The sequence below is a fragment of the Dietzia aurantiaca genome, assembly GCF_021033825.1.
Classification (GTDB): domain Bacteria; phylum Actinomycetota; class Actinomycetes; order Mycobacteriales; family Mycobacteriaceae; genus Dietzia; species Dietzia aurantiaca.
On the sequence record NZ_JAIFXZ010000011.1, the window covers coordinates 56,210 to 111,968 of the forward strand.

General features: G+C 70.5%; 54 protein-coding genes (1 of these 54 only partly in view). 22 read left to right on the plus strand and 32 right to left on the minus strand.

Translation table 11 applies throughout. The annotated features are described in order from the left end of the window. The first annotated feature begins 94 nt into the window (after positions 1-94). Entirely contained in the window at positions 95-1,567 is a 1,473-nt protein-coding gene (locus K3888_RS12210; protein ID WP_230930536.1) for an aldehyde dehydrogenase, read from the plus strand. A gap of 120 nt (positions 1,568-1,687) precedes the next feature. On the opposite strand, the gene K3888_RS12215 is transcribed toward K3888_RS12210, so the two are convergent. Continuing rightward, a complete protein-coding gene (locus K3888_RS12215; protein ID WP_230930537.1) occupies positions 1,688-2,272 on the minus strand; it encodes a TetR/AcrR family transcriptional regulator in 585 nt (194 codons plus the stop codon). A gap of 154 nt (positions 2,273-2,426) precedes the next feature. Between K3888_RS12215 and K3888_RS12220 the strand changes: the two genes are divergently transcribed. After that, complete coding sequence (locus tag K3888_RS12220; protein WP_230930538.1) at positions 2,427-3,890, plus strand: MDR family MFS transporter; 1,464 nt, start codon at positions 2,427-2,429, stop codon at positions 3,888-3,890. Between the two features lie 14 nt (positions 3,891-3,904). Here the strand turns inward: K3888_RS12220 and K3888_RS12225 are convergent, their stop codons facing one another. From K3888_RS12225 to K3888_RS12265, 9 genes are all read right to left on the minus strand, one after another. Then, positions 3,905-5,722 (minus strand): glycoside hydrolase family 15 protein, encoded by a 1,818-nt coding sequence (locus tag K3888_RS12225; protein ID WP_230930539.1) that lies wholly within the window; start codon positions 5,720-5,722, stop codon positions 3,905-3,907. Further along, positions 5,719-6,780, minus strand: coding sequence for a glucose 1-dehydrogenase (locus tag K3888_RS12230; RefSeq protein ID WP_230930540.1), 1,062 nt, complete (start codon positions 6,778-6,780; stop codon positions 5,719-5,721). Before K3888_RS12230 ends, K3888_RS12225 begins: the two co-directional genes overlap by 4 nt. Positions 6,781-6,834: 54 nt before the next feature. Next, positions 6,835-7,497 (minus strand): winged helix-turn-helix domain-containing protein, encoded by a 663-nt coding sequence (locus K3888_RS12235; protein ID WP_230930541.1) that lies wholly within the window; start codon positions 7,495-7,497, stop codon positions 6,835-6,837. Positions 7,498-7,605: 108 nt separating this feature from the next. Continuing rightward, positions 7,606-9,171 carry a sensor histidine kinase gene (locus tag K3888_RS12240; protein ID WP_230930542.1) on the minus strand — a complete coding sequence of 522 codons (1,566 nt, stop codon included), beginning with the start codon at positions 9,169-9,171 and terminating at the stop codon, positions 7,606-7,608. After that, positions 9,168-9,941, minus strand: coding sequence for a hypothetical protein (locus K3888_RS12245; RefSeq protein ID WP_230930543.1), 774 nt, complete (start codon positions 9,939-9,941; stop codon positions 9,168-9,170). Before K3888_RS12245 ends, K3888_RS12240 begins: the two co-directional genes overlap by 4 nt. A gap of 268 nt (positions 9,942-10,209) precedes the next feature. Next, the gene (locus tag K3888_RS12250; RefSeq protein ID WP_230930544.1) at positions 10,210-12,036 is read right to left on the minus strand and encodes a phosphoenolpyruvate carboxykinase (GTP); all 1,827 of its coding nucleotides are present in this window, start codon (positions 12,034-12,036) and stop codon (positions 10,210-10,212) included. A 112-nt stretch (positions 12,037-12,148) separates the two neighbouring features. Next, a complete protein-coding gene (locus K3888_RS12255; RefSeq protein WP_230930545.1) occupies positions 12,149-12,562 on the minus strand; it encodes a DUF6802 family protein in 414 nt (137 codons plus the stop codon). After that, the gene (locus K3888_RS12260; RefSeq protein WP_230930546.1) at positions 12,559-13,929 is read right to left on the minus strand and encodes a hypothetical protein; all 1,371 of its coding nucleotides are present in this window, start codon (positions 13,927-13,929) and stop codon (positions 12,559-12,561) included. The genes K3888_RS12255 and K3888_RS12260 overlap by 4 nt, the downstream gene beginning before the upstream one ends. Next, positions 13,911-14,618 (minus strand): hypothetical protein, encoded by a 708-nt coding sequence (locus K3888_RS12265; RefSeq protein ID WP_230930547.1) that lies wholly within the window; start codon positions 14,616-14,618, stop codon positions 13,911-13,913. The genes K3888_RS12260 and K3888_RS12265 overlap by 19 nt, the downstream gene beginning before the upstream one ends. A 147-nt stretch (positions 14,619-14,765) precedes the next feature. Here K3888_RS12265 and trmB point away from each other — a divergent pair, with 147 nt between their 5' ends. The 5 genes from trmB (at position 14,766) to K3888_RS12290 (ending at position 20,590) form a co-directional block, all read left to right on the plus strand. Further along, positions 14,766-15,524, plus strand: a complete 759-nt coding sequence (gene trmB, locus K3888_RS12270; protein ID WP_230930548.1) for a tRNA (guanosine(46)-N7)-methyltransferase TrmB — start codon at positions 14,766-14,768, stop codon at positions 15,522-15,524. A 59-nt stretch (positions 15,525-15,583) separates the two neighbouring features. After that, positions 15,584-16,258 (plus strand): NYN domain-containing protein, encoded by a 675-nt coding sequence (locus K3888_RS12275; RefSeq protein ID WP_230930549.1) that lies wholly within the window; start codon positions 15,584-15,586, stop codon positions 16,256-16,258. A 12-nt stretch (positions 16,259-16,270) separates the two neighbouring features. After that, entirely contained in the window at positions 16,271-18,802 is a 2,532-nt protein-coding gene (locus K3888_RS12280; RefSeq protein ID WP_230930550.1) for an MMPL family transporter, read from the plus strand. Positions 18,803-18,866: 64 nt separating this feature from the next. After that, positions 18,867-20,204 carry a lysylphosphatidylglycerol synthase transmembrane domain-containing protein gene (locus K3888_RS12285; protein WP_230930551.1) on the plus strand — a complete coding sequence of 446 codons (1,338 nt, stop codon included), beginning with the start codon at positions 18,867-18,869 and terminating at the stop codon, positions 20,202-20,204. Next, positions 20,201-20,590: a DUF3054 domain-containing protein gene (locus K3888_RS12290; RefSeq protein ID WP_230930552.1), complete on the plus strand. Its 390-nt coding sequence runs from the start codon at positions 20,201-20,203 to the stop codon at positions 20,588-20,590. Before K3888_RS12285 ends, K3888_RS12290 begins: the two co-directional genes overlap by 4 nt. A gap of 106 nt (positions 20,591-20,696) precedes the next feature. Here K3888_RS12290 and K3888_RS12295 read toward each other — a convergent pair whose 3' ends face one another. Then, positions 20,697-21,695, minus strand: a complete 999-nt coding sequence (locus K3888_RS12295; RefSeq protein ID WP_230930553.1) for a glycoside hydrolase family 25 protein — start codon at positions 21,693-21,695, stop codon at positions 20,697-20,699. A 220-nt stretch (positions 21,696-21,915) separates the two neighbouring features. Between K3888_RS12295 and K3888_RS12300 the strand changes: the two genes are divergently transcribed. Beyond that, the gene (locus K3888_RS12300) at positions 21,916-22,188 is read left to right on the plus strand and encodes a hypothetical protein (protein ID WP_230930554.1); all 273 of its coding nucleotides are present in this window, start codon (positions 21,916-21,918) and stop codon (positions 22,186-22,188) included. Between the two features lie 35 nt (positions 22,189-22,223). On the opposite strand, the gene K3888_RS12305 is transcribed toward K3888_RS12300, so the two are convergent. Further along, positions 22,224-22,913: a pentapeptide repeat-containing protein gene (locus K3888_RS12305; RefSeq protein WP_230930555.1), complete on the minus strand. Its 690-nt coding sequence runs from the start codon at positions 22,911-22,913 to the stop codon at positions 22,224-22,226. A 169-nt stretch (positions 22,914-23,082) separates the two neighbouring features. Between K3888_RS12305 and K3888_RS12310 the strand changes: the two genes are divergently transcribed. The 3 genes from K3888_RS12310 to K3888_RS12320 all read left to right on the plus strand — a co-directional run bounded on the left by K3888_RS12310 (position 23,083) and on the right by K3888_RS12320 (position 26,354). Next, complete coding sequence (locus K3888_RS12310) at positions 23,083-23,595, plus strand: DUF4395 domain-containing protein (RefSeq protein ID WP_230930556.1); 513 nt, start codon at positions 23,083-23,085, stop codon at positions 23,593-23,595. A gap of 160 nt (positions 23,596-23,755) precedes the next feature. Then, positions 23,756-24,289, plus strand: a complete 534-nt coding sequence (locus K3888_RS12315; protein WP_230930557.1) for a hypothetical protein — start codon at positions 23,756-23,758, stop codon at positions 24,287-24,289. Between the two features lie 58 nt (positions 24,290-24,347). After that, the gene (locus tag K3888_RS12320; protein ID WP_230930558.1) at positions 24,348-26,354 is read left to right on the plus strand and encodes a M13 family metallopeptidase; all 2,007 of its coding nucleotides are present in this window, start codon (positions 24,348-24,350) and stop codon (positions 26,352-26,354) included. 29 nt (positions 26,355-26,383) lie between these two features. On the opposite strand, the gene K3888_RS12325 is transcribed toward K3888_RS12320, so the two are convergent. Continuing rightward, positions 26,384-27,061 carry a Crp/Fnr family transcriptional regulator gene (locus K3888_RS12325; protein ID WP_230930559.1) on the minus strand — a complete coding sequence of 226 codons (678 nt, stop codon included), beginning with the start codon at positions 27,059-27,061 and terminating at the stop codon, positions 26,384-26,386. 207 nt (positions 27,062-27,268) lie between these two features. Here K3888_RS12325 and ctaD point away from each other — a divergent pair, with 207 nt between their 5' ends. Genes ctaD through K3888_RS12345 form a run of 4 tightly spaced genes read left to right on the plus strand, consistent with a single transcriptional unit; the run spans position 27,269 to position 31,987 of the window. After that, on the plus strand, positions 27,269-28,933 hold the full coding sequence (gene ctaD, locus K3888_RS12330) for an aa3-type cytochrome oxidase subunit I (protein WP_443652046.1): 1,665 nt from the start codon (positions 27,269-27,271) through the stop codon (positions 28,931-28,933). Between the two features lie 41 nt (positions 28,934-28,974). Next, positions 28,975-30,048, plus strand: coding sequence for an NAD(P)H-dependent amine dehydrogenase family protein (locus K3888_RS12335; protein WP_230930560.1), 1,074 nt, complete (start codon positions 28,975-28,977; stop codon positions 30,046-30,048). Continuing rightward, on the plus strand, positions 30,048-31,019 hold the full coding sequence (locus K3888_RS12340; RefSeq protein WP_230930561.1) for an esterase/lipase family protein: 972 nt from the start codon (positions 30,048-30,050) through the stop codon (positions 31,017-31,019). The genes K3888_RS12335 and K3888_RS12340 overlap by 1 nt, the downstream gene beginning before the upstream one ends. Then, the gene (locus tag K3888_RS12345) at positions 31,016-31,987 is read left to right on the plus strand and encodes an esterase/lipase family protein (protein WP_230930562.1); all 972 of its coding nucleotides are present in this window, start codon (positions 31,016-31,018) and stop codon (positions 31,985-31,987) included. Before K3888_RS12340 ends, K3888_RS12345 begins: the two co-directional genes overlap by 4 nt. A gap of 18 nt (positions 31,988-32,005) precedes the next feature. Here the strand turns inward: K3888_RS12345 and K3888_RS12350 are convergent, their stop codons facing one another. The 3 genes from K3888_RS12350 to K3888_RS12360 form a co-directional block, all read right to left on the minus strand. Further along, positions 32,006-32,926, minus strand: a complete 921-nt coding sequence (locus K3888_RS12350) for a L,D-transpeptidase (protein WP_230930563.1) — start codon at positions 32,924-32,926, stop codon at positions 32,006-32,008. A 591-nt stretch (positions 32,927-33,517) separates the two neighbouring features. Next, the gene (locus tag K3888_RS12355; RefSeq protein ID WP_230930564.1) at positions 33,518-34,285 is read right to left on the minus strand and encodes a sulfite exporter TauE/SafE family protein; all 768 of its coding nucleotides are present in this window, start codon (positions 34,283-34,285) and stop codon (positions 33,518-33,520) included. A gap of 51 nt (positions 34,286-34,336) precedes the next feature. Beyond that, positions 34,337-35,239, minus strand: a complete 903-nt coding sequence (locus tag K3888_RS12360; protein ID WP_230930565.1) for a hypothetical protein — start codon at positions 35,237-35,239, stop codon at positions 34,337-34,339. A 153-nt stretch (positions 35,240-35,392) separates the two neighbouring features. Between K3888_RS12360 and K3888_RS12365 the strand changes: the two genes are divergently transcribed. Then, positions 35,393-35,971 (plus strand): DUF1990 family protein, encoded by a 579-nt coding sequence (locus tag K3888_RS12365; RefSeq protein WP_230930566.1) that lies wholly within the window; start codon positions 35,393-35,395, stop codon positions 35,969-35,971. Here the strand turns inward: K3888_RS12365 and K3888_RS12370 are convergent. Next, a complete protein-coding gene (locus K3888_RS12370; protein WP_230930567.1) occupies positions 35,951-36,565 on the minus strand; it encodes a TetR family transcriptional regulator in 615 nt (204 codons plus the stop codon). The genes K3888_RS12365 and K3888_RS12370 overlap by 21 nt on opposite strands. Positions 36,566-36,643: 78 nt before the next feature. Between K3888_RS12370 and K3888_RS12375 the strand changes: the two genes are divergently transcribed. Further along, positions 36,644-37,189 (plus strand): DUF2020 domain-containing protein, encoded by a 546-nt coding sequence (locus K3888_RS12375; RefSeq protein WP_230930568.1) that lies wholly within the window; start codon positions 36,644-36,646, stop codon positions 37,187-37,189. Positions 37,190-37,199: 10 nt separating this feature from the next. Here K3888_RS12375 and K3888_RS12380 read toward each other — a convergent pair whose 3' ends face one another. The 5 genes from K3888_RS12380 to K3888_RS12400 form a co-directional block, all read right to left on the minus strand. After that, positions 37,200-37,802, minus strand: a complete 603-nt coding sequence (locus K3888_RS12380; protein WP_230930569.1) for a TetR/AcrR family transcriptional regulator — start codon at positions 37,800-37,802, stop codon at positions 37,200-37,202. 114 nt (positions 37,803-37,916) lie between these two features. Continuing rightward, positions 37,917-38,183: an antitoxin gene (locus K3888_RS12385; RefSeq protein ID WP_230930570.1), complete on the minus strand. Its 267-nt coding sequence runs from the start codon at positions 38,181-38,183 to the stop codon at positions 37,917-37,919. Between the two features lie 99 nt (positions 38,184-38,282). Beyond that, positions 38,283-38,561 carry a GlsB/YeaQ/YmgE family stress response membrane protein gene (locus tag K3888_RS12390; RefSeq protein WP_230930571.1) on the minus strand — a complete coding sequence of 93 codons (279 nt, stop codon included), beginning with the start codon at positions 38,559-38,561 and terminating at the stop codon, positions 38,283-38,285. Between the two features lie 156 nt (positions 38,562-38,717). After that, positions 38,718-39,035, minus strand: coding sequence for a GNAT family N-acetyltransferase (locus K3888_RS12395; protein ID WP_230930572.1), 318 nt, complete (start codon positions 39,033-39,035; stop codon positions 38,718-38,720). Continuing rightward, on the minus strand, positions 39,032-39,928 hold the full coding sequence (locus K3888_RS12400) for a universal stress protein (protein ID WP_230930573.1): 897 nt from the start codon (positions 39,926-39,928) through the stop codon (positions 39,032-39,034). The genes K3888_RS12395 and K3888_RS12400 overlap by 4 nt, the downstream gene beginning before the upstream one ends. Positions 39,929-40,180: 252 nt before the next feature. On the opposite strand from K3888_RS12400, the gene K3888_RS12405 reads away from it, so the two are divergent. From K3888_RS12405 to K3888_RS12415, 3 genes are read left to right on the plus strand one after another with little or no spacing between them, the layout of a single operon-like run. Further along, positions 40,181-41,158, plus strand: a complete 978-nt coding sequence (locus K3888_RS12405) for a pseudouridine synthase (RefSeq protein ID WP_230930574.1) — start codon at positions 40,181-40,183, stop codon at positions 41,156-41,158. A gap of 59 nt (positions 41,159-41,217) precedes the next feature. Then, positions 41,218-41,988, plus strand: a complete 771-nt coding sequence (locus K3888_RS12410) for an ABC transporter ATP-binding protein (protein ID WP_230930575.1) — start codon at positions 41,218-41,220, stop codon at positions 41,986-41,988. Continuing rightward, positions 41,988-44,579 carry an ABC transporter permease gene (locus tag K3888_RS12415; RefSeq protein ID WP_230930576.1) on the plus strand — a complete coding sequence of 864 codons (2,592 nt, stop codon included), beginning with the start codon at positions 41,988-41,990 and terminating at the stop codon, positions 44,577-44,579. Before K3888_RS12410 ends, K3888_RS12415 begins: the two co-directional genes overlap by 1 nt. Here K3888_RS12415 and K3888_RS12420 read toward each other — a convergent pair. From K3888_RS12420 to K3888_RS12440, 5 genes are all read right to left on the minus strand, one after another. Further along, a complete protein-coding gene (locus K3888_RS12420) occupies positions 44,569-45,069 on the minus strand; it encodes a nucleoside deaminase (RefSeq protein WP_230930577.1) in 501 nt (166 codons plus the stop codon). The two genes, K3888_RS12415 and K3888_RS12420, sit on opposite strands and share 11 nt — an antisense overlap. Before the next feature lie 11 nt (positions 45,070-45,080). After that, positions 45,081-46,400 carry an ankyrin repeat domain-containing protein gene (locus K3888_RS12425; protein WP_230930578.1) on the minus strand — a complete coding sequence of 440 codons (1,320 nt, stop codon included), beginning with the start codon at positions 46,398-46,400 and terminating at the stop codon, positions 45,081-45,083. Continuing rightward, positions 46,397-47,032: a GntR family transcriptional regulator gene (locus K3888_RS12430; RefSeq protein ID WP_230930579.1), complete on the minus strand. Its 636-nt coding sequence runs from the start codon at positions 47,030-47,032 to the stop codon at positions 46,397-46,399. Before K3888_RS12430 ends, K3888_RS12425 begins: the two co-directional genes overlap by 4 nt. A 135-nt stretch (positions 47,033-47,167) precedes the next feature. After that, complete coding sequence (locus K3888_RS12435) at positions 47,168-47,767, minus strand: TetR/AcrR family transcriptional regulator (RefSeq protein WP_230930580.1); 600 nt, start codon at positions 47,765-47,767, stop codon at positions 47,168-47,170. A 152-nt stretch (positions 47,768-47,919) separates the two neighbouring features. Next, the gene (locus tag K3888_RS12440; RefSeq protein WP_230930581.1) at positions 47,920-49,164 is read right to left on the minus strand and encodes a fatty acid desaturase family protein; all 1,245 of its coding nucleotides are present in this window, start codon (positions 49,162-49,164) and stop codon (positions 47,920-47,922) included. A gap of 234 nt (positions 49,165-49,398) precedes the next feature. Here K3888_RS12440 and K3888_RS17705 point away from each other — a divergent pair, with 234 nt between their 5' ends. Continuing rightward, positions 49,399-49,524, plus strand: coding sequence for a hypothetical protein (locus K3888_RS17705; protein WP_269075136.1), 126 nt, complete (start codon positions 49,399-49,401; stop codon positions 49,522-49,524). A gap of 108 nt (positions 49,525-49,632) precedes the next feature. Here the strand turns inward: K3888_RS17705 and K3888_RS12445 are convergent, their stop codons facing one another. Next, positions 49,633-50,493, minus strand: coding sequence for a mycofactocin-coupled SDR family oxidoreductase (locus K3888_RS12445; RefSeq protein WP_230930582.1), 861 nt, complete (start codon positions 50,491-50,493; stop codon positions 49,633-49,635). Positions 50,494-50,595: 102 nt separating this feature from the next. Here K3888_RS12445 and K3888_RS12450 point away from each other — a divergent pair, with 102 nt between their 5' ends. Beyond that, the gene (locus K3888_RS12450; RefSeq protein WP_230930583.1) at positions 50,596-51,855 is read left to right on the plus strand and encodes an NYN domain-containing protein; all 1,260 of its coding nucleotides are present in this window, start codon (positions 50,596-50,598) and stop codon (positions 51,853-51,855) included. A 14-nt stretch (positions 51,856-51,869) separates the two neighbouring features. Here the strand turns inward: K3888_RS12450 and K3888_RS12455 are convergent, their stop codons facing one another. The 4 genes from K3888_RS12455 to K3888_RS12470 all read right to left on the minus strand — a co-directional run. Beyond that, entirely contained in the window at positions 51,870-53,450 is a 1,581-nt protein-coding gene (locus K3888_RS12455; RefSeq protein ID WP_230930584.1) for an HNH endonuclease signature motif containing protein, read from the minus strand. An 81-nt stretch (positions 53,451-53,531) separates the two neighbouring features. After that, positions 53,532-54,032 (minus strand): SRPBCC domain-containing protein, encoded by a 501-nt coding sequence (locus K3888_RS12460; protein WP_230930585.1) that lies wholly within the window; start codon positions 54,030-54,032, stop codon positions 53,532-53,534. A 44-nt stretch (positions 54,033-54,076) separates the two neighbouring features. Further along, the gene (locus tag K3888_RS12465) at positions 54,077-55,321 is read right to left on the minus strand and encodes an alpha/beta hydrolase (RefSeq protein WP_230930586.1); all 1,245 of its coding nucleotides are present in this window, start codon (positions 55,319-55,321) and stop codon (positions 54,077-54,079) included. Positions 55,322-55,478: 157 nt separating this feature from the next. Continuing rightward, on the minus strand, positions 55,479-55,759 hold the 3' end of the coding sequence (locus K3888_RS12470; protein WP_230930587.1) for a PspA/IM30 family protein. 616 nt of this gene lie beyond the right edge of the window; only the last 281 of its 897 coding nucleotides appear in the window; the start codon falls outside the window, past its right edge — the gene reads right to left on this strand; its stop codon occupies positions 55,479-55,481.

Consider the following 55,759-nt stretch of genomic DNA (forward strand, 5'->3'; position numbering starts at 1 on the left):
GGGCCGAGGCCCGTAATGGAGACACCCTCCCACTGCCGGACACTCGTCTACAGTGTGTGGAACACGTTCCTGTTTTCCATCTACGGAGGTCCTCGTGGTCGTCGTCCATGACAAGCTTTTCTCCGGCACACGCTGGGCAGATCCCATCACCACCGGAGTCCTGGAGGTCCACTCCCCGGCCACGGGATCCGTGGTCGGTCGGGTCGCCGAGACCACGGTCGAAGACCTCGACGAGATGATCAACCAGGCGCGCGACTCGTTCGAGTCCGGCATCTGGCGCAAGACCCCGCCCGCCGAGCGCGGTGCCCTCATCGGCCGCGTGGCCGACATGATCGAGGAGCGCCAGGCCGAGGTATGCCGGATCCTGTCCGACGAGATGGGCACGCCCGCCTCGACCGCCGCGATGATCCAGGTGACGCCGACGCTCGGCGTGCTGCGCTACTACTCGAAGCTGGCCGCCGACTTCCCGTGGAGCGAGGTCCGCAACGGCGACTTCGGCGCGTCCGTGGTCACCCGGCAGCCGGTCGGTGTCGTCGCCGCCATCACCGCCTGGAACGTCCCGCTGTACCTCAACGCCGCCAAGCTCGGCCCGGCGCTGCTGTCCGGCAGCTCGGTGGTGCTCAAGCCGTCGTCCGCCACCCCGCTGTCCGCGCTGTGGCTGGCCGACCTGTTCCGCGAGGCCGGCCTGCCTGAGGGCGTGCTGTCCGTCGTGACCGGCCCCAGCTCCGTGGGCGACCACCTCGTGTCCAGCCCGGAGATCGACAAGATCTCCTTCACCGGCTCGACCGGCGTCGGCAAGCACATCGCGAAGATCGCCGCCGAGAACCTCACCCGCTGCTCGCTGGAGCTGGGCGGCAAGAGCGCCGCGATCGTGCTCGAAGACGCCGACCTGGCCTCCGCCGGCGGCACCATGGTGTTCTCGGCCCTGATGAACTCGGGCCAGGCCTGCGTGTCCCAGAACCGCATCCTCGCGCCGCGCTCGCGCTACGACGAGGTGGTGAACGCGCTGGTCGAGAACGTCTCGCTCATGCCCGTCGGCGACCCGGCCGACGAGGGCACCATGTTCGGCCCGCTCGCCAACCACAAGCAGCAGGCCAGCGTCGAGGGCTACATCCGCCAGGGCGTCGAGGAGGGCGCGACCGTCGCGTACGGCGGCGGCAAGGTCGAGGGGCTGCCCGCCGAGGTGGCCGACGGCGCGTTCGTGCAGCCCACCGTCTTCCGCGACGTCGACAACTCCATGACCATCGCCCAGGAGGAGATCTTCGGGCCGGTCATCCAGGTGATCCCCTACGACTCGGTCGACGAGGCCGTGCAGATCGCCAACGACTCCGAGTTCGGCCTCGCCGGCGCCGTCTACTCGCAGGACCCGGACGCCGCGCTCGCGGTGGCCCAGCGGGTGCGCACCGGAACCATGGGCATCAACTGGTACGCCTTCGATCCCACCGCCCCGTTCGGCGGGTTCAAGAACTCCGGTATCGGTCGCGAGAACGGGCCCGAGGGCCTGGACGCGTACTGCGAACTGCAGAGTGTGCTCATGCCGTTCGGCTGGGAGCCCTCCGAGGGCTGAGCCGAGCCCCGGCTCGGTTGTTCCCCGGTTGGGCGGCGGCGCCGGACCCGTGCGCGGGCCGGCGCCCGGGCTGGTGCCCGGGCTGACGTCCGCGGATATGCGCGGGCCGGTGCCCGCGGATCATGCACCGGGCAGCAAGCCGCCCAGCTCGCGGACCGTCTGGTCGAACAGCGCCAGCGGGTTGGGGTCCAGCCCCGCGACATCGTCGCGGGCGAAAGAATGCCAGGCGACGCGCCACACGGCGGTCACCACCTCGGCGACCAGGAGCGCGCTCAGATGAGGCAGCGCTCCACGCTCGTGGAGCTCGCCGCTGATCGTCTTCACCAGATCCTGCTCCTGGCCCGTCACGATCCGCAGCAGCTCCGGCTCGCGGATCAGCAGCCGGGAGATCCGGCGAAAGTCGCGCTGCTCGACCTCGCAGGCGAAGACCTCGCGCGACGTCGCCAGCAGGTCCGCGGTGATCCCGGCAGCGCTCGTCTGCGCGCTCTCGCGCTCCACCAACGCCTCGACCAGCCCGCGCTGACCGGGCATGAGAGCGTCCACCTTCGTGGCGTAGTAGCGGAAGAACGTGCGCTCGGCGATGCCCACGCGGGCCGCGATATCTCCGACCGTCGTGGCGTCCAGGCCGTTCTCCTCCACCAGATCCAGTGCAGCCTCCTGGATCGCCCGGAGCATCCGGGCGCGGTTCTCCTCGCGGATCCCCATGGTCGCAAGCTCCTCATGTCCGTGGCCGTTCGGTCGGGCGGATCGGGGTCGTCAGACATAATTCATGTCACACTCTGCCGCTGCCGGCATTACATATTCTGTCAGACAGTGACATGATTCTCGGGTTCAGTCTCCACAGAAGAGGTACCACCCGATGACCCAGACCGCCGAGGGCGCGAGTTCCCCACCGGCCGACCCGGCCCCGCACGCCCCCGCCACGCTGCCCAGGAAGCAGCTCATCGGGATCATCGGCGCGCTCGCGCTCGGTGCCTTCCTGATGATCCTCAACGAGACCGTGTTGACGGTGGCACTGCCGTCGATCATGGCCGACTACGGCGTGTCCGCAGCAGCTGGGCAGTGGCTGACCACCGGGTTCCTGCTCACCATGGCCGTGGTCATCCCCACCACCGGCTTCCTCCTGCAGCGCTTCCCACTGCGCGGCCTGTTCGTCTTCGCCCTGGCCAGCTTCATCGTCGGCCTCCTGCTGGCCGTCATCGCGCCGACGTTCGCCGTGCTCCTGGTCGCGCGCATACTCCAGGCCGTCGGCACCGCGATCGTGCTGCCGCTGCTCATGACCACCACGCTGACCCTCGTCCCGCTCCAGCACCGCGGAATGGTCATGGGCCTGAACTCGATCGTCATCTCGGTCGGGCCGGCCATCGGGCCCACCGTCTCCGGCGTGATCGTCAACGCGTTGTCCTGGCACTGGATCTTCGCGGCCATGTTGCCGCTGGCGATCGTCATCCTCGTTCTGGGTGTCCTCTTCATCAAGGTCCCCTCGGCGACCCGCAAGGTGCCTGTCGACGCGGCCTCCGTGATCCTGTCGGCCCTCGCGTTCGGCGGGCTGGTCTACGCCATCTCGATCTTCGGCGACGTGCTCGACAGTCCCGCGCTCCCGCTCGTCAGCGCCGCGATCGGCCTGACCGCCCTGGCCCTGTTCGTCGACCGGCAGATCCGACTGGCGCGGACCGGAAAAGAGCTGCTGAACCTGCGGCCGTTCACCAACCGCACCTTCTCGCTCAGCGTCGCGATGATCATGATCGCCATGGGCACCCTGATCGGCACCGTGGTGATCCTGCCGATCTTCCTGCAGAACGGCAGCGGCCTGAGCACCCTGACCATCGGGATGATGCTGCTGCCCGGCGGTCTGATCCAGGTCGTGATCGGCCCGATCTTCGGCCGCGTCTTCGACCGCCACGGCCCGCGCCCGGTGCTCATCCCCGGCGCGCTCCTGCTGGCGGCAGGGCAGTGGCTGTTCACCACCATCGACCCGGACACCGCGCTCGGCCTGATCATCGCCTTCCACACGATTTTCTCCGTCGGACTGGCCATGCTGATGACGGGGCTGCTCTCCGCGGCCCTCAGCGAGGTCCCGCTCAAGCTCTACAGCCACGGCTCGGCCATCTTCAACACCGGCCAGCAGCTCGGCGGCGCGATCGGCACGACGATCTTCGTCACGGTCATGAGCGCGATCGCGGCCGGAGAGACCGAGGCCGGGTCGGCGCTCGTCGACGGGCTGTTCGACGGCGCACACGTCGCGTTCCTCATCGGCGGGATCCTCGCGTCCCTCGGCGTCGTCTTTGCGCTGTTCATCAAGGCCGCCCCGAAGCTCCCCTGATCAGCCGCCACCCGTCAGCCGTGTAGCCGCTGTTGCCGGCGGCTGGCCGAGGTGGCGGTGTGACTGCCGGTCAGCTGCCGGGCCGTGTTGATCAGCCCCACCATGCTGAAGGCCTGTGGCGTGTTGCCGAGCTGGCAGCCGAGTCGGGTGTCGTACTCCTCGGACAGCAGCCCGACGTCGTTGCGCAGGGCGAGCAGCCGCTCGAACATCGCCTGCGCGCGCTCGCTCTGCCCCGTCCCCGCGAGCGCGTCGGCGTACCAGAAGCTGCACGCCAGGAACGCCCCCTCCGCGCCGGGGAGGCCGTCGACCCCGCCGTCGGCCTCCGGGTCGTAACGCATGACGAAGCCGCCGTCGAGCAGTGCCCGCTCGACGGCGGCGACCGTCCCGCGGATGCGCTCGTCGGACCACGGGAGGAACCCCACGCGCGGGAGCAGCAACAGGGACGCGTCCAGTCCCTGCGACCCGTAGAACTGGGTGAACGTGCCGCGCTCCGCGTCGAACCCGTTGCGGCAGATCTCCGTGTGCATGCGCTCGCGCAGTCGCCGCCACTGATCGACCGGTCCGTCGAGACCGTGTTCCTCGACGGTGTGCACGGCCCGGTCCACACCGGCCCAGGCCATCACCTTGGAGTGCACGAAGTGCCTGCGCGGCCCACGCATCTCCCACAGCCCGTTGTCCGGTTCGGCCCAGTTCCCCTCGAGGAAGTCCAGCAGGGCCCGCTGCACGTCCCACGCCGTGTCGCTGGACTCCATGCCCGCTTCCCGGGCCAGGTGGAGACCGTCGAGCACCTCGCCCCACACGTCGAGCTGTAGTTGGTCGGCGGCGGCGTTGCCGACCCGGACGGGGCTGCTGTCCCGATACCCGGGCAGCCACGGTAGCTCGGTCTCGGGGATGCGCCGCCGACCGTCGAGCCCGTACATGATCTGCAGCTTGTCGGGGTCGCCGGCGATCGCGCGGACCAGCCACTCGCGCCAGGCGCGCGCCTCCTGCACATACCCCGTCCCCAGCAGCGCCTGCAGGGTGAACGTCGCGTCGCGCAGCCAACAGAAGCGGTAGTCCCAGTTGCGTGATCCGCCGAGTTCCTCCGGGAGTGAGGTGGTGGCGGCGGCGAGGATCCCGCCCGTGGGGGCGTACGTCAGCGCCTTGAGGGTGATGAGCGATCGCCGGACCGCCTCCGACCACCGGCCGTCGTAGCGACAGTCACCGATCCACCCCGTCCAGAAGTCCTCGGTCCGGCGCAGGGCCTCCGCCGCGTCGATCCGGTCGGGCCGGGGCAGGTGCGAGAGCTGGTAGGTGAGCACGAACGGCACCCGCTCGCCGGCCGCGACATCGAACTCGGCGACGGTCGACATATCGCGGCCGTGCAGCTCCACAGGGGTGTCCAGCCATGCGGCGTCGGGCCCGGCGACTGCCTCTATCCCGCCGTCCGTGCGACGCACCCAGGGGACGATGTGCCCGTAGTCCATGCGCAACCGCAACGTCGAGCGCATCCGCACCCGCCCGCTGAGCCCCTCGACCACGCGGACCACGTCCGCCGCATCCCCGCGTGGCGGCATGCAGTCCGATATGCAGACAGTTCCCTCGGGCGTCCGCCACTCCGACTCCAGGACGAGCGTGTCCCCGCGATACCGCCGACTGGCCGCCGCGCCACCACTGACCGGGGCGACGGTCCAGTGGCCGGCCGACTCGTCCGAGAGCAACGCCGCGAAGCAGGCAGGGGAGTCGAAGCGGGGTAGGCACAGCCAGTCGATGCTGCCGGCCCGGTGGACGAGGGCAGCGGAGTGCAGGTCGCCCAGGAGTGCGTAGTCCTCGTTCATGGTGGGCCCCGTCATCCCTGGCTGTCGTCGAGCGCGATGACCACCTTCACGTCGTGGTCCTCCGCGGTGAACGCCCGCCCGAGGTCCGCCAGCGGGACACGCCGGGTGATGAGTCCGTCCAGCCACTCGGTGTCGGCGGCGGACAGCGCGTCGGCGGCGGCGCGGTAGTGGCGCTGGTTGGCGTTCACCGAGCCCACCACCACGTCGTTCTCCAGGACGATCTCCCGGTTGAGCGCGCCGACGTCGACCTCCAGACTGCGACCGGGCGACGACACCCCGGTGAGGCAGACAATGCCGTACCCGCTGGTCCCGGACATGACGTCGAGGACCACCCGGCCGGCGCCTGTGGCCTCGATGACGACGTCGGGCTCGAGCCGGCGCATGACCTCGGCGGCGTCGGCGTGGTGATAGGTGGCGCCCAGCCGGGCCACGAGTTCGGGTTTGGGCCCACGGTCGACACGGTCGAGAACGTGGACGTCGAGCCCTTTATGCGTACCGATCATCGCGGCCAGCAGCCCGATCGGACCAGCCCCGGTGACCAGGACGGTCTGCGGCTCGAACCAGCTGCGCCGGCCGATCACCTCCACCTGCTCCCAGGCCTTGGCCACGACGCTCGTCGGTTCCACCAGGACGCCGACGCGCTCGAGGGCGGGGTCGAGACGGATCGCGTACTCCGGCTCGACGGTCCAGCGCTCGCTCCCGAAGCCGTCGCGCTGTTTGATCCCGCGTTCGGTGTACTCGCCGTTGCGACACATGTCGAATTCGCCACGGGCGCAGGCGCCGCACGGTACCGGATCCGGTCGTCGGACCACGCCTGCGACCAGGTCGCCCTCCGTGAAGCCGGACCCCTCGGGCGCATGCTCGACACGCCCCAGCGACTCGTGGCCGAGGACCAGTCGCTCACGTCCCTCTGGCGGCCACCCGTAGCGCCCGGCGACGATCTCCTTGTCGGTCCCGCAGACGCCGAGTGCCAGGCCGTGGACGAGAAGCTCGCCGTCACCGGGCTCCGGGTCCGGCTCGTCGGTCAGTGTTACCGAGTCAGCCTGTCCGGGGATGAGGGTCAACGCACGCATACCTCCGTGGTACTCCTGCGTGCACTCCGACGCACCCGGTCACTCCACGGTCATTCACTCGACCCTGTAGCCGACTCCTCGGACCGTCTGCACCTTGTTCTCGCCGATCTTGCGGCGCAGTGACCGGATGTAGACGTTGACGATGTTCGAGCCGGGGTCGAAGTCCATGCCCCAGACGCTCTCGAGGAGCTGCTCGCGGCTGATGGTCTCGCCCTTGTTGCGCAGCAGCATCTCCAGCAGGGAGTACTCGCGGTTGGTGAGCTCCTGGATGCGGCCGTCGACATCGACGCGACGGGTACGGATGTCCAGCCGCATGCCACCGTGCTCGAGGATCCCCGGGTCATCGGACGCCTCGTGCTCGCGCAGACGGAGGCGGATGCGGGCCAGCAGTTCGGGGACGCGGAACGGCTTGACCATGTAGTCGTTCGCGCCGGAGTCCAGGCCCTCGACGGTGTTGGACACGCTGTCGCGAGCCGTCAGGATGATCACCGGTGCGCTGAAGCCGCGCGACCGGGCTTCACGGAGCAGGGTCAGACCGTCGGTGTCCGGGAGGCCGATGTCCAGCAGCATGAGGTCGATATCGGAAATAGTCGACAAAATGGCGCGAGCGCTCTCCCCATCGACAGCCTCGAGCGCCGTGTACTCCGCACCGCCGAGCGCCTTGACCAAGACCGAACGGATGAGGTCATCATCCTCGACGACGAGAATATTCGTCATGCAACCCTCCTTCTCCGACTACGGAGTATCGCACGTGCGCGGCCCGGTAGGTCATTCCCCTGCAATCGTGTCCCCGGGTCAGTGGGAAAGGTGGGGAATCAGGGAAACCTAGTCGTCGTCCGGGTCGTCGAAGTCGACCGCTCCTCGGGCACTTCCCCTCTCGATCTCAGCGCGGACGAAGGGGATGACGAAGCAGAACGCGGCACCGCCCCCGCTGGCGTTGAAGGCGAAGGCACGACCCCCGTGGGCGCGGGCGATCGTCGACACGATCGCCAGGCCCAGCCCGGTGCCGCCGCGGCCGTCGCGGAGTTGGCCGCGCGCGGTGTGGAACCGCTCGAAGATGCTCTCTTCCTCGCCGGGCGGGATGCCGGCTCCGCGGTCGCGCACCCACCACAGCAGCCGACGACGGTCGCGTTCGCCCGCGCTCTCCGCCGGCGGCGTCCCCTCCACGATCGACTCGCGGAGGGTGGGCTCCCCGGGCTCGATGATGCGGCAGCCGATCTCGATGCGATCGCCGTCGCGGGTGAACCGGACCGCGTTGGAGCAGAACTGCATCAGTGCCTGCGTGATCCGGTGCGGGTCCAGCCGGGCGACCCCCTCGGCGTACGGGTGCACGCTCCAATCGCGGTCCGCGAGGACGTCGACCTTCGCCTCGATGTCCAGGATGAGGTCGGAGACCTCCGTCGGGGCGGTGAGCAGGAAGTCGGGGCGGTCCGCGCGGGCGAGCGTCAGCAGGTCCTCCACGATCCGGGTCATCCGGGAGAGTTCGTCCTGCATCACGCGGGCCGCCTCGGCCCGGCCTTCCGGGTCCTCGGGCATGAGGTCGAGATTGCCCTGCACCACGGTCAGTGGCGTGCGCAGCTCGTGGCCCGCGTCGTCGAGGAACTCCCGCTGGGTGCGGTAGGCGTCCTCGACCCGCTCCAGCATCTCGTTGACCGTGTCGGCGAGGGAGACGATCTCATCCGGCCCCTCGACCGGAACCCGCCGGGACAGGTCGGCGGCGGAGATGGTCTCGGCGGCCTCGCGGATCCGGCGGACCGGGACGATCATCCGGCCGGCGATCCACCAGGCGAGGAATGCACTGAGGATCATGCCGCCCGCGCTCGCCCACAGCAGGGACTCGGTGACCCGCCAGGTCTCCGACGAGGATCCGCGGTCGTTGACCGCCACCACCAGGCTGGCCGGCCCGGCCGGGCTCTCCACTGTGGTCTTGCGCCAGCTGACCGAGCCGTCGATCTCTCCGGAGTCGTCCCCGGCGACCAGTCCGACCCGCTGGATACGCGACCGCACCGCGGGGGGGAAGAGCTGGTCTTCGCTCGGGCCGTACCGGGAGAGCGTGAACTGGGTGCCCGACTGGTCGGCGGTGCCGACGAGCAGTAGCTCGGCCGAGGGGTACTGCTGGGCCAGGTAGGCGCGCAGCAGCTCCTCGACCGTGGGCTCCTCGGACTCGAACGACGGGAGGATCCCCGCCATCATGAACGTGGTGAAGTCCGCCGTCTCGCGATTCAGCCGGGTATCGGTGACCCGCTCAGCACTGAGGATGAGCAGCTGGCCCGTGAAGACGACCATGGCCGCGAACACCGCGGCGGTGATGAAGGTGATGCCCGCCGTGATCCGCAGGCGCGCCGAGTTCCACCATCGGATCGGGGTCGGCGACGTGGAGCGTGCGTTCACCTCGGACCTGAGCGCCCGTTATCGGACTCCGGGCCGCCGCCCGCAGCGTGATCCGGGCGTCCGTTGGCGGCGGCGTGGGCGGGCCGATTGTTGTCGGAGGCGTGGGGCGGCGGGCCGGAGGTGTCCGCATGCGCCGGGCGCCCGGGCTTCCCGGCGTGCGGGGGAATGGCGTTGTTCAGCCTCTCGTCGGCCCGGCTGGCCAGCGTGTCGAGGTCGAAGCGCGGTCCGCCGATCTGGCCGGGGTCGTCGTTCCCGGGAGTCCGGGGCGGCGCCGGGGGCCGGGCGCTCGGCGCGGCCGGCGGCGCATAGGCTGCGGGCGGCTGCATGGCCGCGGGAGAGGCGGGGCCGGCACCGTCGTTCGGGTCGGGCGCGGCGCCCGACCCGGACTGTGCGCCGGCGCCCGGCGGGTTCTGCGAGCCCGCATCTGCCTCGCCGGGCCCGGCCGGCGCGTCGTCAGCGCCGGACCCGGGCAGCGGCGCCAGGTCGACGGCGGGGATCGGCAGCAGGGAGAGGATGGCGGGCATGGGCGCGGGGAGGAAGAGATTCACGCGGCCGTCGATCACACTGAGGTGGGGGCGCCGCCCGTCGATCACCGTCCCGGTCGCCTGGGACGCGGCCGTCGCTCTGGATTCTGTGTCCTGGCTGATCTGGGTCTCCTCGGAGGCCGGGGTCGGCGCGATGAAGGGGTCGAAAGCGCCGACGACGGCGGCGAGGCCGAGACCTCCGAAGACCACCGGGATCGCGGCGAGAGCTACGGTGACGGCTCGCATGTCCCCCCTCCCGGTGAGCGATTGGTGATTCGTCAATCCCCAACTGTGGCACCTTATGCTGCCCAGATGGCGGAGGGTGAACACATTCTCACCGCAGGCTCCCGGGTCCGGTTGTCACCTGTCCCCGCGTCCGCTATGCGCGGCGCAGGAGAGGACCGACAGGGAAGGCAGGTGGAGTAGGGCCCGGCATATGCGAAGGCGGGCCACACCGGATCGGTGTGGCCCGCCCTCGTCAGCGCCGGCCGCGTCATCGACGCAGCCGATGCTCTCAGCCCAGGCGCTCCTTCAGCGCGGCGAACTCCTCGTGGACTTCGGCCGGGACCTTGGGTCCACAGAACTCGAGCCATTCGGTGATGAGCGGCAGCTCGCGACGCCACTCCTCCGGGTTGACGGCCAGCGCGGCCTCGACGTCCTCGATCGGCGTGTCCAGGCCGGTCATGTCGATGTCGGCGGCACGTGCGGTGATGCCGGCGGCGGTCTCCTCGCCCTCGACGCGACCCTCGATGCGGTCGACGATCCACTTGAGCACGCGGCTGTTCTCGCCGAAGCCGGGCCACACGAAGCGGCCGTCGTCGCCCTTACGGAACCAGTTGACCAGGAAGATCTTGGGCATCTTGTCGCCGCCACGGGCGCCCATGTCGACCCAGTGCTGGAAGTAGTCACCGACGTTGTAGCCGAGGAACGGCAGCATGGCCATCGGGTCGCGGCGCACGGCGCCGACCTGGCCCTCGGCGGCGGCGGTCTGCCCGGAGGACAGGGTCGCACCGATGTAGACGCCGTGGTTCCACGAGTAGGCCTCACTCACCAGCGGGACGGTGTCGGCGCGGCGGCCGCCGAAGAGGATCGCCGAGATCGGCACGCCCTCGGGCGAGTTGAACTCGGGCGCGGCGACGGGGCACTGGTCGATCGGCACGCAGTAGCGGGAGTTGGGGTGCGCGGCGTTGCCGGCCTTTCCGTCGCCCTCCGGGGTCCACTCGTTGCCGAGCCAGTCGATGAGGTGGTCCGGGGTGCCCTCGAGGCCCTCCCACCACACGTCACCCTCGTCCGTCAGGGCGACGTTAGTGTAGATCGCGTTGCCCGGCTCCAGCGTCTTCATGGCGTTGGGGTTGGACGAGTAGTTGGTGCCGGGAGCCACGCCGAAGAAGCCGAACTCGGGGTTGACCGCGTACAGGCGGCCGTCGGCGCCGAAGCGCATCCACGCGATGTCGTCACCCACGACCTCGGCGCGCCAGCCCTCGATGGTGGGCTGGATCATCGCCAGGTTGGTCTTGCCGCACGCCGAGGGGAACGCTCCGGCGATGTAGTACGCCTTGTCCTCGGGCGAGGTGAGTTTGAGGATGAGCATGTGCTCGGCCATCCAGCCCTCGTCGTGGGCCATGGCGGAGGCGATACGCAGGGCGAAGCACTTCTTGCCGAGCAGGGCGTTGCCGCCGTAGCCGGAGCCGAACGACCAGATCTCCCGGGTCTCCGGGAAGTGGGTGATGTACTTCTCCTCGTTGCACGGCCAGGCGACGTCCTCCTCGCCCTCGGCGAGCGGCGCGCCCACGGTGTGCAGGCCCTTGACGTACGCGCCGTCGGAGCCGATCTTGTCCATCGCGGCCTGGCCCATGCGGGTCATGATCCTCATGGAGACCACGACGTAGGCCGAGTCGGTGAGTTCGATGCCGAGCTTGGGGTCCTCGGCGTCCAGCGGGCCCATGCAGTAGGGCACGACGTACATGGTGCGCCCGCGCATGCTGCCGCGGAACAGTTCGGTCATGTGGGCGCGCATCTCGGACGGGTCGCGCCAGTTGTTGGTCGGGCCGGCGTCCTCTTCCTTCGCCGAGCAGATGAAGGTCCGCGACTCGACGCGGGCGACGTCCTTCGGGTCGGACTGCGCGAGGAACGAGTTCGGCTTCTTCGACTCGTTGAGTTTGACGAAGGTGCCCCCGTCCACGAGCACGGAAGTGAGACGATCCCACTCTTCGTCGGAGCCGTCTGCGAAGACGACCCGGTCCGGCTGGGTGAGCTCGGCGACCTCCGTGATCCACGCGAGCATCTCCGCGTGATCTGTTGGTGCCTGACCCTCGAGGCCGGGAATGGTGGTGCTGGTCATCACTGCTCCTCGCGCGTGGTGCATGGTCTTCCTCACACAGTATCGTCAACCTGCTTGATCCGCGTCGCGCGAGCCCCTCCCCACACCCGAATGTGAGGGATCCCTCAGGTGGTCAGATGTGACCGTGGTCGATTCGCTCCCACCGGGCGGGCACGGGAGACGCCCCGGGGGCGCCGTCCTGGTACTCGTTGGTGAACCCGCCGAACGGCACGCCCTCGGTGGGGTTGGCCAGCCGCCACGAGTCGTAACTGCCGTCGAACCGCACGGTCGAGACGTGGTCCACGGTGCCGTCGCCGTCCGCGTCCGTATATACGGTCAGGCCGCGATCGTCGCCGAGGGTGACCGCCTCCATGAAGCCGTCCCCGTCGAGGTCCGCCTCCGGTGCGCCGAGGTCGAGGACGCTGTCGCCCACCGGGACGTGCAACCCCAGCGACGACGCCTCGGCCAGCGGGGCACCCTCGAGTCCGCAGACGTCGGGGGCGGGGCGCTGGTCGAAGGCGTCCGATCCGAACAGTGGGTCGGTCATGCGGAGGGGCTCCCTGCGGGGACGGGCGGCGCGGGGGCCGCGCCGATGGGTTCCGCAACTGTACTAGCGACCGTCGTCGCCGGGGTGGTCCCTCCTGAGCGGAGGCGCCGGATCCGCCGCTCGAGGTCGGCGACCCGTGGCCCGGGATCGTGGGCGAAGCCGTCGGTGATGATCGCCTCGGCCGCGAGGATCCGCGACCCCAGGGCCTGCTCGGCCTCGCCGCGTAGCGCCGCGAGCCGGTCGCCGACGGCGGCCACGGTGTGGGTGCGCAGCGCCTGGGTGCGGCGAACGGTCACCGTGGTCCAGCCGAGCGCGAGCCCGCACAGCAGCGCCAGCGGCACGATCATCGCCGACATTCCGGGCATCTCGGCCAGCGGCGACAGCAACATCCGCCCCACCCCGGTCCCGCCGGCGGCGCCCATCAGCATCACGAGCAGCTCCTCGCCGGTACTGCGCGGCGGCCGGCTCGGCTCGACACCGCTGGTGGGCGCGGGGATCCGGGGCGCGGTCGGCGCGTTCACGCCGAGGTGCCGCACGACGAGGGTGTCGCACCGCCGGTCGGCGCGGTCGACGGCCCCTGCCACCGCGGCGTCGGCGTCGGCGGCGAGCCCCTCTACCAGCGTGTCGACGCGCGAGCGCGGGGCGGCCGCCAGGTCCTCCCGGGCCCGGCCGCCCAGATCGCGCAGCGAGCGCTGCAGGTCTTGGAGGATCTCCATCCTCAGCGCCTGGACGTCCTGCCGCAACGCCTGGGATCGGGTGGTGATGGTCTCGGTGCGCCGGGCGAGCAGCCAGTCGACGGTGGCAGTAGGGGACGTGGCGGCGGGGGACGCGGCTGCGGGAGACGCGGCGACGGGCCCGGCCTCGCGGGATCGCACCGCCTCGAGCAGTGCGGCGAGGACGGCGGCCGGCGCCGCGGTCGGGCCCTCGTCTACCACGTGCACCGGGGCGTGGACCCCGGCGTCGGCGAGTCGGCGCGTGGTCACGTCGACGGTCTCGGACAGCGCCTCGGCCGTGCACGTGTCGGCGCGGCCGGCGAGCGCCACCGCCAGGGGCAGGCGCGAGGCCACGCCGCGGGCGACCTCGACGTCGTCGGGGCGGACCGGGCAGACGGCGTCGACGACGACGACGGCGGCGTCCGGCCTGTCGGACGGGGAGGCGTCCACGAGTACGCGGATCGCGCGTCCACCCGCGGTCCCGTCACCGGGCGGGCCCGCGGTTCCTGCGGTGTCTGCGGTTCCCGCGGTGCGTGAGGTGCCCGCGGCGCTCGTGGTGGCCTGCAGAGCCGCGGTCCGGAGCGCGGCGGCGACGGCGGGAGCAGCGGAGTCCCGGGCTCCGAGGACGGCGATCGTCAGATCTCGAGTGCGCACAGGGCGGCCTCCGCGAGTTCGCCGACCTCGGCGTGGACCGCGAGTCGTTCCAGTTCGGCCTCGAGCCGGGCCACGCGGGAGTCGGCCAGGGAGTCCATGGCCCGCTCGACGAATGCGATGACGGCGTCGACCGACCGGTGCTCGGGCTCGCGGGCGTCCACGGTGGGCAGCCCGCGGGCCCACCGGGGTGAGGCTGCGCTGTGGTGGGTGTCGGTCGGGCGGGCGGCGTTGTCGTCGTCTTCGTATAGACCCGTCGCCACCACCAACAGTGGATGGCGGCGGGGGCGCCGTACCCATGCCTCCTCGTGGCGGCAGGGGGCGGTGCGGAGGCACAGGATCTCGATGTCCGGTGCCGCGGCGGGCCGCGCGGTGGGCGCGGCGAGGACGTCGATGTCGTCGACCGACACCCGCCAACCCCCGCGGGCGCGCAGGGCGGCGGCCAGGGTGCGCCTGCCCGAACCGAGGCCGCCGCGGACCCGGAGGTCGACCGGGGCGTCGAACCGCGCGAGCGCCGCGGCGAGCAGGCCGGTGGGATCCGGCGGGGCGGTGGTGGCGGCTGTGGCGGGGGCTGCGGTCGGGGTCGCGACGTCCGGCGAGGCGGTGAGCAGGCGGCGGATGCGCGCGGCCGGATCCGGGACGGCGGGGCGATCCGCGCCGTCGACGGCGGTGTCCTGGGTCACGGTCGGCACGCCCACATGGTGGCCCGGCGGGCCCGGCCCGACAAGACCTTCCCCCAGGCAGGATCGCCGCCACGACCCCGGATCCGGACGGGCCGCGCCGCGCGTTCGCCGCGGGGGGATTCGTAACCCGACCGCGCATTACGGGATGATGGCCGGGTGAACCAGAGCGAGAACCCCGTACCGGAGTCCGACGAGACCCCGGACGGGGAGACGACGGCGGACGACAGCTCCCGGTTGTTCCCCCGCGTGACGGCCTATCGATTCCGGCGCGGCACCATGCGCCCGGGGCAGCAGCGCAACTGGGACGAGCACTGGCCGACCTACGGTCAGAACGTCTCCGACACGCTCGTCGACCCGCAGGAACTGTTCGGTCGCACGGCGCCGCTCGTGGTGGAGATCGGCTCCGGCACCGGCACCTCGACGGCGGCGATGGCGGCGGTCGAGCCGGACGTCGACGTGATCGCGGTCGAGGTGTACCAGCCCGGCCTGGCCCAGCTGCTCGGCATGATCCTGCGCGAGGACCTGCAGAACGTCCGCATGATCCGCGGCGACGGCGTGGACGTGCTCACCAACATGATCGCGCCCGACAGCCTGACCGGCGTGCGTGTCTTCTTCCCGGATCCGTGGCCCAAGGCCCGCCACCACAAGCGGCGGCTGCTGCAGTCCGGCACGTTCGGGCTCATCGCCTCGCGGCTGCGGCCCGGCGGCGTGCTGCACGTGGCCACCGACCACGTCGACTACGCCGAATGGATCGGCCCGACCGGAGACGCGGAGCCGTCGCTTGAGCGGCTTGACACCGCGACGGACGTCGGCCACGTACCGTTCAGTCTGGACAGACCCGTGACGAAGTTCGAGGGCAAGGGACTGCAGGAGGAGCGAGTGATCAACGAGTTCCTCTGGCGCCGCAGAGGCTGACCCGGCTGCGGCCGGCGACCCGACCCGAGACCCCGACGACGAAAAACCGAGGCGGACCCATGACCCCATCAGACGAGACGCGGAACCCCGACACGGCGGCCGCGACCGCTCCCGACGAGTCGGGGGTGGTGCTCCTGGTGTGGGACGCCCCGAACGTCGACATGGGGCTCGGCTCGATCCTCGGCGGGCGGCCCACCGCCGTGTTCCGTCCGCGTTTCGACGCGCTGGGCCGCTGGCTGCTCGGCCACACCGCAGATCTGTCGGCGCGCACCGAGGACACCCTCGAGGCCGAGGCGACGGTCTTCACCAACATCGTCTCCGGCACCTCCGACAACGTCCGGCCGTGGGTCGAGGCGCTGCGCAACGTGGGCTTCGCGGTGTTCGCCAAGCCCAAGACGAGCGAAGACTCGGATGTCGACGAGGACATGCTCGAGCACATCGACAAGCGGGCCGAGTCCGGGCGCCTCGCCGGTGTGGTGGTGGCCTCCGCCGACGGGCAGGCCTTCCGCGAGCCGCTCGAGGACCTCGCCCACGACATCCCGGTCACCGTGATCGGGTTCCGCGAGCACGCGACCTGGGCCGTCCAACACGAGACCATCAGCTTCCTCGACCTGGAGGACATCCCCGGCGTGTTCCGGGAGCCCCTGCCCCGGGTCAGCCTCGACAACCTGCCCGACGAAGGCGCTTGGCTGCAGCCGCTCCGGCCGCTCACCGCCCTGCTCGCCTCGCGTTAGGAGTACTGCCGCGTGTTCAACTCACTCGGGCGGTTCGTCGCCCGCCGCCGCATCCTGGTCCTGGTCTGCTCCGTGCTGGTCATGGCGTTCCTCAGCATCGCCGGCAGCGCGTTCGGCAACCCGTTCGGTCAGGGCGGGTTCGAAGACCCCGAGAGCGGTTGGGCCACGGCGGAGCAGCTCGAGCAGGAGGCGTACGGGCGCGACGCGCTGGGCGACGTGGTGGTCACCTACCACGCCCCCGAGGGCGTCTCCGTGGACGATCCGGCGTTCCAGGACCCCATCCGGTCCTCACTGGAGTCGATCCGCACCGAGTTCCCCGACCAGGTCACCGGCGTGACCAGCTTCGTGTTCAACCAGTCCCCGGCGCTGGTCAACCGGGACGCCGGGATCGCGGTGGCGTCCATCCAGATCGCCGGCGAGGAAGAGGAGATCCTCGAGAACTTCCGGGTGATCGAGGACTCGATCCCCGTCGAGGGCATCGAGGCCGACATCGCCGGCCTGCAGCCGGTGGCCGGCGCGCTCCAGGACGGTATGGACGCCGACCTCGTGCGCGCCGAGCTCATCGCGCTGCCGCTCGTGTTCATCCTGCTCATTGTGGTGTTCGGCGGCGTGGTGGCCGCGTTCCTGCCGGTCGCCGTGGGCGTGCTGACGATCCTCGGCTCCCTCGGGTCCCTACACCTGCTCTCGCTCGTCACCCCGGTCAACTCGTTCGCCCAGAACGTGGTGACGCTCATCGGCCTGGGCCTGGCGATCGACTACGGCCTGTTCGTGGTGAGCCGGTTCCGGGAGGAGATGGCCGAGGGCTATCCGCCCGAAGTCGCGGTGCGCCGGTCGGTGGCGACGGCCGGGCGCACGGTCGTGTTCTCCGCCGTCATGGTGGGCGTGACCCTGTCCGGGCTGCTGGTGTTCCCGCAGGCGTTCCTCAAGTCGGTGGCCTATGGCGCGATCGCCGCGGTGATCCTGGCGGCCGTGCTCTCGGTGACGTTGCTGCCGGCGGTGCTGGTGCTGCTGGGCCGACACGTCGACGCGCTGGGCATCAAGCGTTTCCAGCGCCACCGCACCCGCGAGCAGGTCGAGAACGGCCTGTTCGGCCGCGTCGCCGACTTCTCGATGAAGCACCCCGTCGCCGTGGCCGTGCCGGTCGTGGTGGTGCTCGTCGCGCTGATCATCCCGTTCTCCGGGGTCAAGTTCGGTGGCATCAACGAGACCTACCTGCCGCCGGACAACACCACCCGCGTGGCGCAGGAGAGCTACGACCAGAACTTCCCCGGCACCCGCACCGACCCGGTGAAGCTGGTGGTGATCGGCTCCGACGGCAACTCCCTGTCGCAGATCCGCTCCGCCGCCAACGAGGCACCCGGCCTGACCGGGCCCTTCCAGTTCGCCCGCTCGGGTGAGCAGGACGCGCAGGGCCGCGAGGTGGTGGTGCTCCAGACAGGCCTGGTCGACCGGAACGCGCCCGCCGAGACGGTCGAATTCCTGCAGACGTTCCCGATCCCCGCCGGCACCGAGGTGTTCGTGGGTGGTAACCCGGCCATGGAGTCGGACTCGGTCGACGCCCTGGTCAAGGGACTGCCGTGGTTCGTGCTCTACGTGCTGGTCGCCACGACGATCCTCATGTTCCTCGCATTCGGTTCCCTCGTGCTGCCGATCAAGGCCGCCCTCATGAACATGCTGGGGCTGGGCGCGACGCTCGGCATCCTCACCTGGATCTTCGTCGACGGCCACGGCGCGAGTCTGCTCGGCTTCACACCCGGGCCGCTCACCTCGCCGGTCGTGGTGCTGTTGATGGCGATCATCTACGGACTGTCCACCGACTACGAGGTCTTCCTGGTCTCCCGGATGGTCGAGGCCCGCGCCCGCGGCGCCAAGACCGCCGAGGCCATCCGGAGCGGCGTGGCCAACACCGGCCGCATCATCACCTCGGCCGCACTGATCCTCATCGTGGTGACCGGGGCGTTCGCGTTCTCCGAGATCGTGATGATGAAGTACATCGCGTTCGGCATGATCGCCGCGCTGATCCTCGACGCCACCGTCATCCGCATGCTGCTCGTCCCGGCGGTGATGCAGATGCTCGGCCCCGACTGCTGGTGGGCGCCGAAGTGGATGAAGCGCATCCAGGAGCGGATCGGCCTGGGCGAGGCGGAGCTCGACGACGAGCCCGAGTACCTCCACGGCGGCCCCACCTCGACCGGTGCGGTCACCGCTGGAGCTGCGACTGCCGGTGCTGCGACGGCGGGCGGCAGCGTCGCCGCCGGAGCGGGCGTGGCGGCGGGATCGCCGGTGGCCCTGCTCGAGCGCGACGAGGAGTACGACGACGAGCCCGTCGCCCACGAGCACGCTCACCACGACGAGTCTGCAGTGTACGAGCACACCCCCTCGCCCGAGGCCGTCGCCGAGCCCGAGTCCGAGTTCGAGCCGGTCATCGACGCGGAGTACGACGACGAGCCCGTCGCCGCCGTCGACAGCGACGGCGAGAAGATTCCCGCGGCGGACCTGATCGCCCGACTCATGCGGGAACGTCAGCAGAGGTACGACGGGTGACGCCCGGCTCGGCGCCCGGTGTGGGCTCCGGAGCCGGGTCCGAAACTGTGGTTATGGTGGCGGGATGACGGGTACGGCAGGCGAGGTGTGGCGCCGTGTCCGGGCGATCCTGTCCAACCCGTGGTTCAAGACCATCGCGACGCTCACCATCCTGGGGTTGATCCTCTACTGGCTGCGCGGCCAGATGCCATTCTTCGCCCGGGGATTCGAGGCCGTGGCCAGCCCACACTGGGGTTGGCTCGCGGTCGCTCTCGTGTTCTCCTACCTGTCCATGTCGAGCTACGGCTCGGTCCAGAAACTGCTGTTGCAGTCAGCGGGCGTCAAGGTGGGCTACTGGGCCAGCGTAGGCCTGGTCTTCTCGTCCAACGCGTTCTCGACCTGCATCCCAGGCGGTCAGGTCTTCGGCACCACCCTGACCTACCGCAAGACCCGGCAGTGGGGGGCCACCCGGGTGGTGGCCTCGTGGCAGCTCGTCATCTCGGGCGTGCTGTCTACCGTCGGCATCGTGCTCCTGGCGCTGGTCGGCTTCTTCCTGGTCGGCTCGGTATCCAATCCGTTCCTGCTGGTGCTCTCTGCGTTCGGGCTCGCGGCGATCTTCGTGGGCGTCCAGTGGGCCGCGCGTAACCCGGACAAGATCGAGGGCGTCCTGCTGACGGTCCTGGCCTGGATCAACGAGCGGCGGAACAAGCCCGCCGACCACGGGGCCGGCGGGGTCCGCCGGGTCGTCAGTCAGGCCGAGGCCGTCGATCTGAGCAAGACCCAACTGTCGAAGGCCTTCGCGTTCTCGCTGCTGAACTGGGTCGCGGACATCGGCTGCCTGTGGGCTGCCGCGAACGCGGTGGGCGCCAAGCACAGCATCGGCGGGCTGTGTATCGCGTACGTGACCGGCAAGATCGTCGCCACCGCGCCGATCACGCCCGGTGGGCTCGGGACCGTGGAGTTCGCGCTCATCACGGCCCTGACCGCCGGTGGTCTCGGCGCGCACGAGGCGTTCGCGACCGTGTTCGTCTACCGCATCGTCAGCTTCGTCCTGGTCGCGCTCGCCGGCTGGGTGGTGTTCTTCCTCTTCTACCGCGGCGTCGCCGACGTGGATCCGGACATCGAGTCCGAGCACAAGGGCGGCCCGTCTCCGGAGCGATCCACGTCGGTGGACGCGGCGTCGGAGGGAGCTTCGTCGTCGTCGGATCCGGGGGCCGCACGCGGCGCCGAGGCCGCCGCGCCGACGTCCGGGGCCACGTCGATGTGGCCGCACAAGGGGCGACAGTGGCGGCCGTCGTGGCCGCACGACTCCGGACCGATCCGGCTGCGGCCTACGAGGAGCGCCCCGGAAGACCGCGGAGACGCGCACACGGATGTGCGACCGCGAGATGAGTACGCGAACAACGACGAGAAGGATCGGTGAGCGGTGTGGCGCCGCTGGTGATGGTCGCGCTGGACGCGGTGCTTGTGGTGGTGTTCTCCACGTTCGGCCGCGGAGCGCACTCGGAGGGTCTCGGCGCGGCGCAGGTGTGGGGGACCGCGTGGCCGTTTCTCGTGGGGCTCGCGGTGGGTTGGCTGATCCTGCTGGTCACGCGGCGCGCGCCCGGCTCGGTCGGCTCCGGCGTGCTCGTGTGGGTGGCGACGGTCGTGGTGGGCATGGTCGTCCGGGGCATTGGCGACGGTCGGGTGCCGCACTGGAGCTTCATCATCGTGGCCGCCACCGTCACCGCGGTGTTCCTCATCGGGTGGCGTGCGATCCGCGCGGCGGTGCTCCGTCGGCGGTCATCGGCGGGCGTGCCGACCAGGTAGGCGGTCGGCTGCCGCGACGGAGACTGCAACGGCAGGCATGCCCTCGCTGAGGCACCCCGGCACGTGCCGCTGCGGTGGCACGAGCGGGCTCGCACCGTGGATCGGCTTACGCGATCGGGGCAGTCGGGGCTTCCGGGACGGGGGCTGGCGCGGGCGCGGGCTCAAGCACGGCTACCGGCGCGGGTGCGGGCTCGGGAGCAACCACCGGCGCGAGCGCGGGTTCGGGAGCCGGCGCGGGGGCGGCCACCGGTTCGGGGGCAGGCGCAGGCGCAGGCGCCGGCTCGGGCGGGGGCGGCGGAACCGGCTCCACGGGCCCCACCCAAGCGTCCAGATCGGCGCGCGTGCCGGCGAAGACGTTGAGGTCCACGTGGTCGACGAAACCGGACACGCGGCCCGTTTCGGCGCGCTGCCAGAACAACCACTCGCTCCAGCCGCCGATCATGGGTCGCGTCGGCTGCGACACCTCGTACTCTGCGAGCCACAGCGGGTACTCGGCGAAGCGCGTCGTGTTGGCCATCTCGTCGATCCAGAAGGACCGGTACGTGTAGAGGATCGGGGTGCGCCCGGTCCGCTCGCGGAGCGTATCGAGGAACACCCGGGTCCACTCGGCGAGCTCGGCGGGATCCAGCTCCTCCGCGTGCTCGAGATCCAGCACTGGCGGCAGCTGCGGACCGCCCACCGACTGCAGCCGGTCCGCGAATGCGTGGGCCTGCTGCGCGGGCTCCATCGCGGGCCTGGCCATGTGGTAGCTACCGACCAACATGCCTGCTGAGCGGGCGTTCTGGATGTCGGACTCGTAGTAGCGGTTGGCGGGGCCGGTGCCCTCGGTCGCCTTGATGAACGCGAAGGTCTGCCCCGCCGCGGCGGCCTGGTGCCAGCCCACGGGGGCGCCGTGCGGGTGCTGCCAGCTGGACGAGTCGAGGCCCTCCGCGAGGCCGTGGAACACGGGGTCCAGGGGTTCCGCCGCGTCGGCGCGGGGATTGTTGATGACGACGACGAGAAGCCCCAGCGTCAGAAGGGCGGTCGAGGCCAGGGCGACGAACAGCCGCGTGAGGGATGGGCGAGGGGTGAGGGTGGCTCGGGCAGGCGGACCGGCAGGAGTCATGGGGCGAGTATCCGCGAGTAACACGCGACACACAAGCAACTCGCGCAACTTTTTCCCAGCTGGTTTCAGGGTCGCCCGCCCCGGCCGCGGATCAGTTTGGCTCCGAAACACGTGTCACGGATTCACAACAACCGGTAACACGCAGCCCCACCAGTGCGATCTGGCCGAATTCGCACATAACCTTGGATGCGTAACCAATGACCAGTCGGGAGTGCCCCTCATGACCGATGCCATCGACCTCACCACCCTCCGATACCGTGAGCGCCTCGTCACCGAGGTGGACGGGCCGGACGACGACCCGTTCCTCGAGGTGGTCGTCGCCGAGACCGTGCTCCTGGACGCGGACGGTGCCGGCCGCGGAGCGCCGGAACTGCGCCTGAGCACGGGCGGGGAGGACATCGTGCTCACCGACAGGGAGCAGGTGCTGCGGCTGCAGGCCGTGATCAACCGGGCGGCCAACCAGTGGCGCGAGGTCGGCTCGCACCTGCCCTGACCTGTCGAGCCGCCCGCCCGGCGGCCGCGAGGCGGTCAGACGACCCGGATCCCCGTCTCGCCGATGAGGGCCAGGCCCACACCCAGAACCTGCTCCGGCGAGATGAGCGCGCCGCGCAGCGCCGAGGCCCCACGGAGATCTTCCAGGTCGGCACCCCGCAGGTCGGCGGCGGCGAGCTGCGCACGCTCGAAGTTCGTCCCGCGCAGATCCGCGCCCTCGGTGGACAGGTCCGAGACCTGGGCCTCGTGGAAGTCGGCCTGGCGGCAGCGGGTGCCGGACAGGCGGACCCGCGCGAGCCGGGCCATGCGCAGGTTGATCATGTCGGCGTGGCAGTCCTCGAACGAGATGTCGGTGAGTCGGGCGGCGGACAGCACCAGTCCGGTCAGTCGGCATCCCACGAAGCGCACGCGGGTCAGTGAGGCGCCGTCGGCGACGAGGCCGGACAGGTCGCAGTCGCGGAGTTCGACGTCCGTGAGGCGCAGGCTGTCGGCGCGGGCACTGCTCAGGCGCAGGCCCTGCAGCAGCGATTCCCGGATCTCCATCCCGCCGAGGTCGGCGGGCCCGTCCGTGAGGTCCGGCCCGTCCTCGGCGCCGGCCAGGACCCCGTCCCAGAGCCCGTCGGTCTCGAGTTCGGAGCCGGGGGCGTCGAGCTGCTCGTGCCGCGGAACGCCCGGGGCGGTCGGTGGACGGGGGTTCTCGGAACGACGACGCAGGGGAGGGGCCACGGGCCTTACCTTAGATCCGCACGATTTCGTCCGACCGGCCGCGCACCCTCTCGGGCGTGGTGGCGCAGTCGCAGTCGGCATCGCCCTGGGATTTCTCGACTGACGGGAGTAGTCTCGTTCCCAACGGTAGACAGATCGGTCTATCCGGAAAGCCTGAAAGGTCGGCACGATGAGTCTGCGCGAGGCGTTCGCCTTTCCCGAGATCGTCAACGACTACGCGGCCCGCTGCACCGCGGCGCTCGTCGTCACGCTCGCAGTGGTCACGATCATCGTGCCGACGCCCGTTCAGACCTGGCTCGCCGGCGTGCTCTTTGTGGGCTTCGCGCTCCGCGTCGCCGGCGGCCCCCGGTACTCGCCGTTCGGCCGGCTGTCGGTGCACGTGCTGGCACCCAGGGTCAGTGCCGAGCCCAGGATGGTGGCCGGGGCGCCCAAGCGGTTCGCGCAGACCATCGGTCTGGTGATGTCCGGAGTGGCGTTCGGCTTGTTCCTCGCCGGCTTCGCCACCGCGGGCGCCGTGGTGCTCGGTGTGCTGGTGCTCGCGGCTCTCGCGGAGGCGGCGCTCGGGTTCTGCCTCGGTTGCTGGATCTACGGGCGGTTGCAGCGTGCCGGGATCGTCTCCGAGGACGCCTGCGTGGATTGCGCGGACATCTGGTCGCGCCCGGAGATGACCGCTCGCCACTGATGCAGTCCCGTCCAGACGCCCGGCGCCTACCGGGCAGCGTCCGCGCACAATCGCTTCCACGCGGGCGTGGGACGACTCCTCCGCCCGGGGGTCGTCACCGGCACCGGCCCGCTTCCGCGGCGGCCATGCGGGCGTCGGAGCTCGGGGTTACTGTGGTGCCATGAGCTACCCCGCTGACGATCGCCGCCCCGAGGATTTCGATGCGTTCGCGGGGGACGGCACCTCGAGCCCTTCGAGCGACTGGCGGAACGATCCCTCGCCGGGAACGGACCAGGCCGGGGCGCCCTATGGCGCGAACCCCTATCTCGCGGATCCTCTCGGGAACCAGCAGTACGGTGCTCAGCAGTACGGGGCCCAGCTCTACGGCGGGCAGCCCCTCGCCGGCCCGGGATTCGCCGCGCCGGGCTACGGGGCACCCGCGTACGGCGCGGTCCAGCCCTACGGCCAGTATCCGCAGGTGGCGCGCAAGGACCCGGCGATCATGCTGGTGGCGTCGCTGATCATCCCGGGACTCGGCACGCTCCTCAACGGCTCGACCGGTAAGGGGATCGGCATCTTCGCCGGCTACTGCATCGGCGCACTGCTGTCGGTGATCCTCATCGGACTGCCGATCATGTTCGGCTTCTGGGTCTGGGGGATGGTCGACGCCTACAACGGCGCCAAGGACTTCAACGCGCGCCACGGCCTGCCCTGAGCCCTGAGCCCGGCCCGACCCGACCCGCCGGATCCGCGCGTTTCCGTAACCTGGTCGCATGACTGCGACCGAGAACCCCACCACCGACACCCAGCGCCCCTCCGGCCTGGATCTCCGGTACATCAACACCGACGTGCGGTCCCAGGACGACCTGTACCAGCACGTCAACGGCACCTGGATCCGCGACCATGTGATCCCCGCCGACCGTCCCATCGACGGCGCGTTCCTCGCCCTGCGTGACCTGTCCGAGGAGCGAGTGCGCGACATCATCACCGACGCTGCCGTCGACTCGCAGATCGGCGCGTTCTACGCCTCGTTCATGGACACCGACGCGGTCGAGGCCGCGGGCGTGGCGGCGCTCGCCCCCGACCTGGCGGAGATCGACGCTGCCACCGACGCCACCTCGCTGGCGTTGGCCATGGCCCGCCTCGAGCGGGCCGGCATCGGCGGTCTGATCGGGGCCTACGTCAACAACGACGCCAAGAACTCCAGCGAGTACATCCTCTACCTGGTGCAGTACGGAATCGGGCTGCCGGACGAGTCCTACTACCGGGAGGAGCAGTACGGGCCGATCCGCGAGCAGTACACCGAGCACATCGCCCGGATGCTCGAACTGGCCGGCCTCGCCGGCGCCGGGGACGCCCGCGCGCGTGCCGAGCGGATCGTCGTCCTGGAGACCCGCATCGCCGCCGCGCACTGGGACGTGGTGGCCCGCCGCGATGCCGACAAGACGTACAACCCCGTCACCTGGGACGAGCTGCCCACGCTGGCGCCCGGCTTCCCGTGGCACGAGTGGGCGCGCGAGCTCGGCGGCACCGAGGAGGCCTTCGGCCGCCTGGTGGCCATGCAGCCCGACTTCCTCACCGCGGTGGCCGAACTGTGGGCCGGCGAGCCGCTCGAGACGTGGACCGAGTGGCTGCGCTGGCGGGTCGTCAGTTCGCGCGCCCCGTACCTGACCTCGGACCTGGTGGACGAGAACTTCCGCTTCTACGGCACCGCGATGTCGGGCACCGAGGAGATTAAGGCGCGCTGGAAGCGCGGCGTCGGCGCCGTCGAGGCGGCCCTCGGCGAGGAGGTCGGCAAGGAGTACGTGTCCCGCCACTTCCCGCCCGGGCACAAGGCGCGGATGGAGGAGCTCGTCGCCAATCTCACCGCCGCCTACCGCTACTCGATCAGTCGACTGCCGTGGATGACCCCCGCCACCCAGGAGCGGGCGCTGGCCAAGCTCGAGGCGTTCGTGCCCAAGATCGGCTATCCCGACGAGTGGCGTGACTACTCGGCGCTCGAGGTGAAGGCCGACGACCTGCTCGGCAACGTCCGGCGTTCCGCGCGGTTCGAGCACGACTACGAGCTCGGCAAGCTCGGCGGCCCGGTCGATCGCGGTGAGTGGCATATGACGCCGCAGACGGTCAACGCCTACTACAACCCGGTCATGAACGAGATCGTGTTCCCCGCCGCGATCCTGCAGCCGCCGTTCTTCGACGCCGACGCCGACGACGCCGCCAACTACGGGGCGATCGGTGCGGTGATCGGGCACGAGATCGGCCACGGCTTCGACGACCAGGGATCGAAGTACGACGGCGAGGGGAACCTGGTCGACTGGTGGACCGACGCGGACCGGTCCGCCTTCAGCATCCGCGTGGACAAGCTGATCGCCCAGTTCGAGGGCCTCACCCCGGACGGCCTGGACCCGGAGAAGGACCACGTCAACGGTGCCTTCACGGTGGGCGAGAACATCGGTGACCTGGGCGGGCTGACGATCGCCCTGCTGGCCTACCGACTGGCGCAGAGCGCCGACGGCGAGCCCGTGCAGGGCACCGACGTGGGTCCGGAGATCGACGGCCTCACCGGGATCCAGCGGCTCATCGCCTCGTGGGCGATCGTGTGGCGCACCAAGACCCGTGCCGAGGAGGCCGCCCGCCGGCTGGCGGTGGACCCGCATTCGCCGCCGGAGTTCCGCTGCAACCAGGTCGTCAAGAACCTCGACGACTTCCACGAGTCCTTCGGCGTGGTCGAGGGCGACGGCATGTGGATGGCCCCGGAGGAGCGCGTCAGCATCTGGTGAGGCGGGTGCCATGCGGTGCCCGGGCCGGGTCAGTAGCGCGCGAGGAGTTCCTCGTCGAGCGTGAACTCCCGGTGCGCCCCGCGGTTGATCGCCCCGGAGTCCATGAGTTCGCGCAGGCGTCGGCTCAGCGTCTCCGGGGTGGTGCCCAGGTACGAGGCGAGGTCGATCTGCGTCAGCGGCAGCTGCACCGAGGTGCGGCCGTCCTCGCCGCGGCGCCGCGGCAGTGACAGCAGGTAGGACACCACCCGGGTCGCCACGTCCTCCGAGGTGAGCGAGACCAACAGGTGCTCGCTCTCGGCGGTCTTCCGGGCCAGCGCCATGGTGATGGCGCGCTGGAGGGCCGGGTGGCGGTCGGCGATCGTTCGCAGGTCATCGAAGCGGATCTCGGTGAGCGTCGAGGCCTCGCCGGCTTCGACGAGGTAGCGCGCGGGGCTGTCCAGGGCGAACTCCACCAACCCGTAGTGGTCGCCCGGCCCGATGATCCGCACGATCCGGCGGCGCCCGGCCCGGTCGCTGCGCACCACGTGCAGGGATCCGGCGGTGACGAGGAGAAGTCGGGCCGCCGGCCCGCCGACCGTTTGCAGCACCCCGCCGGCCTCGATCTCCATGGTGTGCGCGACGGCCTCCAGTTGCTGGCGGCCCTCCGCGTCGAGGGCGGCGACGAGGTCGAACCGGCCGGTGAGGCCGTCGCGGCGGGAGCTGGGCATGGGTCGAGTATCGCCGCCGGGACGAGGTCTGGCCAGGAGTAGAGAAATTGACGCCGGTCAATGCGAAGCTGCAGGTGTGCGCCTAGCGTCGGCAGCAGGTCGTCTCAAGGGAGTGCCATGTCATCAACGCTTGCCCCGTCGAGTCGAGCAGTCGGCGGGGGTGGTGCGCCCGTTCTCGCTCCGCGCCAGAGGCAGACGCCCTGGCAAATACTCACCACCACCGATCACAAGCAGATCGGCGTGATGTACGTCGTGGTGTGCTTCGCCTTCTTCTTCGCCGGCGGTCTGATGGCGCTGCTCCTACGCGCTGAACTCTTCTTCCCGGGAATGCAGTTCCTGGCGAACGAGCAGTACAACCAACTGTTCACCATGCACGGCACGGTGATGCTGTTGTTCTATGCCACCCCGATCGTGATCGGAATCGGCAACTACGTGATGCCGCTGCAGATCGGTTCCCCGGATGTGGCGTTCCCGCGGTTGAACGCCTTCGGTTTCTGGCTGTTCACATTCGGCGGGGTCATCGCGCTCTCCGGGTTCCTCACGCCCGGTGGCGCGGCCGCGTTCGGCTGGACCATGTACATGCCGCTGGCGGACAAGATCCACTCGCCGAACGTCGGTGCGGAGCTCTGGATCCTCGGGGTGGCGATCGGCGGGATCGGCACCATCCTCGGAGCCGTCAACTTCATCACCACCATCGTCTGCCTGCGCGCGCCGGGCATGACGATGTTCCGGATGCCGATCTTCACGTGGAACCTCCTCATCACCTCGGTGCTGATCCTGCTGATCTTCCCGCTGCTCACCGCCGCCGCGATGGGCGTCTTCTACGACCGGACGTTCGGCGGGCGCATCTACTCGGCCGGCAACGGCGGGGCCATCCTGTGGCAACACCTGTTCTGGTTCTTCGGCCACCCCGAGGTGTACGTGGTGGCGTTGCCGTTCTTCGGCATCGTCTCCGAGGTCTTCCCCGTGTTCTCGCGTAAGCCGCTGTTCGGCTACGCCGGCCTGGTGTTCGCGACCCTCGCGATCGCCGCCCTGTCGATGGCGGTGTGGGCGCACCACATGTTCGCCACCGGGTCCGTCCTGCTGCCGTTCTTCTCGTTCATGTCGTATCTCATCGCCGTGCCGACGGGCGTGAAGTTCTTCAACTGGATCGGCACCATGTGGAAGGGCAAGCTCACCTTCGAGACGCCGATGCTGTTCGCGCTCGGCTTCCTGGTGACGTTCCTGTTCGGCGGCCTGACCGGCATCATGATGGCCTCCGCGCCGATCGACTTCCACATCCACGACTCGTACTTCATCGTGGCGCACTTCCACTACACGCTGTTCGGCACAATCGTGTTCGCCACCTTCTCCGGTGTGTACTTCTGGTTCCCCAAGGTCACCGGGCGGATGTACGACGAGCGGCTGGGCAAGCTGCACTTCTGGCTGATGTTCATCGGCTTCCACACCACGTTCCTGGTCCAGCACTGGCTGGGGAACCAGGGCATGCCACGGCGCTACGCCGACTACCTGGCCAGCGACAACTTCACCGTCCTCAACCAGATCTCGACCGTCGGTTCGTTCATCCTGGGCATCGCGATGCTCCCGTTCATCTGGAACATGATCAAGAGCTGGCGGTACGGCGAGATCGTCACCGTCGACGACCCGTGGGGCGCGGCCAACTCGCTCGAGTGGGCCACCTCCTGCCCGCCGCCGCGTCACAACTTCGAGGCGCTGCCCCGCATCCGCTCGGAGCGCCCCGCCTTCGAGTTGCACTACCCGGAGATGTCGGAGCGGATGCGCGCCGAATCCCACGTCGGCGGCCGGCGGAAGTCCCACGATCCGCACTCGTCCAAGGACGTGGCCGAGCGCGGGCCGTCGCCGAGCAGATGAAACAGGTTCTACCGACGGCGGTGGGCGGTTAGGGTCCACCCATGACGATTCGCGTTGTGGAGTGGTCGACCGGGTTCCTGGGGCGGATGGCGGTCGAGGCGATCGACGCCCGGCCCGAGCTCGAGCTGGTGGGGGTGTTCGTCTCCGACCCGGCCAAGGTCGGGGTCGACGCCGGCCGGCTGACCGGGCTCGGCCGCGACCTGGGCGTGACCGCCACCGACGACCGCGCCGCGCTCCTCGCGCTGGAGCCCGACGTGGTGCTCTACACGGCCGAGACCGAGACCCGGTTCATGGGCGGGATCGAGGACTTCACCGAGTTCCTGCGCGCAGGCATCAACGTGGTGGCCTCCGGCCCGGTGTTGCTGCAGTACCCGCACGGGACCATTCCCGAGGAGATGATCACCGCGCTGGCCGATGCCGGCCGCGAGGGTGGGGCGACGCTGCACGTGAACGGCATCGACCCTGGCTTCGCCAACGACGTCCTGCCACTGGCCATGACGAGCCTGTCCCGGCGGATCGATCTCATCCGGGTGGGGGAGATCGCCGACTACTCCGTCTACCATCAGGGCGAGACCATGCGGCGCCTGTTCGGGTTCGGCCAGTCCATGGACACGCTGCCCCCGCTGCTGCGCTCGGGGATGCTCGCCGCCGGGTGGGGGTCGGTGGTGCGTCAGATCGCGGCCGCGCTCGAGGTCACCCTGGACGAGCCCCTGATCGAGAGACATGAGCGGATCGCCGCCGATCGCGACCTGTCGCTCCTGGCCTGTGAGGTGCCCGCCGGGACGCAGGCCGCCATGCGGTTCGAGGTGGTGGGGCAGGTCGATGGCGACGACCGCATCATCCTGGAACACGTCACCCGCACCGCGGACGACCAGGCGCCCGACTGGCCTCGGCCCGACCGCGGAAACGGTTGCTACCGCGTCGAGATCTTCGGTGAGCCGGAGATGCGGGTCGAGTTCACCCACCACGACTCCGGCGGCGACCACAACGTGTCCGGAATGCTCATCACGGCAATGCGGCTGGTCAACTCGATCGAGGCCGTGGTGGCGGCCGAGCCCGGATTCATCTACGCAAAGGACCTACCGATGATCACCGGGCGTGGCCTAATGGTTTGATGAGGATCCTTCGTGTGGCCGGGGCGTTGGTGGCCGCCGTCGTCGTCGCCCTGTCCGGGGCGGGGGCCGCGCACGCGGCAGAGCAGGGCACCGACCCGTCCACACGCGCCCCGATCCCCGTCACCCACCACTTCCTCTCCGGCGCGGCACTGGCATTGGGCGAGCCCGGTGCCGCGCTGCCCGGCGCCAACGACTGGTCGTGCACGCCCGGCGCTGACAAGCCCCGGCCCGTGGTACTGGTCCACGGCACGCTCGGGGGCGGCACCACCAACTGGGCCACCTACGGCCCGCTCCTGCACAACGAGGGCTACTGCGTCTACACGCTCACCTATGGGGCGATGCCCGGTGCGTCGTGGCCGCTGAGTGAACTGGGTGCCGTCTCCGATATCCGGGCCGTCTCGGCGCCGCAGGTCGCGCGGTTCGTCGACCGCGTGCTCGAGGCGACCGGCGCCGAGCAGGTGGACCTGGTGGGCCACTCCCAGGGCACGCTCGTGTCCGGGCTTGTGGCCAAACACGAGCGCCCCGGCCGCGTGCACACCGTCGCGTCGATCTCCCCGCTGTGGCACGGCACCGGCGGCTCGCTCGTCGACCAGGTGCTCACCGGCTCCACCCGCGGCGATCGCGCCGCCATGGAGTTGGCCTGGGTGCCCGTCACCCAGATGATGTCCGGCTCGCTCCTGCTGCAGGAGCTGTGGGAAGGCGGGACCCCCTACGCGCCGGGCGTGCACTATCTCAACGTGGCGACCCGGTACGACGAGGCGGTCCTGCCGTACACCTCGGGGCTGGTCGCCGGCCCGCTGACGACGAACGTCGTGGTCCAGGACGGCTGCGAGCAGAACCTGTCCGAGCACGTCGCGGTGGCCGCCGACCCTAGGGCCGCGGACTACGTGCTGAACGCGCTCGACCCGGAGCATCCGCGCGAGCCGCGGTGCGTGACGATCGCCCCGGTGCACGGCCCGACCGGCTCATGACGCCGCGTCGGCGGGCCCCGGCGATCGCAGGCCTGGTCGCGGCTGCGCTCCTCATCGTCGTCGTCGCACCCGGGACCGCCGGGGCCGCGCCCTCCGCCGACCAGGTCCCGTGGCGGTGGTGGGACGGCGCGGCGTATCAACTCACGCACGGCCTGGCCGACCCGCCCGCCCTGAACCGCGACGACTGCCGTCCGACCGCCGAGCGCCCGCACCCGGTGATCCTCGTCCACGGCACCGGGCTCAACGGCGGCAACTCGTGGGCGACCATCGGCACGGCGTTGGCCGCGGAGGGTTTCTGCGTGTGGGCGCCCACCGTCGGGGCGCCGGGCGGGTCGGGCTCGACGGGAGGACTCGACTCGCTGACGGGGGCGTCGGCGCCGCAGCTGGCCGCGGAGATCGACCGCGTTCGGGGGCTCACCGGCGCCGACCGGGTCGACCTCGTGGGGCACTCGCAGGGGGCGATCGTGGCGTCGTTCGTCGCGGGGACCGTCCGTGCGGACGCGGTGCGCACCGTGGTCACGCTCGGTGCGGACCCGGCGAAATCGGGGGAGGGGCCGCCGGAGTTCGTCACCGCGATGCTCGGGGTGCTGTCAGCCGAGACCGCGCGGCGCGACGCCGAGGCGACCCTGGCGTGGCTGGGCGATGAGGGCGTGCCGTTCGCGCGCGGGGTGCGGTATGTGGCGGTGTCGTCGGACTACGACGAGCTCACCGGGCCCGTCGTAGCGCCCATCGTCCCGGACTGGGTGGACCTGCAGGCCGTGCGACTGCAGGACGGGTGCGAGTCCGACCGCTCGGGGCACCTGACCGTGCTCGCCTCACCGCGCGCCGCGGACCTGGTGGCCGACGCGCTCGCCCCGGCGGAAGGTTCGCCCGCCGAGCCGGGAGGTGCGCCAGCCGAATCACACCCACCGCGATGCGTAGCCGCCGACCAGGTGCTGGGGGTCCTGGCGCCGGTGCCGCCGCGGTAGCGGTCGCCCGGGTGCTCGTCAGTAGTTCCAGTCGCCCTGTCCGTCGAAGGCGCCGAACTGCTTGCCGGGGCCACCTGTGACGATGAACGGATCCCCGTTGCCGGTGTTCTCGTAGTACCAGGCCGCGTCTTCGGGGCTGATGTTGATGCAACCGTGCGAGACGTTGCGCACGCCCTGGTCCGCGACGGACCACGGGGCGGAGTGGATGAAGATCCCGTCGTAACTCAGGCGCACTCCGTCGTTGACCACGGTGTCGTATCCGCCGGCATCCTGGGCCAGGCCCCACGTCGCCGAGTCCATGTGGACCTCGCGGGCGCGCCAGCCGTTGTAGTAGATGCCGTTGTGGGTGGGGTAGGCGTCGCGGCCGGCGGAGGCCTTCATGACGCGTTCGACCACGCCGTTGCGGGTGACGGTGACCTCGTGGGTGTTGTCGTCGTAGGTGGACACCACGGCGTCGCCGGTGCGGAAGGTGTGTTCCGCGCCGTCCGCCCAGACGGTGACGGCGGTGGCGGCCGGCCAGAACTCGTGCGGCCGCCACCGCAACTCCGTGTCGCCGACCCAGTAGAACTTGCCCTCGACGCCGGGCGTCGTCCGGATCCCCACCGCCGCCTCGGCGGCCGCGCGGTCCGCGACGGGGCGGTCGAACGTGATCATGATCGGCTGCGCCACGCCGACGGTCTCGTCGCGGGTGGGGTAGACCGAGGCGACCTGCGCCTCGATCGACGGCCGCTGGGGGGCCAGGGCGGGGACCGTCAGGACGGGCAGTCCGGGCATGAGGAAGGTGGGTAGGGGCGCTGTCTCCATGCCGACCGCGCCGGCCGAGCCGGAGGAGCCGAAGCCGCCGGCGAGTGACTGTGCGGAGGCGGCGGGGGAGAGTCCGACGACGACGAGACCGGCGGCGGCAAGGGCGGCGGCGGTCGAACGGGTGCGGCGGTGCATCGATCTCCTCGGGGCGCGTGCCGCGGGTGGGCGGCGGTGTTCGGGGAAGGCGATCCGAGACGGCCGGTGTTCAGTACTTAGAAACGCTAATCACACCAGTCACTCAGATAACTTGCGTAACAATACCGCGAACTGGTGATCCGTGTACATCCCCGCGGGCGCTGCGACGATGGCGCCGTGGCGGCACTCGGTTCGTTGCGACACAAAACCTTGCCATCGTTTGTTGGTATCGACGCGGAGGGAAGTGCAGGTAGATGCCGCGAGAAGAGTTACTGACCTGAAGTCAGTAGTATAATCGCAGTTCACCGGCTTGATCGCGCTCTGGGCGCAACATATAGTCCTATCAGTCACCAACCGAGGGAGGTGGCGAGGTGAAGGACTGGTTGAGGGGCCACGACTTCACGCTGAGGGGCCGGTCATACGGACCGGAGCACCTGGGGGGGTGCTGGCCCGCGGCCGGATTGGCATGCGAGGCGGCGTGAGCGCGATGCGCGATCCGCCGAATACGGAAACGGCGTCGGAAGCTGAGGGGCTCCGACGCCGTTTCTCTATGTGGCCTCTAACCCCCTGTAACCCTCGAGTGACGCGAAGCTAGATGATCCCGGCAGCATGCCCGAGCCCCCGCCCGAGGAGCAGGACAGCGCCGGCGGTGACCACCACGACGGCAACCCTGCGGCCCGCCTCCGCAGAGACCCGCCGGGCCAGGACTCCTCCTACGAGGACGCCGAGCGGCACCATCGCCACGATGAGGCCGATGACGATCATCGGTGGGAGCTCGGAAATGGGCGCGGCGCCCACGCCGATCTTGGTGACGACAGACGTGGCGCCCATGGTGCAGAAAATCGGCTGCAGGGTCGCGGCAAAGGATCGCTGCCTCCAGTCAGTCGCCTGGGCGTAGACCAGCATCGCGGGAGCGGCCACCCCCACCGCGGTGTTGAGGAAGCCTCCGGCGGTGCCGGCCACCGCAGCAGGGAAAGGGCCGCTGACCTGCGGGATGCGCGCGATCGCCGTCATGAGAAGCGTGCCCAGCAACGCCGCCCCGATGATGATCTCGAGCCAGCTGCGATCGACGGCGCCGACAAGGAGCGCGCCGGGCACGGACCCCACGACGATCAGGGGCGCGAGACGGCGATACCGGCGCCAGTCGATGTCGCGACGCAGCATGATCGCGATGAACGCAGCGGAAAAAGTGGTGGTCACGTTGGTCAGCAGGACTCCGGCGACGGGTCCGAGGATGAGCGACAGGGTCGGCGCCACCACGAGCCCGACCCCCATCCCGCTGACCCGCTGCAGCACCGTGCCGAGGACAACGGACACCGCCGCGACGATCAGGAGGGGTGGACCGATGTCGCCGAGCATGGGTACAGCATTCCAGGTGCGTTGGTCCGGGCCGGCAGCAGTGCGCGCCGTTCAGCCCAGGATCTGACGGGCGACCCGGTGCAGGCCGGCCAGTGCCTCGGCCTCCGCCCCCGGGCTCCGGGCGGTCTCCGGCTGGACCAACGTGATGTGCCACAGGTAGTCGCCGGACACGAGAATCGTGTGCACCTCCACGCCGCCGCCGGTCGGCGCGGCGAGGCAGTCGATGAAGGCGGTCGCCAGCGGCGGCGAGACGGGGCCCGGAGCGCCCGGCGCGGCGGGCGGCGCCCCCTCGACGGTGGCGGCCAGCGTGCCCCGGACCTCCGAGCACGCGTAGCGCGCGCCGAGCATCAGCGGCTGTCCGGCGAGCGCTGCCTCCGCTCCGTCCTGTGGCTCGACGACGCCGGCGGCGAAGGTATCCGGCACGATGCCCGGCTCGAAGGCTGGCGGGGCGGGGGTCTCCGTGGTGGTGGTCGTGGTGGTCGCGCCGAGGTTCCAGGGGTCGGTCTCGTCCGTACCGTCGACGCCGTCGGGGTCGTCCAGGCCGTCGGTGCCGTCGGAGTCGTCCGAGTCGTCGAGGTCGGCGTCGGAGCCCGTGTCCGCCGCGGCCTCGGCCCGATCGGGCGAGCCCGGGCCACCGTAGGTGCAGATCAGGCCCAGGTCTCCGGAGCCGGTGGGCTCCACGTCGGGCATCTCGGCATCGGTGAGCGTGATGACCTCGGCGGTCGTCAGGTCGAGCAGCTCGCAGGCGTTGAGTCGCTCGTTGGCGGAACCGCTGCTCGCGATCATCGCCTCGGCGGCGTCCATCTGCAGGTTCGGGGTGAGTCGCGGCGGGCCGGATTCCGCCTCGTCGCCGAGGCCCGAGCAGCCGGCGAGCGTCAGCGCGGCCACGGCGGCCAGCGCTCCGGTGACGCCGCGGGACGGGGACGGCGAAGACGAACGCAGCGAGGAACGCATGGCCCCGATCCTACGGCGCGGGGTCGCGGGTTCCGCTTCTGCGCCTGCCCGCCACCCGGACGAGCCGACTCTGTGATCGGCGTCACCGTCTTGACGTCCGACGTTCACCGAGAGTGTGCCGTCCGCTCAACTGGTCTGGTGAGACTGCTTGTCGTGGAGCCGATTTCTGACACCGTCACCGGGCGCGACCGCCGACCGGCGAAGCTGGGTGGCCGGGCGCTCGGCTACCAGCGTTCGATCCTCGCCGGTCCCGGTCGATGTCACGCCCCCGACGGCTGGGCGGAGATCTCCCTGACGTCCCGGCTCGGCGAGGGGACGGCCCTGTTCGACGTCACCTCCGACGATCTCCTCGGCCTCGACGCGCACTGCCGGGCCGGGTTCCGCCTGGTCGGGGCCGACCCGGGCCTGCCGTCGGACGTCAATCTGCTGGACGGGCCCATGCGTGGCCCCTGCCGGTTGGTCGACAGGACTGACGAGTCGCTGCGTCAGGGGCTCGTCGTCGGCACCCTCGAGGGCAACCCCGCGGTGGCCGAGCACCGCTGCCACGTCGATCTGGATCCGGACACCGGCGCCGTGACGGCGACGGTCCGCACCACCTGGCGCCCCAGTTCGGCCTACGTCCTGCCCGGCGCCGGACGCCGTGAGGCGCGGGCGTACCGGCGGATGGGCCAGCGGCTCGTGCGCGCGCTCGGGGCGTGCCGGGCGCCCGGATCAGGAGTCGTCGGGCCGTAGGATCACCGCATCGGTGACGGCATCGAACGACTCGTCGATCAGGTTCTCCAACAGTGCCCCGGACTCGTCGGTGCGCCACCGTTCCACGGCGACCCGCAGGATCGCGATGGACGCCGCCGCCACCGTGGCCGCCTCGACCGAGTCGGGAGCCAGACTCTCCCGCAGGCACACCAGCTGGGCGAGCCGGCCCTCCAGCCGCGCGAACAACGCGTGCATCTCGGTCTGGATGCCCGGCTCGTGCCGCCAGAGGTCGTGGAAGCGGTCGAACTCGGGGGACTCGCGCCGGGCCGTCGACACCTGGTTCCACATCAGCCGCGACAGCGCCGTCATGGTGGGCACCGACCGGTCCGACAGGAACAGCTGCACCGCCTCGGGTTCGGCGGGCGGCACGTAGGGGATGCACGCGACGACCTTGGACGGGAAGTAGTTGAAGAAGGTGCGCCGGGAGACGTTCGCGGCGCGCGCGATCTCGTCGACGGTGACGTCGTCGAGCCCGTGCTCGAGCACCAGGTCGAGCGCCACGCCGGTGATGCGGACCCGCACCGCGCGGCGGCGGCTCATGCCCGGCGGGCCGGAGGACTCGGTGCTGCTCATCTCGGCCCTCCCGTCCGTACCTCGTGTGGTCGACTGCCGTCGATGTTACGGAGCGGCCTCCGCCCTATCCTGGCTGGCATGACCACTCGCACCGCCGCCGCCCTCGCGTCAGCCTCCGTGGCGCTCCTCGCCGTGCTCGCCGGATGCGGTGGGACGGGCTCCGATCAGGAGACCGGCACCATCAGGACCGAATCGCTGCCGGCCCCGGAGCGGGAGCTGCCGCCGGTCCAGCCGGTGGCTGCCGCGGACTGCCCGTACCTGTCGGTGGCCGAGGCGGCGGAGGCGGGCGCCGCCTCGGTCACCGAGGTGCGGATCGACGAGAGCATCGACCCGGCCGCCTGCTTCTTCTACGGGACCGACGGCTCCGTGATCCTCACGACCACCGTCTATACGGTCGACTCCGCCGAGCGGGCACGCGAGCTGGTGGCCGAGTCCGCGCCTGAGGACACGGCCGAGGAGGCCACCGCCGACGGTGGCTGGGTCGGCGCCCGCACCGGGGGCGCGGCCGGCGCGCTGGTCGTGCTGTCCCGGGACGATCAGCTGCTGGCGGTGCAGACGGTCAACGAGGAGGCCGGCCCGGCACAGCAGGTGGCCGAGCTGGTCGGCCCCCGCCTCGCGGAGTGACCGGCCCGGGTCAAATCGGGTCGGTGATCATGCCCAGGATCAGCTCGGCCATGCTGCGGGCGGTCATGGACGTGGTCTGGACCTCGCCCAGCATCGCGGCGGTGACGGCGCCGTCGTGGAGCAGCGCCAACCGGTCCGCGAGGTCGGCGATGTTGTCCGGGTCCTGCAGGCCCATCCCGGCCAGCTCTGAGCGCAGGGTCTCGGCGACCCAGGCGCGCTGGTCGGCGACCGCGGCACGGATCGAGCGCTCGCCGTCGGTGTCGGGGCTGGGGAACTCGATCGCGGCCGCGATGTGGCAGGAGCCGGGGGTGGCGGGCTCGACCCGCTCGCGGATGATGTCGAACAGGGCCAGGACGCGGCCCCGGGCATCGGGCGAGCGGTCGGCGCGGCGTCGCCACAGCGCCCGGTCCCGCTCTGCCACCGAGCGGAGGTAGGCCACCACGAGCTCGTCCTTGGACCCGTACGTGTTGTAGAGGCTGGCCTTGGCCACGCCCGCCTCGCGCAGGATCCGGTCGATGCCCACGGCCCGGATCCCGTCGGTGGAGAACAGACGGGTCGCCGTGGCCAGGAGCCGCTCCCGCGGCCCGGGCTTGGTCGACCGTGTACTCGTCACGGGTTACAGACTATCGGCTGTGACCACCGACACCGCAGGGCCGGTGCCGCGTGGAGCGGGCACCGGCCCCGGAGATCTGTCAACGGGTGCTCGAAGGGTCTCGAGCCGCGCCGGTCAGGCCGGCGGGCGGCCCTGCTGTTCGGGGCCGGGATCGGGGGTGGGGGTGCCGTCCGGCGCGTCGGGCACCTCCGGGGCCTCGGCGGTGCGTCCGGTGAGGAACTCACCGGCCTTCTCCTGCACGCGGTCCGTGTGCTGGGCGTGCTTGCCGCCGGTCTTCCTGTCGAACATGTCGCCGGCTTTGTCGATGACCGAGTCCACCTTGTCTGGGTTCTTGCCTGCGAGTTCCTTGGCCTTGGCCAGGCCCTTGTCGAGAAATCCCATGTCGGTCTCCTTCCTGCTCAGTGGCCAGCGGCCCGGCTCCGCGTGGGAGGCCGGGCCGCTGGATCGTACGGGTTCGTGAGGGGTGTGAGGGGCCGGTGGTCAGACCTTGGTGCGCCCGCGGCCCTTGACGGCTGCGACCACCCAGATCAGCAGACACGCGCCGATGATCGCCGCGATGAAGCCCCACAGCGAGAAGGCCTCCGGCATGCCGCCACCCCCGGTGATCAGCGAGACGATAAGGCCTACGACGAACGCGCCGACGATTCCGGCGACAACGTTGGCGACGAATCCCATCTGGGCGTTCCGGCCCATGATCATGGACGCGATCCAGCCGGCGATTCCACCGACGATGATCCAGGAGATGATGCTCCACAGCATGGTGGTTGTCCTTTCCGAGAGTCGTTCTCGGCCCAGGGATGGGCCGCTCATTCAGGAGAACACGATCAGGCCACGGATGCTTCCGGTCCACTCCACTGTGCGGTTAAACGTCGCTCATCCGTTACCGCGCCGTGTCCTGCTGTGGACCCGCGCTGCTCAGGCGAGGTCGGCCGAGTGCGGGTGCTTCTCGATGTACCGGGCGACGAACGAGCAGGTGGGATTCACACGGAGTCCCTTGTCCCTCGTCTGCTGTAGAGCCTCGCCGATCATCCGGCCGGCCAGACCGCGGCCGCCGAACTCGGTGGCCACGACGGTGTGCGGGAAGGTGCGCACCCCGTGGGCCGTACCGGTCCCGGGCGCGTCCTGATAGTCGGCGAACCCGGCCACCACGTCGTCGACCAGGATCTCGAAGCGGCCGGCGACCTGGTCCTCACGGACCCTGATGTCCTCGGCGCTGCCGGGGTCCCCGCTCATTCGTGGGCCTCCGGACGGACGACCATCACGGGGCACGGGGCGGCCTGGAGGAGCGCGCGGGACGTCGAGCCCAGGACCATGCCGGCGAAGCCGCCGCGCCCGTGGGATCCGACGACGACGAGCTGTGCCCCCTCGGACTGCTCGACCAGGGCGCGGACCGCGCGGTCCCGGGTCACGTAGCGGGTGACGTTCACGTCCGGGAAGCGGTCGGCGAAGCCGGCCAGCCGTTCGGCCAGCGTCTGGTGCTGCTGCTCCTCGAGCTGGCTCCAGTCGTCGTCCGTGAGGGCGATCCCGGCCGCGGCGGCCTGGACCTGCGGGTCCATCCAGGTGTGGACGGCGATCAACTCGGCGCCGCGGGCCGAGGCCTCGGCGAACGCCCAGTCGGTGGCCCGGGCACTGATCTCGGAGCCGTCGATACCCACCACGACGGGGCCGGTGCTGTCCGGCTGATCGGTGTCCGTGCGGGTCACCACCACCGGGCAGAACGCGTGGCTGGCGACGGCCGCGGAGACCGAGCCCAGGACCATTCCCTTGATACCGCCCAGGCCGCGGGAGCCCAGGACGATGAGCTTGGCCTTGCGCGAGTAGTCGATGAGCACCTGTGCGGGGTTGCCCTCGACCACGGCGTGGCCGATCTGGATTTCCGGAGCGATCTTCTGTGCGGTGGCCCTGGCGCTCTCGACGATCGGGTGGCACTCGCGCTCGAGCTCGTCGTAGACGGGCTGGGGCGGCACCATGCCCTCGGCGAACATGGCCGCCGGCATGGTGTAGCTCGTGACGAGCAGCAGCGGGATGCCACGGGTGGCGGCGGTGTTGGCGGCATAGGCGACTGCGCCGGTGGACGCAGCGGAGCCGTCGACACCGACTACAACGGTGTTCTCGAGAGAAGCCATGCCGTCAGCGTACCGCCGGGATCGGCATGCGGAAGCGGCTTGGCGAAGGGTGGACGAACGGGGTTACGTCGCCTCGGGGAACGGGGCGTTCGACGGGTAGGCGAGGTTGAAGCTGCCCTGGAACGCGGGCAGGATCGCGCGGCCCGGGCCGAACAGGAAGAAGTCGACGACGGCGTCGATCATGGTTGCTCCTGGTGCTGAAGTGATAGATGAGGCGCAGGTGAGTGTAACGCACGGATTAGGCTCAGGGATATGGCCAGTTCTGGTTCCCGGCGCAGCCGCCGGCCGCTGCCCCTGCGCGACGGCGTCGACCCGGTCCGCATCCGGCTCGCCGACCCGGGCCAGGGGCCGCGCAGCATTCCCGAGGAACTGCGGCGCCGATTCCCCGACCGGCTCGCCGAGCTCGAGGCCGCACTGGCCGCGGGAGAGGTCGTCACCGCAGACGGCAGCCCCGTCACCGGCGAGACCAGGCGCCACCGGGGGATGGACGTGTGGATGTACCGGACCCCCGAGCCCGAGACCGAGGTGCCCTTCGACCTCGTGGTGCTGCACCGGGATGACCGCCTCGTCGTCGTCGACAAACCGCATTACCTCGCCACCACGCCGCGCGCCGGGCACGTCACCGAGACCGCACTGGTGCGGCTCCGCCGCGACCATCACGGACTCGGCGACCTGGCGCCCGCGCACCGCCTCGACCGGCTCACCGCCGGCGTGCTGGTGTTCACCGCCGACCCCGCGCACCGCGGCGCCTACCAGGAACTCTTCGCCGCCCGCCGCGTCGACAAGACCTACCTCGCCGTGGCGCCGGCGCCGGACGGCACGCCCGAGGTGCGCGAGCGGTCCAGCCGGATCGTCAAGACGCGCGGCATCCTCCAGGCCGCCGAGGTCGACGGCGAGGCCGACGCACACACGCGCATCACACTGCTGGACGCCCGTGGCGGGCTGGGCCTCTACCGTCTCGAGCCCACCACCGGCCGCACCCACCAGCTCCGCGTGCACATGAACGCCCTGGGCACGCCGATCCTCGGCGACGACCTGTACCCCGACGTGCTCGAGGTGACTCCCGGCGACTTCACCCGCCCGCTGCAGCTGCTGGCGGAATCGATCGCGTTCACCGATCCCGTCACGGGCGAGCGGCGCCGGTTCACCACCCGTCGCGCACTGGAGCAGTGGCCGACCGCACCCGATGAGCCCGAGCCCGATCAGGGTGGAAACCAGGGCCATCCCTGATCCGCCCCGGTCCCCGGATGCTGCATGCTTTAGTCGACCACCACCTTGCGAGGGAGCACATGACCACCCAGGCCGAGACCCATCAGCAGCCCGGCGCCGCGGAGCCCGTGGCCGCCATCGCCACCGACCTCGTCATGACCTACGGCGAGGGCGAGACCGAGGTGCGCGCCCTGGACCACGTCAGCGCCACCTTCGCCAAGGGCAGGTTCACCGCCATCATGGGGCCGTCCGGCTCCGGCAAATCCACCCTCATGCACTGCATGGCCGGGCTCGACCGGCCCACCTCCGGGTCCGTGCGCATCGGCGACACCGAGATCGTGGGCCTGCCGGACAAGCAGCTCACCGCGCTGCGGCGCGACCGGATCGGCTTCGTGTTCCAGTCCTTCAACCTCGTGCCCACCCTCACGGCCGAGGAGAACATCACGCTGCCGCAGGACATCGCCGGCCACCGCATCGACCGCGCGTGGTTCGACGAGGTCGTGGGGCGACTGGGCATCGGCGACCGGCTCTCGCACCGGCCGTCCGAGCTGTCCGGCGGGCAGCAGCAGCGCGTCGCCTGCGCCCGCGCCCTCGTGGGCCGGCCCGACATCCTGTTCGGCGACGAGCCCACCGGCAACCTCGACTCCACCTCCTCCGCCGAGGTGCTGTCCATCCTGCGCAGCGCGGCCGACGACTTCGGGCAGACCGTCGTGATCGTCACCCACGACCCGCGCGCCGCCACCTACGCCGACCGCGTCCTGCTGCTCGCCGACGGGCGGCTCGTGCGCGAGCTCGAGAGTCCGACTGCCGACGAGATCCTCGCCGCCATGGGCGACCTCGAGGAGCGGTGATGGCCACCGCGAAACACCAGGCCCGCCACTCTCGACCGGCAGAGCACGCACCGCGGCATGCGCGGCCGATGCTGCGGGTCTCCTTGCGCAACATCGCCGCGCACAAGCTGAGGCTGCTGCTGTCGGTGCTGGCCGTGGTGCTGGGGACCGCGTTCGTCACCGGCTCGCTCGTGTTCACCTCCACGCTCAAGAGCACCTTCGACGGGCTGCTCGAACAGGGCACCGCCGACCTGTCGGTGATGATCGAGCCCGAGGATCCGCGCGGCGCCGGTGTGCCGTTCGAGGTGGCCGACCGGGTCATGGAGATGCCCGGCGTCGCCGCGGCCATGCCCGAGGTGTCCGGGACGGTCGTGCTGTTCAACGCCGACGGCACCCCGTACCAGTCCGGCGGGGCCCCGTCCGAGGGCCTGGCCTGGATCGATCCCGAGCAGGCGGTCGGCAGCAGCAACGAGATGGTCGACGGGCGCACGCCCGCCGCCGACGGTGAGGTCGTCCTGCCCGAGGGCGTGCTCGAGGGGGCCGGCCTCGCGATCGGCGACACCGCGCAGGTGTACACCACCTCGAACGGGATGATCGACGTCACCGTCGTCGGCACCTACACGAGCGACACCGACGTCGGCGGTTACGTCGGCGTCGGTTTCACCTCCGAGCAGGCCCGCGCGCTGTTCAGCGACGGGGAGAACGCCAGCAGCGTCTCCGTCCGCGCCGAGGAGGGCGTGGGCCAGGGCGAGCTGCGGGATGTCATCGCGGCCGAGTACCCCGACTTCTCCGTCAGCACGGGCGAGGAGGTCAAGGAACGGCTCTCGGACCAGCTGGGCACGATGCTGGACTTCATCAACTACTTCTTCGCGGCGTTCGGCCTGATCGCGCTGCTCGTGGGCACGTTCATCATCTACAACACCTTCTCCATGCTGGTCGCGCAGCGGCTGCGCGAGCTCGCGCTGCTGCGGGCGATCGGTGCCTCCCGGGGGCAGATCACCCGGTCGGTGCTGGCCGAGGCCGCCGTCACGGGGCTCGTCGGCTCCGCGATCGGTGTGGTGGCCGGGTTCGGGTTGGCGCAGGCGATCTTCATGGTGCTCGACGCCCTGGACCTGGGAATCCCGGCCGGCGATCTGGCGCTCGCCACCTCGTCGGTGGTCACGCCGCTGGTGCTGGGTTTCGTCGTCACCCTGTTCTCCGCCTGGGCCCCCGCCCGGCGGGCCGGACGCGTCGCGCCCGTGCAGGGCATGCGCGTCGGCTCCGTCGCCACCGAGGCCGGCGGGGGCATGCGCACCTACGTCGGCGTCCTCGCGGTCGTCGCGGGTGTCGCGCTCGCGCTCATCGGCACGTGGCAGGACACCACCAAGTCCGGAGCGATCACCGTCGGCGTCGGCGCGGCGGCCCTGATCGTCGGCAGCTTCCTGGTGATGCCCGCCCTCGCGCGGCCCATCGCCGGCGGTATCGGCCGGGTCATCGGCGCGCCCTTCGGTGCGGTCGGTCGGCTGGCCGCGACCAACGCCGGGCGAAACACCCGCCGCACCGCGGCGACCGCGTTCGCGCTCACCCTCGGACTCACCCTGGTCGCGGCGTTCGGCACCCTCGGCGCCACCACCAAGGAGAGCATCAGCGGCATCATCGACCAGGACATCAAGGCGGACGTCGTCGTCCAGGGCGTCGCCTCGCAGGGGCCGCCGGTGCCGCTGCCCGGCGCCATCGAGGAGCGGATCTCCGGCGTCGACGAGGTCGGCGAAGTCGCGTACCTGGCGTTCGGGTTCGGCGTACTCGGCGGGGAGCAGCAACTCATCTCCGCCGCGGGCGGCCCGGTCGAGGAGATGATCGACGCGACCGTCGTGGACGGTTCGCTCCAGCCGGCCGAGAACTCGCTCGTCGTCTCCCGCTCCGTGGCCCGCGACAAGGGCTGGACATACGGCAGCACCGTGCCGCTCGTCGGGCCCGACGGCAGCGAATCCACCCTGCGCGTCACCGGCGTCTACGAGGACTCGCAGGTGCTGGGCCAGTTCTACACCGGTAGAGACGTGTACGAGCGCCTGGTGCCGGAGAACCTGCGGACCACGTTCAACGTGCTGGTCTCACCGGCGGAGGGAGTCACCTCGGACCAGGCCCGGGAAGCGGTTACCGCAGAGCTGGCCGACACCCCCATCGCGATGGTGCAGAGCAAGCAGGAGTACATCGACCAGCAGACCGGCGGAGTCGACCAGTTGCTCACGATCATCTACGCCCTGCTGGGGCTGGCCCTGGTGGTCGCGGTGCTGGGCATCGTCAACACGCTGGCGCTGTCGGTGATCGAGCGGCGCACCGAGATCGGGATGCTCCGCGCCGTCGGAATGCAACGGTCGCAGGTGCGGCGAACGGTCAATCTCGAGTCCACGCAGATTGCCGTGTTCGGCGCGCTGATCGGTGCGGCGGTGGGCGTTTACCTGGGGTGGGCGTTCGTGACCGTGCTGGCGTCCAGCGGGCTGCAGATGACCACCATCCCGTGGGGGATGATCGGCATCGTGCTGGTGTGCTCGGCGTTCGTGGGAGTGCTGGCCTCACTGTGGCCGGCGCACCGGGCGGCCAAGACCGGGCCGCTCGAGGCGATCACGGACTAGCAGTATCCCGTGCAGCGCGCTCGTGGAGCCGGCGTACCTCGTCGGCCAGCTCCGGCACGGGGCCGGCGACGGGGACGCCCGGCGCGACCTGCGTGATCGACAGACCGGCCACCGGCCCCGGGATCACGTCGAGCTCGGCCATCCACGCCGCGTACTGCGCGCCACTCGAGGCGAACACGATGCGACCGAGCCCCACGAGGGCGTGCGCTGCGCTGCACATCGGGCAGTGCTCGCCCGAGGTGTAGACGGTCGCCGCCGCGCGCTCGTCTGGGGTGAGGTTCTCGGCGGCCCACCGCGCGATCGCGAACTCCGGGTGCCGGGTGGCGTCGCCGCCGGAGATGCGGTTGCGGTCGGAGAACCGGACCCGCCCGGCGGCGTCGACAAGGAGCGAACCGAAGGGCTCGTCCCCGGCCTCTACCGCCGTAGTGGCCAGCTGGATGCAGCGGCGCAGGTGGGAGATGTCGTCGTCGTGAAAATCGTGTTCTGTCATGGTGGCTCCTGTCACAGTGCCTCCTCGAGCAGGGCGACGACCTGCCCCTGGCCGCGCCCGGCGGCCAGGTCGCGCGGCGAGGTGCCGTCGCCGTCGGGCAGGGTCGGATCGGCGCCGCCGGCCAGCAGGATGCGGATCGTCTCGAGATGGCCGCCGGTGCCGTCACCGTAGATGATCGCCTCGTGTAGGGCGGTCCAGCCGAGGTCGTTGACGTGGTTCACGGGCACCTCGGCATCCACCAGGATCTGTGCGGTGCTCGCGTAGCCGCCCTCGCCGGCGGGGATGAGCGCGGTGCCGCCGAAGCGGTTGGTGCTGGTCACGTCCGCGCCGTGCGCCAGGGTCATGGTGAGGATCTCGTCCAGGCCCTCGGCGCCGGCGTACAGGAACGCCGAGTCCTGGATGTTGTCCTGCGCGTCCGGGTCGGCGCCCAGGTAGAGCAGCAGTGCGGCGACCCGCGGGTGGTTGTTCCTGGTGGACACGACCAGCGGGGTCTGGCCCTGCGCGTCGCGGGTCTCGATGTCCGCGCCCCGGCGCAGCGCGAGCGCGGCCGCGTCGGGGTCACCGCTCGCTGCGGCCTGCAGCAGCTCGGCGTCGGCGTCGCGGCCGGGCGCGTGGGCGCGGTCGGCGGCCACGGCCTGCTCGATCAGGCTCGCCTGCGACGTCAGCCCGTGGCGGCGCGCCAGTTCGAGAGGGGTGGCGCCGTCCTGCTGCGCGGGGATCGTGAGGTCACCCCCTGCGGCGACGATCACGCGCACGCTGTCCATGAAGTCGGTGCTGTCGCCCCGCGCGGGGCGTCCGGCCTGGTCGGTGAAGATGAGCGCCTCGTGTAGGCCGGTCCAGCCGAGGTTGTTGACGTGGTCGATGTCCACGCCGTGGCGGATGAGCCGGCCGATGATGTCGGCGTGCCCGCGCTCGGCCGCGCGGATGAGGCCGGTGCCGTCGTAGGAATCGAGGCCGGTCACATCGGCACCGCTGACGAGCGTGAGGTCGAGTAGTTCGGTGTGCCCCTCCGAGGTGGCGATGAGGTAGGCGCTCTGCACGGTGTCGTCGGTGGCGTTGACGTCCGCACCGCGGGCGATGAGCTTGCGCGCGGCGGGCACGTCGTCGGCCCAGGCGGCGGCGATGAGCTCGGTGTCGAGCCGCTGTTGTGCCTCGGGGCTGAGGGCGGGCGCGGTGGTGGCTGGCGCAGTGTCGGCGACGACCGTGGTGGAGGATGCCTCGGGTGTGGGGGCGGTGTCGGTCGCGGTGTCGGCGGCGCAGGCGGTGAGGAGCAGCGCCAGGGCGGTCACGCCGACGGTGGTGCCAGCGCCTCGCGGGCGGTGACGGGTCATGTGGGGTCCTTCAGGTCGTGGACCGCCTGCCGGCTGGAGGCGGCGTGGGAGTGGATGAGCGTGGCCGCCGCGTTGGTGTCGCCGGCGGCGATCGCGTCGGCGATCGCCACGTGCTCGGCGTGGAGCACCGCGGCGTCGCCGTGCTGTCGGTGCACCCAGGCCAGGCGTGGCCGGATGGTGTTGAGGAGTTCGTGGGTGATGCTCCCGTGCGCCTGCTCCAGCAGGACGTCGTGGAAGCGGGCGTTGAGGATGATCGCGCGGGTGGTGTCCCCGGCCGCGATCGCCGCGCCGGCCTCCGAGGTGGCCGCGTGGAGGGCGACGACGACGAGTTCGTCCGCCTCTTCCGCGAGCCGGACGACCAGCACCGTCTCGAGGACTTCGTTCAGGACGATCAGCTCGTCGATCTCGGCCTCGGAGTAGTGCCGTACCTCCATCCCGCCGGCCGGTCGCTCGCGGGTGAGTCCCTCGGCGAGGAGATCGCGCAGGGCGTCCCGGACGGGGACCCGCGACACCTCGAGTTGGGCGGCGATCCGCTGCTCTATCAGGCGGGATCCCGGCGCGTACTCGCCGGAGAGGATGCGGTCGCGGATCGCGTCGCGAACGGTCGGGGTGGTGAGGGATGGCCGTGGCACTCGTTTAGTATACAAAACCTCGGGGGCGGTGCAGGGCTCCGCGACGAGGCTCATGCGCAGACGATCGAGCCCCCGACGGCCTGGGGTGAGGGCACCGGGGGCTCGGGATGGGGGCGTGGGGCTGGCGGCGCCTGGCTAGCGGCGCAGGCCGAACAGGTTGCGGGGGCCGCGGTGCTCGTGGCGTGCGAGCGCGGCGCTGAGCAACTCGGAGTCGTGCGCGCGGTCGATGGCCTGGCCGGCGAGGCGGCCGACGGTGCGCTCCCAGATCAGGCCCTCGAAGACGGCGAGGAGGTCCATCGCGGCGACCGCCGGCTCACGCATCCCGGTGGCGTCGAGCGCGTTGGTCAGGTCGCTGGGGTCCAGCAGTGAGGACACGAGATCGGTGGTGTCCTCCTTGCCGGAGAGCTCGATGATCAGCGCGGACCGCGCGGCCAGCTCGCCGCGGTAGTCGGCGAGCAGGGCCTCGATCATGCGGGAGAGCACTCCCAGCACATCGTCGGCGTTCGTGGACGCCAGCTCCTGGATTCCCGAGACCTCGACGAATCCCCGCAGCAGCGAGGTGACCCGGTCGACGGTGAGGCCGACCAATTGCGCCCGGGTGCGGCAGTAGTACGAGGTCGAGCCGGAGGGGAGCCCGGCCTCGGAGTCGACGGCACGGTGCGTGAGCGCCCGGATGCCGTCCCTCGCCACGACCTCGATCGCCGAGTCGGCGATCAGCATTCGCCGGTCCTCCATGGGTACTCCCGTCGTCTTGTGTGACTGGTGCTGGACTGGTACGGCCGACTTCCGGGGTCAGCCTATCGCCGGTTCTACACCTGGGGCGTCGAAATCACGGACGCCCTCGACACCTGATCAGGTGTCGAGGGCGTGGCGGCGTGCGATTCAGGTCAGGAGACCGGCACGTACTTCTTCGCGCGTCGGCGGGCGCGATGCTCGCGAAGCGCCGTCTTGAGTCCGGCGCGCCTGCCGTTCCCGGCGGTCGGCTTCGGCTCGGGGAGCCCCTCGAACATCCGCTCCGAGTGGGTCTCGGGGGCGTCGTCGGCGGTGTCCTTGAGCATGTGGTTGGGCAGGGACATCTTGGCGATGGTGCGCCACGCCTTGAGGTATTGCACCGGAAGCGAGCCGGCCACGTACGGCAGGTCGTACTTATCGCACACCTCGCGCACCCGCACGGCCGCCTCCGCCAGCCGGTTGGACGACATGTCCGGGTAGAGGTGGTGCTCGATCTGGTACGACAGGTTGCCGGACATGAAGTCGATGACCGGGCCGCCGGTGAGGTTCGCGGAGCCGAGCATCTGGCGCAGGTACCACTCGGCCTGCGTCTCGTTCGCGAGGTCCTTCTTGGTGAACTTCTCGGCGCCGTCGGGGAAGTGGCCGCAGAAGATCACGGCGTTGGTCCACACGTTGCGGATGCCGTTGGCCACCAGGTTGGCGGTGATGGTGGACTTCCAGCCCTTGCCCGACAGTGCCGGGTAGAACACGTAGTCCTTCGCGAGCTGGCGGCCGGCCTTGCGCAGAAACAGGGAGACGTTGCGCTTGGTCTTCTCGCGGTCGTCGCGGCCCTTGACGACCTTGCCCAGCTCCAGGTACTGGATCCCCACACCCCACTGGAACAGCAGTGCCAGGGCGGTGTTGTACGCCAGGTTGCCGTAGTAGAAGGGGTGCCAGCGCTGGTCGCGGGTCACGCGGAGGAGGCCGTACCCCACGTCGTCGTCCATGCCGATGATGTTCGTGTACTTGTGGTGCATGTAGTTGTGGGTCTGCTTCCAGTGCTCGGACGTGCCCACGTTGTCCCACTCCCAGCTGGTGGAGTGGATCTCGGGATCGTTCATCCAATCCCACTGCCCGTGCATGATGTTGTGCCCGAGTTCCATGTTCTCGACGATCTTGGCCACACCGAGCGCGCCCGCGCCGATCGCCCACGCGGTCTTGTTGCGCGAGCCCACCATCAGCAGCGCCCGGGCGCCGACCTCGAGGCCGCGCTGGAAGCGGATGGTGTTGCGGATGTAGGTGGCATCTCGCTCGCCCAGGGAGCCGATGATGTCCTGACGGATCTGCTCCAGCTCCGCGCCGAGCGCCTCGATGTCATCCTCGCTGAGATGTGCGAACTCTGGGATGTCGGTGATTGCCATGAAGCTACGGTACCGTAAGTTACGGTCCCGTAGGTTAACTTTGTCGGGTGAGTCACACTCCGCGGCGATAGTCCACCGAAGGGTGAGGGCTGGTCGGCGCAGCCGTGACCAGTGCGAAAAGTGTGGGAGTCGCCACGGATATCACGGTTGTGTAACGTCGGGCGGGTTGGTGGCGACATACCGGACGTATCCGGTCGCACGCCGCCGGGAAGAGACACTGACGAGGGGATCAACATGAGCAACGCGAACGACATTTTCCTGCAGGCCATCCAGCCCGTGGTCGACATCTTCTGGACCATGGTGTGGAGCGCCACGGGGTCGACCATCAGCGTCCCGCGCCCGACGACCCCGCAGGGCTGATAGCCCGCACAGCGCAAGACAACACAGCGCAAGACAACACAGCGCAGGCGGCCCGGCTCCCTCGATTGAGGGCGCCGGGCCGTTCTCGTGTCTGGCAAGCGCAGTAGGTCAGCGCCCGAACTTCTCGCTCCCGCCCAGGTCGACGGGGATCGAGGCGCCGGTGATGCCGGCGCCGGCATCACTGCACAGGTACAGAGCCATGGAGGCGATCGCCTCGGGCCCGACCCACGGTTGCGGCATCTGGTTCATGCCGGCGAAGGTCTCGGTGGTGTCCTCGAGCGTCGTGCCCTGTCCGCCCGACATCATGGCGATCATCGACGGGTTCTCGATCATCGGCGTGCGTACGTTGCCGGGGTGGATGGAGTTGCACCGCACGTTGGAGAAGCCCAGCTCCCCGGCGAGGGCCTTGGCCAGGCCCCGGACGCCCCACTTCGAGGTCGCGTAGCTGGCGGTGAAGGAGCCGCCGCGCAGCGCGACCATCGAGCTGATGAGGATGACCGCGCCGCCCCGGCCGGTGGCCAGGATGTGGGGAATCGCCACGGTGGTGGTGACCCAGGTGCCCTTGAGGTTGATGTCCAGGGTGGAGTCCCACTCCTCCTCGGTCCGCTCCCACGACGGGATGGGCTGCGGGGAAACCCCGGCGTTGGCGACCACGAAGTCCAGGCCACCCAGCTCGGCGACACCGGCGTCGACGGCCTCGCGCATCCCCGGCATGTCCCGCACGTCGACCTCGCCCGTCACACAGCGCCGCCCGAGAGCGCGCACGGCCTCGGCGGTGGCCTCCAGGTCCGCCGGGTTCGCCATCGGGTAGGGCACCGACTCGATGTCGCGGCACAGGTCGAGGGCGATCACGTCGCACCCGGCAGCGGCGAAGGCCTCGCAGTGTGCGCGGCCCTGTCCGCGGGCGGCACCCGTGACCAGCACGACCCTTCCACTGAGGTCGGTCGGCGTGGCGAAGGGTTGTGACATCGAGAGACTCCTGACGTTGTTCGGTAGCGACCCCTGCGGGTCCGTGCGCCCTGCGGCATGCTGGAAGTCAACGAATGACAACCAGAACAGGTCGTGATCATCATGCTTCAACGAACTCTGATCCTCGTCGATACGTCTTACCTACTGGCGAGTTTCTATAACTCGTGGGAGGAGGGGGCACGCGGTCAGCTGGAGATCTCGCTGGCCACGGTCGTGCACCGTTTAGATCAGGTCGCCCACGGACTGGTGGATCAGCCGGTCCAGCGCCAGAACTGGTACGACGGCATCCCGGATTCGGGGCCGCACCGTTATCAACGGACACTGCGCGTCATCGAGGGCGTGCAATTGCGGGCCGGCCAGCTGATCGAGTGGGGTGAGCGCCGGACGCAGAAGGCCGTCGACACCCTGCTGGTCGCGGACATGATCCAGGCCGCGTACAAGGGCCACTGTGCCGACATGGTCCTCGTGACCGGCGACGCCGACATGATCCCGGGCGTCCGCGTGGCCGTCGACGCGGGAGTGCGCATGCACCTCGTCGGGTTCGGCTGGGATTCCATCTCGTCCGCGCTGCGTCATGCCTGCGACACCACGACGGTGCTCGATCCCCGCACCGATTTCCACGACGCCATGCAGATCCGGGTCCTCGAGGGGCCCATCCCGCCGAAGGTGCGCACCGCGGCCCCGCGCCCGGCGCATCCCGGCGAGGAGACCCGCGATCCGGAGGCGGAGGAGACCGTGGACATGGTCGACGTGCAGTTGCGGTCCGACCGCGCCGCCGCGACCACCGTGGCGGACGAGACGCGCCAGACCGTGGCAGACGAGGAGCTCGCGGCCGAGGCCGAGGAGCTCGCGGCCGACGAGGAGGAGTGCGCGGCCATCGTCGATGACGCCCACCGCGAAGACCCTGCCGACCCTGCCGACCGGCCGGCAGTGCCGAAGCCCGGCCAGGTCCCCCCGGCGCCCCGGGCCGAGCCCCCGGCCGCGGCATCGCCCGCGTCGGACGAGCCGACGGCCAACGGCTCCGCGCGGCCGAGCCCGTCGATGATGGCCCCGCATCGTCGTCCGCTCCGGTCGAAGTTCGTGCCTCTGCCGGAGGAGGTGTGGACCTCCTCCGGTGAGCAGACCCCCTTCGACGTAGGGCAGCAGTACGCCACCTGGTGGTACGAGCAGGCCGCCACCGAGGAGCAGCGCGACGACGCGCATCTCCTGTCGGGCGGGGTGCTTCCGCCGGCGATCGACAGGCCGTTGCTGCAGTTCGCCTGCCAGATGCTCAACGAGTTCACGCTCACCGAGGCCCAGCGCGTGCGTCTGCGTGACGGATTCCACGAGGGCATCCGCGCGGTACTGCTCAAGCACCGCTGAGCCGGCGGCCCGCCTCAGAACGGTGGCGGGTCGTAGCCGGGGTCGCCGGGCTCGGGTACACGCCTGGCGGCGATGTTCTCTCGACGTGCCGCGACCTGGCGTTGCATGCGCTGGAACCAGTAGGTCGGTTTCGGCTCAGGGCTGAGCCACGGCCGCGGTGGTCCGGCGTCAGAGGAGGCCCCTTCGTCCGGCCGCTGGCGCCATCGCGCCAGCGGCCCGTCCGGCTCGGTGGTGAGGGTGTGACCAGTGCTGGTGGTGACGGTCAGCGTGCCGTCGCGCGCCAGTTGGTACTCCCACCCGTGGAAGGTTTTGAAGCGGTGGTGCCGCCGACAGAGGCACATGAGATTGAACTCGACGGTCAGCCCGCCAGAGCCGGTATCAGAGTGATTGAAGGGGCGGATGTGGTCAACATCGCAGTCGTCGGCCGGCACCGAGCACCCCGGGTGCCGACAGGTACCGTCCCGTAGCCGGATGCGGCGAGCCAGTTCGGCACTGATCCGATAGCGCCGGGCGGCCGTCGACGAGTCAGCCGACCCGGGCGTGGGGTCCGGGACCGAGATGGCGGCGCCGACACAGCGCGACAGCAGTTCCATGAGGGCATCGATCGTGGCCGGCCCGCCCCGGGGCATGTAGACGGCGGGCTCGCCGCCCGGGCCGAGTTCGGTGAGCACGGTGATGTGTGGCCGGAGCTGGGCCCGGGGAGTCTCGCCCGCGAGGCGCTCGCGCGCGACGCTCTCCGACTCGGGGGCAGAGCCGGGGTCGGCGCCGTGTCCGGGCCCGAGGATCGCGTCGACCAAGGCGTCGGCGCGACGTTCGCCGATGCGTCGGCCGGGCGAGTTGTCGCATACGCCCGCGTCCACGTACCGGGTCGACTCGCCGCGGGAGTCCTTCTCCTTCTTGATCTGATCGCGCGCCGACATCTGCAGCGCCTCGTACAGCGCCGCCGCCTCCGCCGACGTCAGATAGGCATGGAGTTGGGCCATGCCGTCACTGCTGCGACGGACCTGAACGTTGCGCTCGGTGATCGCACGCCGGCGTCTGGCGAGGACACCGTCCGGGTCGGACTCCTCGATGATGTGATCCGTCTGGCTGAGAATTCGATCGCGGCCCGGGCGCTGCCCCGCGTCGATCGCGCCCAGGAGCCAGTCGACCACGGCCTTCTGCACGTCGGACCTGAACCTCGACTCCACGACCCGCATCTGGCGAGCGAGCATCTTGACCGTGGCCTCGTCGAGGCGGCCACACTCCATGGCCTCCAGCAGGGCAGGGAAGTTGTTGACGAGCGTGATCGACAGCTTGATCAGCGCCCGCGCCCGGTGGGTATGTACGCCGTACGCGGCCACGATCTCGGCGCAGGCGATGTCGAAGGGGTCGATCAGCGCGTAGTCCTGCGGCTCCTCGCACATCGGGTCGTAGCCGGCGTCGACAGCCCGCTGGAACTCCACGTCGTCACAGATGTCGAGTAGCGCGTAACACGCACGTAAGCGGGCCGCGGCGGCGCGATTCTCCGCCTGCAGGGCCTCGAGAACCGCCTTGCTCGCCTCCGGGATCCTGGTGTCCGTACCGGGTTCCGACTTCTGGTCAATTCCCGCCATCGCCATGTGCGCCGCCCCTCCACGCTCCGATTCAATCGCTTCTGTGTTCGACTGAAATCAAGGTAGCAAGGGGGTACGACATCAACCTCGGCCGCTGAACAACTCTCTGTAGTAACCGGCCAGGCCCGGGTAGTAGTCCGGGTCGAACCGGAGCGCATCCGGATCCCGGCCCGCCTCGGCCTCGACCAGCCGGTCCAGGTAGAAGTCCCATCCGGGACCGATCGAGGCGGCGGACTCGGTGTCCGGAATGTCCTGTTCCAGGGAGATGACGGCCTCGTCGTCGTCGCCCTCGACCCGCACCGTGAGCACCCACCCGGCGGGACCGGTGGTGACGACGAGGACCATCGGTTCCTCACACCGCCGCACCTCCACGGTGGACGTGGGGGAGCCCTCCTCGACGGTCATCGTCAACTCGACGGTGCCGCTGGCCGGGTCGCCCGACCACGGGCCGATCCACCGGGCAGTGCGGGCCGGGTCGGTGACGGCCGCCCACGCCTGCTCGCGCGAGATCGGCAGTCGGCGGGTGAACACGACGGCCCCCGACTCGGTGAGAGAGCCGGAGGCCGTGGGTGGGGTGGGCATGGCGTCTCCTCGCGGTGAGAGCGACGCCGCGTCGGCCGGATGCTCTAGCGCAGCGCCGGCATCACCGTATCGCGCATGGGCGCGAGGAAGCGGCTGAAGTTGTCCCAGTTGTGCATCCCGGTCGGCAGGTAGTCGACGCGCGCACCGATTCCCAGCTCCTTCAGGCGCTCGTCCATGTCGACGGTGCAGGCGTGCGTGGCGATCTCCAGACCGGCGCCCTGGCTGAAGCGCAGCAGGTCGTGGTCGTTGCGCTGCCACTCGGTGGCGTCGGGCATGCCGGTCGCGGTCGCGAAGTAGAGCGCCTTGTCGCGGAGCTTCTCGGCGTGGAGCAGGCCGTCGTTCTCCAGGTAGGCGGGGTCGTTTCGCTGGCCCCACATGTTGGCGATGTTGCCGCCACGCGTCTCGGCCACGATCTTGGCGAGCAGGAAGCCCAGGTCGTCGCGGGCGGTGTAGCAGCCGGCGATCGCGCCGATCGCCTGGTACATCTCGGGGCTGCGCTCCGCGGTGGTGACCGCGCTGGCGGCGCCCATCGACAGTCCGGCCATGCCGCGCTTGCCGGTGAACGGGATCGCGTGTTCGCCGGACTCCAGCAGCGGTGGCAGCTCCTGGGTGAGGAACGTCTGCCACTTGTTGCGGCTCAGTACCGGGTCGTCGTGCTGCCAGTCCGCGTGCAGCGAGCCGTCGGCCCGGGCCGGCATGACCAGGGTGACGTGCTCCCCCGCGAACACCTCCTGGATCCGTCCGGGCAGCAACCAGCCGCTCGGCGAGGGCGAGTCCACGCCGTCGAGGAGGTAGAGCATCGGCGCCGGAGCGTCCGAGGCGGCGCGCCAGATCTCGACCGGCAGGACGCGGTTCATGGACTTGGAGGCGACCCACCAGCGCTCGAAGCGCGGATCACCGCCGGCGACCATCGGGTCGCCGACCTCGACATCGCGCACCTCGGTGACCTCGACGGGCTCGGGCTCCATGCCGATCGGCGGGGTGGCCGCGGTGTTCTGCGAGCCGGTGCCCATCGGGGGCAGGGTGCCGAGGCCGACGAGCGAGTCGGTGCCGGTCGAGCCGGTGGAGCCGACGGTCGCGGCGCCGGCCGCGGCGCTCGACGGGTCGACGCTGCCGCCCAGGTTGTTGACCGAACCGATGTTGCCGAGGGAACCGGGGTTGAGCGATCCGGGATCACCCGAGCCCGCCTGTGCCGCGGCGGGCGCCGCCGCGCCGCAGACCAGGGTCAGCGCCACCGCGGGGACGAGTGCGCGGCGTGCCGCGGAGGCCGGAAGGGATCTCAAGTTCACGGGGTCACCTTGGTTGCGCGGGAAGGGAAGCGACCCCACTGAACGGCGCGCGAAGTCACCACGCGGAGGCCACTGGCTGATGATAAACCACTGAGCGTCCCAAGTGAATGTCCTGAAACTCCCTGGGCATGGCCCTCAGCCGAATCCGCGCGAGCGACTACTGCCGCGTGTCGCGGGGTAGCGTCGGGCCCGACTGCCCGCCCTCGGCGCTGTCAGTGCCTCCGGCGCCGCCGGTGTCGGCCGGCCGGGCGTCGCCGGGGGCGGAGGTGGCGGCGTTGTCGTCGTCGCCCTCCGTCAGTTGGCGGCCCGCGCCCGCCGCACCGCCCGACTCGAGGCCCATCGACGCGCGGATCTGGTCGAGCTTGGAGCGACCCTCCGACTCCCGGGTGAGGGCGGCGGCGTCGAGCTGCGCGGTGGACGGGCCGCCGGTGGCCTCGG

Excerpts from the sequence above, each read along its gene's own strand:
- K3888_RS12370 (WP_230930567.1), bottom strand. The coding sequence starts at position 36,565 with ATGAGCAGCACCGAGTCCTCCGGCCCGCCGGGCATGAGCCGCCGCCGC.
- K3888_RS12225 (WP_230930539.1), bottom strand. The coding sequence starts at position 5,722 with ATGACGGGGCCCACCATGAACGAGGACTACGCACTCCTGGGCGACCTG.
- K3888_RS12275 (WP_230930549.1), top strand. The coding sequence starts at position 15,584 with ATGACCCCATCAGACGAGACGCGGAACCCCGACACGGCGGCCGCGACC.
- K3888_RS12255 (WP_230930545.1), bottom strand. The coding sequence starts at position 12,562 with ATGACCGACCCACTGTTCGGATCGGACGCCTTCGACCAGCGCCCCGCC.
- K3888_RS12390 (WP_230930571.1), bottom strand. The coding sequence starts at position 38,561 with ATGCTGTGGAGCATCATCTCCTGGATCATCGTCGGTGGAATCGCCGGC.
- K3888_RS12415 (WP_230930576.1), top strand. The coding sequence starts at position 41,988 with ATGGCCACCGCGAAACACCAGGCCCGCCACTCTCGACCGGCAGAGCAC.
- K3888_RS12395 (WP_230930572.1), bottom strand. The coding sequence starts at position 39,035 with ATGAGCGGGGACCCCGGCAGCGCCGAGGACATCAGGGTCCGTGAGGAC.
- K3888_RS12250 (WP_230930544.1), bottom strand. The coding sequence starts at position 12,036 with ATGACCAGCACCACCATTCCCGGCCTCGAGGGTCAGGCACCAACAGAT.
- K3888_RS12385 (WP_230930570.1), bottom strand. The coding sequence starts at position 38,183 with ATGGGATTTCTCGACAAGGGCCTGGCCAAGGCCAAGGAACTCGCAGGC.
- K3888_RS12230 (WP_230930540.1), bottom strand. The coding sequence starts at position 6,780 with ATGCGTGCGTTGACCCTCATCCCCGGACAGGCTGACTCGGTAACACTG.
- K3888_RS12310 (WP_230930556.1), top strand. The coding sequence starts at position 23,083 with ATGAGTCTGCGCGAGGCGTTCGCCTTTCCCGAGATCGTCAACGACTAC.
- K3888_RS12220 (WP_230930538.1), top strand. The coding sequence starts at position 2,427 with ATGACCCAGACCGCCGAGGGCGCGAGTTCCCCACCGGCCGACCCGGCC.
- K3888_RS12285 (WP_230930551.1), top strand. The coding sequence starts at position 18,867 with ATGACGGGTACGGCAGGCGAGGTGTGGCGCCGTGTCCGGGCGATCCTG.
- K3888_RS12245 (WP_230930543.1), bottom strand. The coding sequence starts at position 9,941 with ATGCGAGCCGTCACCGTAGCTCTCGCCGCGATCCCGGTGGTCTTCGGA.
- K3888_RS12320 (WP_230930558.1), top strand. The coding sequence starts at position 24,348 with ATGACTGCGACCGAGAACCCCACCACCGACACCCAGCGCCCCTCCGGC.
- K3888_RS12400 (WP_230930573.1), bottom strand. The coding sequence starts at position 39,928 with ATGGCTTCTCTCGAGAACACCGTTGTAGTCGGTGTCGACGGCTCCGCT.
- K3888_RS12420 (WP_230930577.1), bottom strand. The coding sequence starts at position 45,069 with ATGACAGAACACGATTTTCACGACGACGACATCTCCCACCTGCGCCGC.
- K3888_RS12315 (WP_230930557.1), top strand. The coding sequence starts at position 23,756 with ATGAGCTACCCCGCTGACGATCGCCGCCCCGAGGATTTCGATGCGTTC.
- K3888_RS12375 (WP_230930568.1), top strand. The coding sequence starts at position 36,644 with ATGACCACTCGCACCGCCGCCGCCCTCGCGTCAGCCTCCGTGGCGCTC.
- K3888_RS12425 (WP_230930578.1), bottom strand. The coding sequence starts at position 46,400 with ATGACCCGTCACCGCCCGCGAGGCGCTGGCACCACCGTCGGCGTGACC.
- K3888_RS12215 (WP_230930537.1), bottom strand. The coding sequence starts at position 2,272 with ATGGGGATCCGCGAGGAGAACCGCGCCCGGATGCTCCGGGCGATCCAG.
- K3888_RS12450 (WP_230930583.1), top strand. The coding sequence starts at position 50,596 with ATGCTTCAACGAACTCTGATCCTCGTCGATACGTCTTACCTACTGGCG.
- K3888_RS12295 (WP_230930553.1), bottom strand. The coding sequence starts at position 21,695 with ATGACTCCTGCCGGTCCGCCTGCCCGAGCCACCCTCACCCCTCGCCCA.
- K3888_RS12235 (WP_230930541.1), bottom strand. The coding sequence starts at position 7,497 with ATGACGAATATTCTCGTCGTCGAGGATGATGACCTCATCCGTTCGGTC.
- K3888_RS12360 (WP_230930565.1), bottom strand. The coding sequence starts at position 35,239 with ATGCGTTCCTCGCTGCGTTCGTCTTCGCCGTCCCCGTCCCGCGGCGTC.
- K3888_RS12340 (WP_230930561.1), top strand. The coding sequence starts at position 30,048 with ATGAGGATCCTTCGTGTGGCCGGGGCGTTGGTGGCCGCCGTCGTCGTC.
- K3888_RS17705 (WP_269075136.1), top strand. The coding sequence starts at position 49,399 with ATGAGCAACGCGAACGACATTTTCCTGCAGGCCATCCAGCCCGTGGTC.
- K3888_RS12435 (WP_230930580.1), bottom strand. The coding sequence starts at position 47,767 with ATGGAGGACCGGCGAATGCTGATCGCCGACTCGGCGATCGAGGTCGTG.
- K3888_RS12355 (WP_230930564.1), bottom strand. The coding sequence starts at position 34,285 with ATGCTCGGCGACATCGGTCCACCCCTCCTGATCGTCGCGGCGGTGTCC.
- K3888_RS12335 (WP_230930560.1), top strand. The coding sequence starts at position 28,975 with ATGACGATTCGCGTTGTGGAGTGGTCGACCGGGTTCCTGGGGCGGATG.
- K3888_RS12405 (WP_230930574.1), top strand. The coding sequence starts at position 40,181 with ATGGCCAGTTCTGGTTCCCGGCGCAGCCGCCGGCCGCTGCCCCTGCGC.
- K3888_RS12300 (WP_230930554.1), top strand. The coding sequence starts at position 21,916 with ATGACCGATGCCATCGACCTCACCACCCTCCGATACCGTGAGCGCCTC.
- K3888_RS12460 (WP_230930585.1), bottom strand. The coding sequence starts at position 54,032 with ATGCCCACCCCACCCACGGCCTCCGGCTCTCTCACCGAGTCGGGGGCC.
- K3888_RS12345 (WP_230930562.1), top strand. The coding sequence starts at position 31,016 with ATGACGCCGCGTCGGCGGGCCCCGGCGATCGCAGGCCTGGTCGCGGCT.
- K3888_RS12440 (WP_230930581.1), bottom strand. The coding sequence starts at position 49,164 with ATGGCAATCACCGACATCCCAGAGTTCGCACATCTCAGCGAGGATGAC.
- K3888_RS12325 (WP_230930559.1), bottom strand. The coding sequence starts at position 27,061 with ATGCCCAGCTCCCGCCGCGACGGCCTCACCGGCCGGTTCGACCTCGTC.
- K3888_RS12455 (WP_230930584.1), bottom strand. The coding sequence starts at position 53,450 with ATGGCGGGAATTGACCAGAAGTCGGAACCCGGTACGGACACCAGGATC.
- K3888_RS12350 (WP_230930563.1), bottom strand. The coding sequence starts at position 32,926 with ATGCACCGCCGCACCCGTTCGACCGCCGCCGCCCTTGCCGCCGCCGGT.
- K3888_RS12445 (WP_230930582.1), bottom strand. The coding sequence starts at position 50,493 with ATGTCACAACCCTTCGCCACGCCGACCGACCTCAGTGGAAGGGTCGTG.
- K3888_RS12410 (WP_230930575.1), top strand. The coding sequence starts at position 41,218 with ATGACCACCCAGGCCGAGACCCATCAGCAGCCCGGCGCCGCGGAGCCC.